Genomic DNA, 57,671 nt, shown 5'->3' on the forward strand with positions numbered 1-57,671 from the left:
CGCCGTCCAGCGAGGTGGAGCGCAGCGCGCGCAGCGGCAATGCCGAGCAACAGCTGATGGCCGGCGCCGCCTGCAGTGCGGCCTTGGCGATCGCTGCGGTGGCGTGGTGGTCGCCGTTGGCGTTGTGGGCGGCATTGCCGCTGGGGCTGGCGTGGATGGGCGCGCCCTGGCTGATGGCCTGGCTGGGCGGGCAGCCCGCCGCGCCGGTGGCACAGTTGTCGCAGGAGCAGCGCGCCTTCCTCGGTGGATTGTCGCGGCGGACCTGGGCGTTCTTCGAGAGCCATTGCACTGCGCAGCACCACTGGTTGCCGCCGGACAACGTGCAGGAGTATCCGGTCACGGTGGTGGCCAACCGTACCTCGCCAACCAATATCGGCCTGGGCCTGCTGGCCAATCTGGCCGCCTACGATCTGGGCTACCTGACGGTGGCCGGCGTGATGACCCGCGTGGCCGCTACCTTGACCACGCTGGAAGCGCTGCCGCGTTATCGCGGCCATTTCTACAACTGGTACGACACCGAAACGCTGGTACCGTTGTTGCCGCGCTACGTCTCCACCGTGGACAGCGGCAACCTGGTCGGGCATCTGTTGACGCTGCGGCAAGGGCTGCTGGCGCTGGTGGATGCACCGGCGGTGTCGATGGCGGTGTTCGATGGACTGGCCGATACCCTGGGCGTGCTGGCATCACACACGCAGACACGCAGCGACGCCGCCGCCGATGCGCTGGACGCAATGTCGCAAAGCCTGCGGAGCGTCCGCAGCCAGCCCGCGCCGAGCCTGCACCAGGCCGACCAGGCGCTGCGCCTGCTGCTGGCGCAGAGCCACACGCTCCTGGCACTGCTGCCGGGCAGCGACGACGACGAGCCGTGGCCGCAACGCTTGATCGACAGCTGCGCGGCGGCCCTGGCCGAGGTCGGCCATTGCGCAACCATGCCTGCCGGTACCGATGCGCAGGCGACGCAAACGCTTGGCGACACCGTCGCCACGCTGCGGCAACTCGCCGCCAGCGACCACACACCCGGCGTGCAGACCTGGGCGGCCGCACGCGTGCAGGAGCTGCAACGGCTTGCGCATATCGCCGGGCAACTGGCGCAGATGGACTACGACTTCCTCTACAGCCCCGCCCAGCAATTGCTCTCGATCGGCTATAACGTCGACGACCATCGCCTGGACAGCGGGCATTACGATCTGCTCGCCTCCGAGGCACGCTTAGGCATCTTCGTGGCCATCGCCCAGGGCAAGCTGCCGCAGGACAGCTGGTTCGCACTCGGGCGCACGCTGACCGACACCGGCGCCGAACCGACGCTGCTGTCGTGGAGCGGCTCGATGTTCGAGTATCTGATGCCCGATCTGGTGATGCCCAGCTACCCGCAGACGCTGCTGAGCCGCTCGATGCGCGGTGCAGTGCAGGCGCAGATCCGCTACGGCACCGCACGCGCGGTGCCGTGGGGGGTGTCCGAATCGGGCTACAACACGGTCGATACGCGACGCAATTATCAGTACCGCGCCTTCGGCGTGCCCGGCCTGGGGCTCAAGCGCGGCCTGGGCCAGGATCTGGTGATCGCCCCGTACGCCAGCGCAATGGCATTGATGGTCGAACCGGATGCGGCCTGCCGCAACCTGCAGCAGCTGCAGGCGCTGGGATTCGGCGGGCGCTTCGGCTTGTACGAGGCGATCGACTACACCCCGTCGCGGGTGCCGCGTGGCGAACAGCACGCGCTGGTGCGCTCGTTCATGTCGCATCACCAGGGCATGGCGCTGCTGGCGCTGGACCACGTGCTGCGCGATGCGCCGATGCAGCGGCGCTTTGTCGCCGACCCGCAGTTCCAGGCCACGCTGTTGCTGCTGCAGGAGCGCGCGCCGCGTGCCGGCGTGTACGTCAAAGGCCTGGCCGACGCGGCGCAACGCCCGGTGGCCGCCGAGGCGGGCATGGCCTTGCGCATCCATCGCGACCCCAACCTGGCCCAGCCGGCGCTGCAATTGCTGTCCAACGGGCGTTACCACGGCATGCTGACCTCGGCCGGCGGTGGCTACAGCCGCGCGCGCGACATGGCGGTGACCCGCTGGCGCGAAGACGGCACCCGCGACCACTGGGGCACGTTCTGCTACCTGCGCGATGTGGACAGCGGCGCGGTGTGGTCGGCCGCGCATCAGCCCACCTGCGTACCGGTGGAGCGCTACGAGGCGATCTTTTCCGAGGCCAAGGCCGAGTTCAAGGGCAGCCACCAGCGCTACGACAGCCACCTGGAAATCGCCATTTCCGCCGAGGACGATGTGGAACTGCGCCGGCTGCGCATCCGCAACCGCTCGCGGCAGACGCGCGTGATCGAAATCACCACCTACGCCGAAGTGGTGCTTGCACCGGCGCAGGCCGACGAGGCGCATCCGGCCTTCAGCAACCTGTTCGTGCAGACCGAGATCCTGGCCGACAAACAGGCGCTGCTGTGCACGCGGCGCCCGCGCGGGCATGACGAGGCGCAGCCGTGGATGCTGCATCTGGTGGCCGTGCACGATGCCGACGTGGCGTCGATCTCCTACGAGACCGACCGCGCCGCGTTTGTCGGGCGCGGGCGCAGCACCCGCAATCCGCTGGCCCTGCGCGATCAGGCCAGCCTGTCCGGCGCGGCCGGCTCGGTGCTGGACCCGATCGTGGCGATCCGCTGCCGTATTTCGCTGGCACCGGATCAACAGGCGCAGGTGGACATGGTCTACGGCGTCGGCACCCAGCGCGCGGCCTGCACCGCGTTGATCGACAAGTACCGCGACCGCCGTCTGGCCGACCGCGTGTTCGACCTGGCGCTGACCCAGAGCCAGGTCACCCGCCGGCAGATCAACGCCTCGCTGGAAGACGCGATGCTCTACGAGCGGCTGGCCGCACGCGTGCTGTTCGTCGACCCGCAATTGCGCGCCGACAACGAGGTGCTGCTGCACAATCATCGCGGCCAGTCGGCGTTGTGGAGTCACGCCATCTCCGGCGATCTGCCGATCGTGCTGTTGCGCATCACCGACCCGGACAATCTGGAGCTGGTGCGCCAGCTGGTGCAGGCGCACGCGTACTGGCGCCTGAAAGGCCTGCGCGCGGATCTGGTGATCTGGAACGAGAGCCAGTCCGGCTATCGGCAATCGCTGCAGGACGCCATCCTGGGCCTGATCGCCGCCGACCCCGAGGCCAATGTGCTCGACCGCCCCGGCGGCATCTTCGTACGCGCCATCGAACACATCTCGCAGGAAGACCGCGTGCTGCTGCAGACCGTGGCGCGCGCGATCCTCAGCGATGCCAACGGCAGCCTGGACGCGCAGCTGCAACGCCACCCCGGCGCACGTGCGCTGCCGCCGGTGCTGGAACCCATCCAGCAACTGGACAGCGCCGAGTATCTGAGCAGCACGCACGCCGCCTACCTGGACACCACCCTGCAGGCCGCAGCCGAAGAAGCGGTGGAGTTCGACAACGGCCTGGGCGCGTTCGCTGCAGACGGCCGCGAATACCGCATCACCCTGGACCAGGGCACGGCCACGCCGGCGCCCTGGTGCAACGTGATGGCCAATGCGCACTTCGGCACGGTGGTCAGCGACAGCAGCCCCGGTTACAGCTGGGCCGAGAACGCGCACGAATTCCGGCTCACGCCGTGGCACAACGACCCGGTCGGCGATGCCTCCAGCGAGGCGTTCTACCTGCGCGACGAAGACACCGGCCAGGTCTGGTCGCCGATGGCGCTGCCGTGTCGCGGCAACGCGCGCTACACGGTGCGCCACGGGTTCGGTTACAGCGTCTACAGCCATATCGAACACGGCATCGGCAGCGAGCTGTGGGTGTTCGTCGATGTGGAGCGGCCGATCAAGTTCAGCCATCTGCGGCTGAAGAATCTGTCCGGGCGTCCGCGCCGGCTCAGTGTGACCGGCTATGTGGAGTGGGTGCTGGGTGACATCCGCACACGCTCGCAGCTGCATGTCGTCAGCGAGGTGGACCTGGGCAGCAGCGTGCTGACCGCGCGCAACCCGTACAACACCGAGTTCGACGGGCGGGTGGCGTTCTTCGATGCCGATGCGCCCAGCCGCAGCATCACCGCAGACCGCAGCGAATTCATCGGGCGCAACGGCAGCCTGGCTGCGCCCGCCGCGCTCGGCCGGCAACGCCTGTCCGGGCGCGTGGGTGCCGGCCTGGACCCGTGCGCGGCGATCCAGATTCCGGTGACGCTGGCGGCCGAACAGAGCTTTGAAACGGTGTTCCGCCTGGGCGCGGCGGTGGATCGCGACACCGCGCTGGCACTGGCACGCCAGAGCCGCGGGGTCGCCGCCGCGCAGGCCGCCTTGCTGACGGTGCGCGCGCACTGGCAGCAGGTGCTGGGCAGCGTGCAGGTGCGCACGCCCGACCCGGCGGTGGACCTGCTGGCCAACGGCTGGCTGCTTTATCAGACCATCGCCTGCCGGTTCCTGGCACGCAGCGGCTACTACCAGTCCGGTGGCGCCTATGGGTTCCGCGACCAGCTGCAGGACAGCATGGCGATGGTGCACGCGCAGCCGGCGCTGGCCCGCGCGCATCTGCTGCGCTGCGCTGCGCATCAGTTCGCGCAGGGCGATGTGCAGCATTGGTGGCATCCGCCGCAGGACCGCGGCGTACGCACGCAGTGCTCGGACGATTTTCTGTGGTTGCCGCAGGCGCTGTGCCGCTATCTGGACGTCACTGCAGATGCCAGCGTGCTGGACGAGCGGGTGAGCTTCATCGACGGGCGCGCCCTCAAGCCCGACGAGGAATCGTATTACGACCTGCCGCAGATCACCGGCAACATGCAGTCGCTGTACGCGCACTGCGTGCTCGCCCTGCAGCGCGGCATGGCACGGCTGGGCGAACGCGGCCTGCCGCTGATCGGCAGCGGCGACTGGAACGACGGCATGAACCGGGTCGGCAAGGACGGCAAGGGCGAGAGCGTGTGGGTGGGCTTTTTCCTCTACGACGCCTTGCTGCGCTTTTCCGCCGTGGCCGCACAACGCGACGATGCGGCCTTCGCGGCGACCTGCCATATGCATGCGCAGGCCTTGCGCACCGCGCTGGAACAGCATGCCTGGGATGGGCGGTGGTACCGGCGGGCCTGGTTCGACGACGGCACGCCGCTGGGTTCGAGCGATTCGGACGAATGCCGCATCGACTCGCTGTCGCAGAGCTGGGCGGTGCTGTCCGGCGCGATGGATCCGGCACGCAGTGCACAGGCGATGGACGCGATGCACCAGCAGCTGGTGGATGCCGACGCCGGCATCGTCAAGCTGCTGGTGCCCCCGTTCGATCGCACCGGGCACGACCCCGGCTATATCCGCGGTTACGTCCCCGGCGTGCGCGAGAACGGTGGCCAGTACACGCATGCGGCGGTGTGGGCGACGATGGCCTTTGCCCACCGCGGCGACAGTGCGCGCGCCTGGCAACTGGCCGGCCTGATCAACCCGATCCACCACGCCCGCGACACGGCGGGCATGCAGCGCTACAAGGCCGAACCCTATGTGCTGGCCGCCGATGTCTACGCGGTGGCGCCGCACGCCGGCCGCGGCGGCTGGAGCTGGTATACCGGCGCGGCCGGCTGGATGTACCGGCTGCTGACCGAATCGCTGCTCGGCCTGCAGCGCCACGGCGAGCGCATGCACATCGTGCCGTGCATCCCGGCCGGCTGGCCGGGCTACCAGCTACGCTATCGCTTCGGCAGCAGCACCTATGTCATCGACGTCACCCAACGCCCGGGCATCGAGGCGCGGCTGGAGATCGACGGCGTGACACAGGCCGAGCTGGCTTTCACTCTGGTCGACGACGGCGCGGTCCACGCTGTGGCACTGGACTGGCCGGCAGACGCGACATGAGCACACGCAGACACACCCACACCAGCCACCAACTCGCCGACCTGGGCAAGATGCTGTCGGTCTGGCCGCAGCGGGTGCGCGACCCCAGCCAGTTCTGGCAGCAGTTCGATGCCTTGGCCAAAGGCATCCTGGATGAGGCCGCAGCAGCCGATCTGCAGCGGGTGCAGCGCCGCCTGCGGCAACTGCTGCACCGTCACGGACTGACGCGTACGCGGTAAGCACGCCGGCAATCTCCACGGCACTGTCTGCGTTGCCACAGCTGCGCACTGATAGTGCTCGGCCTTTGCACGCGCCAAGGCCGCCGGTGATCGATCTCAGTGACATTGCGCTGTAGGTGCAGCTGGTGCGCAGCGTCAGTTTTGCCGAGGCCGCGCCGACCGGGCACCGCGCCCCAACAGCGTCATCCGGCGTGATGCAGCAGCTGCAAGCGCAACTGGACACGCGCCTGATGCAGCGCTCCACCCGCAAGCGCACCGTGACCGATGCAGGGCAGGCCTTTCACGAGCGCTGCGCCGATGCGTGAACGGCTCACCGTGGCCGGGCAAAGCCTGGCGGCGGAAGGTTGGTAGGGGAGTCGTCCATGAATCAAAGTAATCGCAAGCTGCTGGACCATCTCGGTCACGCGAGAAGGCTAGCCCTGCGCCCGGGCAGCGGCAGGGCATGGCGCGCCTGGTATCGCGGCGCGGGCAGCCGGCAGTCTTCATGCCACGCCAACAACGCTTTCTTCACGCTTGCGCCATTCTTCCGCTGGAGACCCCCCGATGATCCGCACCCTCGCCCCGCTCGCTGCCGTGTTGTTGCTCTCGGCCTGTGCCTCCAACCAGGTCGCGCAGGTGCAGCCTATCGACGGGGTCATCTCCGGCCAGTGCCATATCGACAAGGTGCGCGGCGCGGTCGGCCTGGCCGCGGCGGCGCAGACCATCGAACGTGCGCGCGTGGACAGCGACAGCCTGCAGGTCAGCGTGCGCCGCGGCGAACGCGCCACCGGCGGCACCACCGCCAGCGGCCTGGCCGACCCGGCCCAGGGCGCAAGCGAAAACGGTGGCGATCACCTCACCGTCGAGACCGGCCCGAACAACAACATCACCGCGATCTACTGCGGCTGAGGGGGTGCTGTTGGCACCGGCGCATCCGCGTCGCCGTACGTAACACGGCGACGCGCAGCGGGCACGTGCGGTATGGCCAGCAATCGGCAGCGCCTGCGCCACACCTTTGGCGATCTGGGTCTCGTCCAAGCCCTTGGTGCGGGCGATTGCCGCCTGACGCATCGTTCAGCCCATGCAGCACACCGCCACGCGTGCGCATCCAGCGCGTTGACCTCAGAGCCCGCGTGTATCGCCGGCGATTCCCGGAAACACGATGCGCACGCTGAAACCCCGCCCACTCAGGCCAGGCCCGGTTTCGATGCTTGCCTGGTGCAGGTCCACGATGCCGGCGACCAGTGACAGTCCGATGCCACTGCCGCGCACCGGCGTGCCGGCTACGCGGTGGAAGCGGACGAAAATGGCATCGCGCTCGGACTCGGGCACGCCCGGGCCGTCGTCGGCAACCTGCAGATACACCCTCGGTTGATCCTGACGGGTGTGCGCACTGTGGCTTGTGCACTCGGCCACGTAGCCGCAACTGATCAGGATATTGCCGCCCTCGGCGGTGTAACGCAGCGCGTTGTCGACCAGATTGCGCAGCAGGATGCCGATCTCGTCCACGTTGCAGGCGATGACGCAGCGGTGGATATCCAGATACAGCGCGCGCGCATTCTGGCTGGCGTGCACCTCGAATTCCTGCGCGACGTGATGCACCAGCACGCTGAGTTCGGTGATGGCATGCGTCGGCGCGGTGCTGCCTGCGTTGAGGCGTGCCAGATCCAGCAGTTGCTCGGACAGCCGGGTGCTGCGTTTTGCCACGCGCAGCAACTTCGACAACGCGCGGTTCTTGCTATCCACGTCCTCGGCCGCCAGCGCGATCTCGGCCTGTGCCTGCAGGGCCGACAGCGGCGTGCGCAGCTCGTGCGCGGCGTCGCCGATGAAACGGCGTTCGCCGTCGATGGCCGCATCCAGCCGCTCCAGCATATGGTTGAACGAAGCCACCAACACGTGGATTTCGCGCGGCAGTTTCGACAGCGGCAACGGGGTGAGATCGAACTGCTTGCGGTGCCGCAAGGCGATTCCCAGCGCTCTGACGGGCTGCAACGACCGCCGCACCACAAACCACATCACCACCCCCGCCACGATCACCAACAGGCTGGCCAATGCCAGCGCATGCCAGGCGGCGTGCCGCATGTCCGCATCGACCACGCTCTGTGGGTTGCCGACCTGCACGCTGACCCGCCCGCTCTTGTCGGTGATGGCGTACACGCGCCATTGCACGCCGTTGACGATGGTGCTGGCCGCACCATCGGTGAAGGACGGTTGCAGCGCCGAATCCGGCGCGCCCGGGGTCCGCGCCACCATCCTGGAGCGGTCGATCCAGACTTGAAACACCAGCTCTTCGCGCTCGCTGGTGAAGGTGTCCGGCAATTGCAGGCCTGGGCCGGCCCTGCGCTCGAACTTGCTCCTGGCCGGAATGGTGATCAGCATCTGCGTGGCGATGGCCTCGAGCTTTTCATCCCAGGTGCTCTGCAGGTTGAGCTGCAGCCAACTGAGCACGATGGCGATGACCACCACCCAGCACACCGCGATCACGCTGACGATCACCATGAACAACTGCGCGGTGATCGACCGAGGTCTCATGCGCTCGGCTGCCCCACCACATAGCCCAGGCCGTGCACGGTTCTGATCAGGTCCTCGCCGAGCTTGCGGCGCAGTTGATGGATGAACACCGCAATGGTGTTGCTTTCCAGCTCGCTGGAGGGTCCGTAGACCAGATCCTGCAGGCGATCGCGCGTGAGCACGTGGCCGGGCCGCTCGATCAGCGCCAGCAGCGTGCGGTACTCGTGCGCGCTCAGCACCACATCCACGCCGCCCCTGCTCACCGCGCGGCGGCTGCGGTCGACCTTGACCTCGCCGAAGGTGAAGACCGGCACCACACTACCCTGGCTGCGCCGGATCACCGAGCGCACCCGCGCCCACAACTCGTCGAACTGGAACGGCTTGACCAGATAGTCGTCGGCGCCCGCGTCCAGGCCGACGATGCGCTCGCTCAGCTGGCCGCGTGCGGTGAGTATCAGCACCGGCGTGGCATCGCAGCGCGCACGCATGCCGCGCAACACCGACAGCCCGGATTCGCCGGGGAGCCCCAGATCCAGCAGCACCGCCGCATACGAATGCGCGCCCAGCACCCCGTTGGCGGCACCGGCATCGACGACATGGTCCACCTCCCAGCCACCCTGCTGCGCACCATCGCAGATGGTTTCGGCCAGCATGACATCGTCTTCGACAAGGAGCAGCTTCATTCGGTGCCAATCGGTAGGCCAACGTGGGTGCACAGCATCGCGGAGCGGGTTTAATTCTGCATTAAGAGCGGCTACCAACACGTGGCGAGCGGCGGTCAGGCGAGTGCGGGCGGCGCGCTCAGAACCGGAGTGTACGAGTGGTCCATGCCGATTCCGGGCACCGTACCGGCCGCGTTCTCGAACTCGGGCCGGGCACCGGCGTGTTCACCCAGGCGACGATCGACAAGGGCGTGCAGGAAAAGAAGCTCATCCTGCTCGACTACAACGCCAGCTTTTCCGCGTTGCTCAAGCAGCGCTTTCCGCATGCAAGACTGCTGCAGATGGATGTTGCCGATCGCGAAGCGGTACCCCGCATCGATGGAGGGTGCGTCGATGCCGTGGTCTGCGGCCTGGGCTTGTTGAAATCGAAACGTTCCGCCTGCGACGACCTATCGCATCCAATGTCGCACCTATGACGGTAGAACACGATGGAGACCAACGCGCCGCTCGCGCTTGTCGTGAGCTGCGGCCTTCCGGGCGTGCCGGCCATCTCCTGCATCCAGATATGAACGCCTGGCGCAGTCGTATCGACGCAACGATTGCGGGGTCACCCTGGCCGGCCGGGCGGTTCCGGTCGCACGCGTCCATCTGGCATTGCCGGCAGGCGTCATCCAGGTACGGTTCTGGACGTTGCTGCTGGCGTCATCGCTGGGCATTGCAGGCTGCAACCGGGTGTTGGCAAACCCTGCGCGACGCCGGTTCGTGAACCTATCCCTACCGGGCAGGGCAAATCAAAAAACTCTTAAAACCTCGCTGGCGCGTCATCCATAGCATCGCCTTCAGCAACCAACCGCCACCGCACAACCGCCTCGCCACACCGCCTGCCGGGCGATGTCGCGGAAGCGCCCGTACTACTCCAGCCATTCCCTGTTCCATGTCATTGGACCGCACCATGCCTACCCACCGTTCCCTCATACCGCCACGGCAACCGGTTCCCGCCGGCAATCGCCGGGTGTGGCACGACTTGCCGGATCTGCAACAGCATCATTTCCAGCGTCGGCGGCTGAACCAGCTGCGCTGGATGGCGAGCATTGCCTGCGCGGGAGTGACGGCGTTGTGGTGCGGCCCACTGCTGTGGTCGTGGCTGCGCCACGTCACTGCATAGCGCAACGCGCATACGTGGTTGCCCCACCCCATGCCTCACCCAACTTTGAAGGATCCCACGATGACGACTCCCCGTTACCTTGTTGCGGCTGCCACCGTGCTATTGCTATCGGCTTGCGCGAGCGGACCTGCCACCACACATGCATCGGCACCTGGCGTGATCGGTCCGCCGATCGGATCGACGCTGGTCGCGCCGCCACTGCCGCAAGCCACGCTTGATCCACCCGAGCAACAGCAGGGCGCCGGCGATGCTCCGGCGCAGGGAGACGCTGGCAGCACCCAGCCGGCACTATCGCAGGCCGCGCACGCCACAGCGACGCCGCCGCCGTCGGTAGACGCCAGCTCACGCGCGGAGCAGGACGCGCAGGCGCTCTATGGCACCACACCGGTGCGCGATCCGTGGGAGGCCTATAACCGCAAGATCCACGGCTTCAACCGCGGTGCCGACAAGGTGCTGTTCCGCCCCGTTGCGGTGGCTTACGACAAGATCGCCCCCAGGCCGGTCAAGACCGGTGTCAGGAACATGTTCGCCAACTTCGGCCAGCCGGGCACGGCGGTCAGCCAACTCCTGCAGGGTCGCCCGGTCAAGGCGACGCAGTCGCTGGGACGCTTCGTGGTCAACAGCACCATTGGCGTGGCCGGGCTGTTCGATCCGGCCACCCGCTTCGGCATGCCCAGATACAACGAGGATGTGGGGCAGGTCTTTGCCACCTGGGGCTGGCGCAACTCGCGCTACCTGGTGATGCCGATCCTGGGGCCGGGCAGCGTGCGCGACACCTTTGGCCGCTTCGGCGACCAGCAGCTGACACCGATCAGCTACCTGGACAATGCACGGCTCGTCAATTCGCTGATGGGCCTGCAGCTGGCAGATGGACGCGCGCGGATGTTGCCGATGGATGCGGCACGCCGCGATGCCGTGGACGACTACACGTTCATGCGCGACGCCTGGGCACAACGGCGCCAGAAGCAGCTCGCAGACGATTGATCGCTACCGGCACCTCGCGTGAACGACCGCGCAACACGCGCGGTCGGTGATCCGACACTGCAATCAGAGGCTGCGAGCCGACGTTTGCGTGGCGCACGCAGGCTGCAACTGCCGATCACCCCGCCCTGGAGATCGCCGCCGATTACGGCCTCACGCAGGCCTGGCGCGGCGCAGGCTCGGCCCGGCCGCCTTGCGCGGTTTGCTGCTCGACTTGCGTGGCTTGCTGCGCGAGTCGGTCAGAAAGCGTAGCGTCGCCGCTTCCCATTGGCGCTCGCCGCGCACGCCGGTGGCCATGGCCTGCAATTGACCGGCGCGCCAACCTTCGAACACGCATGGGTCGATGTAGGCCTTGCGACACACCGAGGGCGTGTTGCCCAGCGCATCGGCCACTTCGCGGATGACATCGTTCTGCACCTGGGTCAGCGCGCGTTCGCTCATGCGCTCGGGCAGCGGCAACCGCGCCAGCCGCTGCAGCGCGGCCAGCGTGCCGCCCCAGGTGCGGAAGTCCTTGGCGGTGAAATCCTCGCCCATCGCCTCGCGCAGATAGTCGTTGACCTCGCCCGAATCCACCGGCTGCAACTGGCCATCGTCGTCGCGGTACTGGAACAGCGATTGTCCCGGCAATTGCTGGCATTCCCGGATCAGTTTGACCAGTTGCTTGTCGTCCACCTCGATATCGTGATCCTGGCCGCTCTTGCCGCGGAACTTCAGCCGCGCACGTCCGCCGCGCAGGAATTCCATATGCCGGTTGCGCAACGTGGTCAGCCCATAGGAACGATTGCTGCGCGCATATTCGGCGTTGCCCACGCGCACCAGGGTATCGGCCAGCAACGCCACCACGATCGCCAGCACCTTCTCGCGCGGAAATCCCGGCAAGACCAGATCGCGGCGCAGCCGGCGGCGCAACTTGGGCAGCGCCTGGCCGAAGGCGATCACCCGTTCGAACTTGCCTTCGCCGCGCACCTGCGCCCAATCGGCGTGGTAGCGGTACTGCTTGCGCCTGCGCGCATCGCGGCCGGTGGCCTGCAGATGGCCATTGGGTTTGGCGCAGATCCACACCTCGGTATACGCCGGCGGAATCGCCAGGGCGCGGATGCGCTGCAAGGTGTCGGCATCGGCCACGCGTTGCCCGTCCGCACTGCGGTAACTGAAGCTCTTGCCGGCCTTGCGGCGGCTGATGCCGGGCTGCTGATCGTTGACGTAGGTGAGCCCGGCCGCACGCGCGGTGGCCTTGGCCTGTGCGACCACGGCCACACTCGCCACCGCGGCCGTGGCGGCCACCGCGCCGGCGGCTACGGTGGCCAGCTTGCCTGCGGCGCCGGCACTGGCTGCGGCATTGCGGAGAACACGTTTGGCTTTCATTGCGCACGGATCGAAGGACAGGCGCCGATTGTTGAGCCGGGCAGGACTAGGCCGCGTCAACGCTGCGACAACGCTACGTGGGCAAGCGATGCCGCGAGCGGGTTTTCTGCTTATGCTTGGATGTCCCCTACTGTGCTGGAGTTATCGATGCGCGCTGTCCTGCCTACCGCCCGTCTGGCCTGTACCCTGGTCGCGCTGGCGGCATTGAGTGCCTGCGGTTCACCGCAACCGGACGAGCAGGAAGCCGTCTCCGCCAAGGCGCAGCAAGCCGCCGAACAAGCCGCCGCACCGGCACCGGCCGCCGCGCCCGAAGCGCCGCCGATCGGCAGCTGCGATGCCACCCAGGTGCAGTCGCTGGTGGGCCAGGCGCTGACCGATGCGGTGAGCGACCAGGCCCGCAACGATGCCGGCGCCAAATCGGTGCGCGTGCTCAAACCCGGCCAGATGACGACGATGGAGTTCAACGGCGAACGGCTCAATCTGGAAGTGGATGCCAAGAACGTGATCGCCTCGGTGCGCTGCGGCTGAGCACAGGTCGGCGCCTGTTGGCGAACGGGCGCCGAGCCAGCTGGCACAAGGCCTTGCGGCCGCCCTCGTTGCAGCTGTAACGGTGTATTGCGGCACCGCATCAACTGTGGTCTAGTCGATCATCCGGTGACCTCTTCGAAACGCTCCACGGATCGAGCGCTGCAACGTCGTCGCCGCTCTCCCAGATCGCAAAGAGGCAGACATGGCCCCCCGCACTCGCCAAGGGCTCAACGACTACGGTCTCTACAACAGCGCGCGCGATGAGCGCGACGCCTGTGGTTTTGGCATGGTCGCCCAGTTGGACGACCAACCTTCCCGCTCGCTGGTGGACACCGCGATTGCGGCGCTCTCGCGCATGACCCACCGCGGCGGCGTGGCGGCCGACGGGCTCACCGGCGACGGCTGCGGTCTGCTGATCCGCAAACCCGATGCGTTCCTGCGCGGGCTGGCGCGCGATGCCGGCATCACCCTGGGCACGCGCTACGCGGCCGGTGTGGTGTTCCTGCCGCTGGACGAAGCCGATGCGGCACGCTGTCGCACCGAACTGGAAGCCCAGTTGCACAGCGCCGGCGTGCAGTTCCGCGGCTGGCGCGTGGTGCCCACCGACGACAGCGTCTGCGGCCAGCTGGCGCGCGACACCTTGCCGCGCATCGAACAGGTCTTCGTCGATGCCGGCGCCGAGCAGAGCGAGGACGGCTTCACCCTGGCGCTGTTCCTGGCGCGCCGCCGCGCCGAGCAGGCGCTGCGCGAGGTGGAAAACTTCTACGTCACCACGCTCTCGCCCAACGGCATCAGCTACAAGGGCATGGTGCTGCCGGACAAGCTGAGCACGTTCTACCCGGACCTGCAGCGCAGCGATCTGTCCTCCAGCGCGATTGTCTTTCACCAGCGTTTTTCCACCAACACGCTGCCGCGCTGGCCGCTGGCGCATCCGTTCCGCCTGCTCGCCCACAATGGCGAGATCAACACCATCGAAGGCAACCGCCGCTGGGCGCAGGCGCGCAGCAAGGTGTGGCAGACCCCGCGCTTCGACATCGCGCAGTTGGACCCGGTGATCTCCATGCACGGCTCGGACTCGCAGAGCCTGGACAACATGCTGGAGCTGCTGATCGCCGGTGGCATGGACCTGCTGCAGGCGCTGCGCATCCTGGTGCCGCCGGCGACCCAGTCGCTGGAGTTCAAGGACGCCGACCTGGCCGCGTTCTACGAGTTCTACGGCCTCAACACCGAGCCGTGGGACGGCCCGGCCGGCATCGTCGCCTGCGACGGCCGCTATGCCGCGTGCATGCTCGATCGCAACGGGCTGCGTCCGGCGCGCTGGATGCTGACCTCCGACCGCCATTTCCTGGTGGCGTCGGAAGCCGGCGTGTGGGAACTGCCGGCCGAGCGCATCACCCGCAAGGGCAAGCTCGGCCCCGGCGAGATGATGGCGATCGATCTCAAGCGCGGCGACCTGCTGGACTCGGACGCCATCGACCGCATCAACCGTGCGCGCGCCCCGTACAAGCAATGGCTGCAGCAGGGCGTGACCTATCTGCAGACCGAGTTGATCGACCCCTCGCTGGTGGAAGAACCCTTCAGCGAGCAGACCCTGCGCAGCTACCACAAGCTGTTCCAGCTCAGCACCGAGGAAGTGGAGCAGATCTTGCGCCCGCTGGCCGAGACCGAGCAGGAAGCCACCGGCTCGATGGGCGACGACACCCCGATGGCGGTGCTCAGCCGCCAGACCCGGCCGCTGTACGACTACTTCCGCCAGGCCTTCGCGCAGGTCACCAACCCGCCGATCGACCCGCTGCGCGAAGGCATCGCGATGTCGCTCACCACCCAGCTCGGCAAGGAGACCAACATCTTCCACGCCGGCGCGGAGACGGTGAACCACGTCATCCTCAACTCGCCGGTGCTCAGCCAGCGCAAGCTGCGCCAGCTGCTGAAGATGGAGCAGTACGTCGAGCGCAACCGCCTGATCGACCTGTCCTACAGCGTGGAGGAAGGCCTCAAGGCCGGCCTGGAACGCATCTGCCAGGAAGTGGAAGTGGCCGCGCGCGACGGGGCCGTCATGCTGTTGCTGTCGGACCGTTACCCGGTCCCGGACCGGCCGATGGCGCATGCGCTGCTGGCCACCGGCGCGGTGCATCACCACCTGTGCAAGGTGGGCCTGCGCTGCGACGTCAACCTGATCATCGAGACCGGCACCGCGCGCGATGCGCACCACATGGCCTGCCTGCTCGGCTTCGGCGCCACCGCGGTGTATCCGTACCTGGCCTACCAGACGCTGTTCGATCTGGGCCGGCGCGGCATCCTGCAGCTGAGCAAGGGCGGCGAGCAGTCGCAGATCGGCCGCCGCTACCGCAAGGGCATCTACAAGGGCCTGTCCAAGATCATCTCCAAGATGGGCATCTGCACCATCGCCAGTTATCGCGGCGCGCAGTTGTTCGAGATCGTCGGGCTGGACCCGGACGTGGTGGAGCAGTGCTTTGCGCAGACGCCCGCACGCATCGGCGGCGTGGGCCTGGCGCGGCTGGACACCGAGGCGCGCGAGCTCACCGCACGCGCCTGGAACGACCAGCTCAAGCCGGAAGTGGGCGGCCTGCTCAAGTACGTGCACGGCGGCGAGTACCACATGTACAACCCGGACGTGGTCATGACGCTGCAGCGCGCCACCCGCACCGGCGATGCCGGCGACTGGCAGAAGTACGTCGACGCGGTGCATTCGCGCCCGGCTTCCACGCTGCGCGATCTGGTCCAGCTCAAGCGCGCCGACACCCCGACCCCGCTGGACGAGGTCGCCCCCGCGGCCGATGTGCTGCGCCGCTTCGACACCGCCGCGATCAGCCTGGGCGCGTTGTCGCCCGAGGCGCACGAGGCGCTGGCCATTGCGATGAACCGCCTGGGCGGGCGCAGCAATTCCGGCGAAGGCGGCGAAGACCCGGCCCGCTACGGCACCGAGAAGCGCTCCAAGATCAAGCAGGTGGCCTCGGGCCGGTTCGGCGTGACCCCGGAATACCTGGTCAATGCCGAGGTGTTGCAGATCAAGGTCGCCCAGGGCGCCAAGCCCGGCGAAGGCGGGCAGCTGCCCGGCCACAAGGTCAACGAACTGATCGCGCGGCTGCGCTACGCCAAGCCCGGCATCGGCCTGATCAGCCCGCCGCCGCACCACGACATCTACTCGATCGAGGATCTGGCCCAGCTGATCTACGACCTCAAGCAGGTCAATCCGACCGCGCTGGTGTCGGTGAAGCTGGTCGCGCACGCCGGCGTCGGCACCATTGCCGCCGGCGTGGTCAAGGCCGGTGCCGACCTGATCACCGTGTCCGGCCACGACGGCGGCACCGGGGCCAGCCCGGTCAGCTCGATCCGCTATGCCGGCGTGCCGTGGGAACTGGGCGTGGCCGAGTCGCACCAGGCGCTGGTGGCCAACGACCTGCGCGCGCGCACCATCCTGCAGACCGACGGCGGCCTGAAGACCGGCCTGGACGTGGTCAAGGCCGCGTTGCTGGGCGCCGACAGCTTCGGCTTCGGCACCGCGCCGATGATCGTGCTGGGCTGCAAGTACCTGCGCATCTGCCACCTCAACAACTGCGCCACCGGCGTGGCCACCCAGGACGAGCGCTTGCGTGCGAACTACTTCACCGGCCTGCCGGAACGGGTGGAGCACTTCTTCCGCCTGCTGGCCGAAGAAGTGCGCCAGTGGCTGTCCTACCTGGGCGTGCGCTCGCTGGACGACATCGTCGGCCGCACCGATCTGCTCGAACAGCTGGAGGTCTCGCCGCGTGCCGGGGTCAAGGTCGATCTCTCGCGCCTGCTCAACCATGCGCGCTACGACGGCAGCCACTGCGCCGCCCAGCGCCTGTACGAATCGCCCGACAGCCTGGCAACGCAGATGGACGGCCTGCTGGCCGATGCGATCGCCAACAAGACCGGCGGCGACCATCGCTTCCTGATCCACAACACCGACCGCTCGATCGGCGCGCGCCTGTCCGGCGCCATCGCGCGCGTGCACGGCAACCACGGCATGAGCGATGCGCCGTTGAACCTGCGCTTCCGCGGCACCGCCGGGCAGAGCTTCGGCGCGTTCAACGCCGGTGGCCTGCAGCTGGAACTGGAGGGCGAGGCCAACGACTACGTCGGCAAGGGCATGGCCGGCGGCCGGCTGGTGGTACGCCCGCCGCGCGGGGCGCGCTTCGAGGCGCGCAGCACGCCGATCGTGGGCAACACCTGCCTGTACGGCGCCACCGGCGGCGAGCTGTTCGCGGCCGGGCGCGCGGGCGAGCGCTTTGCGGTGCGCAATTCCGGCGCGCTGGCGGTGGTGGAAGGCGCAGGCGACCACTGCTGCGAATACATGACCGACGGCGTGGTGCTGGTGCTGGGCAAGGTCGGCCTGAACTTCGGCGCCGGCTTCACCGGCGGGCTGGCCTACGTGCTGGATATCGAACGCGACTTCGTGGACCGCTACAACCACGAGCTGATCGATATCCACCGCGTCTCGGCCGAGGGCTTCGAGAACCATCGCCAGCACCTGCACACCCTGATCAGCCGACACCGCGAGCTGACCGGCAGCATCTGGGCGCAGCAGATCCTGGACGAGTTCCGCGATTACATCGGCAAGTTCTGGCTGGTCAAACCCAAGGCCGCCAGCATCGAGTCGCTGACCGAGTCGCTCAGGCGCGCCGCCTAGTCGTGCTCCCCTCTCCCGCTCGCGGGAGAGGGGGCGGGGGTGAGGGCGCTCGCCCGGCTACCCCTCACCCGCCCCTTCGGGGCACCTTCTCCCGCAAGCGGGAGAAGGGAATCAGCCACGGATTTCCCTATGAGCCGCAAGCAAGCCTTCCAATTCCTCGACCTGCCCCGGACCATGCCCACGCGCATTCCGGTGGAGCTGCGTACGTCCGGTGACTGGGGCGAGCTGTACGGCAAGTTCGACAAGGCCGACGCGCAGTACCAGTCCGGCCGTTGCCTGGACTGCGGCAATCCGTACTGCAGCTGGAAATGCCCGGTGCACAACGCGATCCCGCAATGGCTGCAGCTGGTGCAGGAAAACCGCATCGAAGAAGCCGCTGCGTTGTGCCATTCCACCAATCCGCTGCCGGAAGTGTGCGGGCGGGTGTGTCCGCAGGATCGCCTGTGCGAAGGCAGCTGCACGCTGGAGGAATTCGGCGCGGTCACCATCGGCGCGGTGGAAAAATACATCGTCGATACCGCATTCAAGATGGGCTGGCGCCCGGACCTGGGCAACGTGCAGCCGAGCGGCTGGCGGGTAGCGGTGATCGGCGCCGGCCCGGCCGGCCTGTCCTGCGCGGACCGCCTGGTGCGTGCCGGGATCGAGACGGTGGTCTACGACCGCTACGAGCAGATCGGCGGCCTGCTGCAGTTCGGCATTCCCAGCTTCAAGCTGGACAAGTCGGTGATCGGCAAGCGCCGCGAGATCCTCGAAGGCATGGGCGTGCAGTTCCGCCTGGGCGTGGAAGTGGGCCGCGACGTCAGCATCGAGCAGTTGCTGGGCGAGTTCGATGCGGTGTTCCTGGGCACCGGCGCCTACCGCTACACCGATGGCGGGCTGCCCGGGCAGGATCTGAAGAACGTGCTGCCGGCGCTGCCGTTCCTGGTGCAGAACAGCCGCATCGTCAGCGGCAACGACCCGCACGGCCGGCCGATCGCCGGCTGGGAAGACCAGATGGCGCTGCCCGATCTCAACGGCAAGCGCGTGGTGGTGCTGGGCGGCGGCGACACCGGTATGGACTGCGTGCGCAGCGCGATCCGCCTGGGTGCGGCCAAGGTCACCTGCGCGTACCGCCGCGACGAAGCCAGCATGCCGGGCTCGGCACGCGAGGTCGCCAACGCGCGCGAGGAAGGCGTGCGCTTTTTGTTCAACCGTCAGCCGCTGTCGATCGAATCCGGCGCCGACGACGAGGCGATCGGCGTGACCGTGGTGGAAACCCGGCTCGGCGAACCCGATGCCAGCGGACGTCGCAACGCGGTACCGGTGGAAGGCAGCGAATCGCTGCTGGAAGCGGACGTGGTGATCATCGCATTCGGCTTCTCGCCGACCCTGCCCGACTGGTTGGCATCGCAAGGCGTGGAAGCCGCCAGCAACGGCCGCATCGTCGCACCGTCCGACGACAACGGCCGCCTGCCCTACCAGACCAGCCACCCGCGCTTGTTCGCCGGTGGCGACTGCGTGCGCGGCGCCGACTTGGTGGTCACCGCCGTGGCCGAAGGCCGCGATGCGGCCGGCAGCATCGTACAGCTGCTGGGTGTCAAGGCGCAGGTCAAGGCGCCGGCCGCCGCCTGAGTGTTGACCAGCGCGTGGGCTCGGCGCCCATCGCTGGTTGTCGCGTTACCTGCGGGCAAGCCGCGCGCGACAAGACCGCATGACGCTGCGCGATGCAGCGCATCCACAGCGCGGAAAACGCTCGCATGCGCGACGAAACCATCGCCTCCGCCTGGCGCAAGACCAGGCGCGACACCTGCCTGCCCGCGCAGGCCAAACGCCTCCAGGCGCAACGCCAACTTCGCTTCCGCAAGGTCGTGTCTTATCCGACCCGCAACGCGCGACGAATAAGCGAGGTTCTTCCACCATCGGCATCGCGTCGAACGCGCGCCGGGCCGGAGCGCAGTGGCGGCAGACACAAGCGTCCATCCGCCATGCAGGCTCCACACACAGGCATGTATCAGGCAGCCGTCGGCCCCCACGCAGGCCTGCATCGATCTGCAGCCTCGACAATTGCACCGGTCATAAAAATGTGATTTAAGTCACATATCTACTGTCGCCATGTAACGCGAGCCCGGCCAATCACCACCGACGCGCGGGACGTTCTGCGCCGAACTGGATGTCCTGGGCAGTGACGGCAGTCGGTCCCCATCCCAGGTGCGGGCAGCACTGCCGCCGTGGGCTCCAGACCTCGTTCACGTGTCGCCGCGCCACGCGGCGGCGAAGCCGTGGGCCTCCACCAAGGAATCAACCTCATGACGCAGCAACCCGCTACCAGCAAGCACGAACGCGACGACTGGGTGGACTGGCTCCGCGGCGCCAGCGTGTTGATGGTGATCGTGCTGCACGCCTATGGCTTCGCCTTCGATGCCTACCCGGAACTGCGCGGCGGTGCGGCTGAAGAAAGCAGCGCACTGATGCTGTCGATCGAGCGCCTCAACCGCTCGCTGGCGCCGCTGCGCATGCAGCTGATGTTCCTGCTCTCGGGCCTGTTCGTGACGCGTGGGCTGGACAAGGGCATCGCGCCTTACCTCAACGGCAAGCTGCGGCATGTGCTGTATCCCTATCTGCTCTGGTCGGTGCTGATCTTCGCCCTGCGCGAGGCAGGCTCGGTGCTGGCCAAGTCCGAACCCATCGCCTGGCTGGATCTGGGCAAGATCGCGGTCGGCAACGTGGCGCTGACCTGGTTCCTGTTCTACCTGTTCGTGTTTCTGGTGCTGGTGCCCTTGCTGCGTCGGCTGCCGGCGCCGTTGGTCCTGGCCGCGACCGTGCTGGGCTCGGTCTGCCTGGGTCCGCTGCTGCGTCAGGGCGCAGACCCGTTCTATTACTTCGCGTTCTTCTACATCGGCACGTTGCTGGCCGGCCGGGTGCCGGCCCTGCTACGGCAGGCACCGCGCTGGATCTGGCCGCTGTCGTGCCTGAGCCTGTGCGCCATCGTGCTGATCGCCAATCTCACCGCGCTGCACGGCATCTGGATCGGCTATCTGCCGCTGATACTGATCGCGCTGCCACTGCTGATCGCCTTGGCGATGTGGGCGAACCGGCAGCCGGCCGCGCAGGCGATCCGCTATGTGGGCCGCAACTCGATAGTGTTCTACCTGAGCCACTTTCCGCCCTTCATCGTGCTGGCCTACCTGCTGCCGCGCTGGATCGACGCGGGGACGGTGCTGTTCTTCGCCTTGTTGGGCATCGGCGTACTGGCGCCGGCCGTGCTGTGCCTGCTGCGCGTACCGGGCCGCCTGCCCGCGCTGAACCTGCTGTTCTCCGCACCGCTGCCGGTCCGTCGCCCACGCAGCACGTTGCCCGCCGTCGGCAAACTGCACGTCTCGCCGGTGTCCGCATAGCGGTCGTCCCTGCCGGCCGTGCCGCTCAGCGGCACTGCCGATCCGACTGACACTAATGGTGTCGCGCGGTCGCAAGACCACGCATTGCCGTTCGAAAACCCAGGTGATGCATCCCACGCCGCATCACCTGGGCCGGCGGCAGGCGACCGACCTGCAGCCCTGCGGCAGGGCTGCAGGCCAGGCGATCAGGCCGCCTTGTCCAGCGTGGCCATGTCGATCACGAAGCGGTACTTCACGTCGCTCTTGAGCATGCGCTCGTAGGCCTCGTTGATCTGGTCGGCGCGGATGGTTTCGATGTCCGAGACAATGTTGTGCTTGGCACAGAAATCCAGCATTTCCTGGGTCTGGCGGATACCGCCGATCAACGAACCGGCCAGGGTACGGCGCTTCATGACCAGATTGAACACGCTCGGCGACGGATGCGACTCCTCCGGCACGCCGACCAGCACCATCGCGCCGTCGCGCTTGAGCGCATCGAGGAACGGGTCCAGGTTGTGCGGCGCGGCCACGGTATTGAGGATGAAGTCCAGCGTGTTGGCCTGCGCGGCCATCTGCGCCTCGTCCCTGGATACCACCACTTCGCTGGCGCCCAGGCGCAGCGCATCGGCGCGCTTGCTCTCGGACGTGGTGAACAGCACCACCGTGGCGCCCATCGCCTTGGCGATCTTCACCGCCATGTGGCCCAGACCGCCCAGACCGACCACGCCCACCTTCTGACCGGGACCGACCTTCCAGTGCGCCAACGGCGAATACGTGGTGATGCCCGCGCACAGCAACGGAGCCACTGCAGCCAGGTTGTCGCTGTGCGAGATGCGCAGCACGTATTTCTGATCCACCACGATGTGGTCCGAATAGCCACCGTAGGTGTTCTCGCCGCCACCGAACATCGGGCCGTTATAGGTGCCGGTGAAGCCCTGCTCGCAATACTGCTCTTCGCCTTCCTGGCAGGACGCGCAGCTGCGGCAGCTGTCGACCATGCAGCCGACACCGGCCAGATCGCCGACCTTGAATCCGGTCACCGCGTCGCCAACCGCAGTGACGCGGCCGACGATCTCGTGGCCGGGCACCGCCGGGTAGCGCGTGTTGTGCCATTCGTTGCGCGCGGTATGCAGATCCGAGTGACACACACCGCAGTAGGCGATATCGATCTGCACATCGTTGGGGCCTGGCGCGCGTCGTTCGAACACGAACGGTGCAAGCGGCTGATCGGCGGTTTGGGCGGCGTACGCGTGGGCTTGACTCATGAGGAGACTCCAGGATGTGACGTCCCCCGCGACAGTGCGGAAGGACAAAGAAATAAGTGGCTCTAGCTTAAGACAGCCGCCTGTCGCACTCCTGCGACAGTGCGTCTTGCCTGTCAGGTTGCGGACGCAACCGCAGCGGCATGGTGCGCCTTGCAGGTGTTTGCGCACGATCAAATACGCGTTTGCCGGCGTGAATGGCGCGCTAACGCCGGAGCTTCTACGCTGACCAACCACCGTCCTGCCCTGCACCATCCCTGTTGGCCGTGCCCTCCCCCTGCGGCCGCCTACGTCGATGCCGAAGGAGGCTTCCATGTTCCGCTCTCCCCCCAAGTTCCCATCCTTGCGCCGTGCCGCACTCGCACTGACCTTGCTTGCTGCAATGCCGCTGGCGCACGCCGAGGCGCCTGCGCGCCCCGGAAAAGAGCCCAGTGGCCTGAAGTATGTCGGCGTCAATCTGTCCGGCGCCGAGTTCAACTCACGCAAGAAACCCGGCACCCTGTTCAAGGACTATACCTACCCGGCCGCGTCGGACTTCAGTTATTTCGCCGGCAAGGGCATGAATACGATTCGCCTGCCGTTCCTGTGGGAACGCCTGCAGCCACAGCTCAGCGGCGATCTGGATCCGGCGCAATTGGCGCTGCTGAAGAAATCGGTGGATGCGGCCAAGGCCAACAAGCAGTACCTGATCCTGGATGTGCACAACTACGCCAAGTACGACGGCAAGCGCATCGGCACCAGCGAGGTGCCCACTGCCGCAGTCGCGGATCTATGGCGCCGGCTGGCGCTCGAATTCAAGGGCGACACGTCGGTGATCTTCGGGCTGATGAATGAGCCAAACGGCATTTCCGCCACCGATTGGGCAACCGCGGCGCAAGGCGCGATCAATGCGATCCGCAAGACCGGCGCCAGGAACCTGATCCTGGTGCCGGGCACCGCCTACAGCGGCGCGCATAGCTGGCGCAGCGCCAGCTACGGCGTCTCCAATGCCAAGGCCTTGGAGATTCTCAAGGACCCGGGCAACAACCTGGCCTTCGAAGCGCATCAGTATCTGGACAACGACTACAGCGGCACCAAGCCGGTATGCACCAGCGCCACGGTCGGCGAAGAAAAGCTGCGCGGCTTCACCGCATGGCTGCGCGAGAACAAGCAGAAGGGCTTTCTGGGCGAATTCGGCACCGCCAACAATCCGGTCTGCGACCAGGCGTTGGAAGGCATGCTGACCTACATGGAAAAGAACAGCGACGTGTGGCTGGGCTGGACCTGGTGGGCCGCAGGCGCATGGTGGAAGCCGGAGTACTTCTTCACCGTACAGCCGGGCAAGGACGGCAGCGACAAGCCGCAGATGTCGATTTTGAGCAAGTACGCCCGCCGCGCGACCAAGTAACCCGCGCGGGCTGGTCGATCACGGTGGTCGCAGCTGTTGCTGCGGTCACCGTTTTTTTTTTGCGCGCCATCGGCCACGCGTTGCGTTCTGATAATGCCCTACGTAGTGCGGCGCACGTCGCAATTGCGATGTACATCGCTATCAGGCGCACAACGCCATCAACCTGCGGCGTTGCGATCGCACGACAGCAGTCCAGGGATGCTGGATGCGGCGTCTTCCGTAGCTATTCGGCGCAGATTGCAATCGGCATGCAACGCGAGTGACCGCGCAGTGTCGCTTTACCACAACAAAGCGTGTGCATGTTTGGCAATAACTGCGAAGTCGCTCACGGCTCTAATTAAGTGATATCTCGCATTCGTAGTTTGAATGTCCGGATGCGCTTAGGGTGAAACCCGATGCAGTGTCGTCATGCCCGTGGCAAGCCCACGCCGGGGCAATGCATCTCCCCCGCGAATGCTTCAGGAGTCACCCATGTTGCCCTCCCCCACTCCGGCGCGCCGGCTGTCCAGCCGTGCGTTGTCATTGCTGCTGCTTGTCATTGTGCCGTTCGCACATGCACAGACCCGCCTGAAGTACGCAGGCGTCAATCTTTCCGGTGCCGAGATCAAATCCTCGCAAAAACCCGGGGTGCTCAACGTCGACTACCTGTATCCGGCCGCCAGCGATTACCGCTACTTCGCCGGCAAACACATGAACATCGTTCGGCTGCCCATCCTGTGGGAGCGCCTGCAACCCAAGGCAGGCGGCGAGCTGGATGCAGCGCAGTTGGCGCTGATCCGCCAGGCCGTGGTCAACGCGAAGGCCGCAAAGGTCTACCTGATCCTGGATATCCACAACTACGCCAGGTATTACGGCAACAAGATCGGCAGCGCGCGCGTGCCGATCAGCACCTTCAACGATCTGTGGCAGCGCCTGGCGATCGCCTTCAAGAACGACAACAGCGTGATCTTCGGGCTGATGAACGAGCCTTACGACATCAATCCGCAATCCTGGGCCAACGCGGCGCAGGCATCGATCGACACCATCCGCAAAACCGGTGCCAACAATCTGATCCTGGTGCCCGGCGCGCTATGGAGTGGCGCGCACAGCTGGTATTCCACCGTTGCCGGCCAGTCCAACGCAGTGGCACTGGCATCCATTCGCGACCCGCTCAATCGCTACGCCATCGAAGTGCATCAGTACCTGGATACGGACTCCAGCGGCACCAGCGCCGGGTGCGTCAGCAGCACCGTCGGTGCCGAACGCCTGCGCAGTTTTACCCAGTGGCTGCGCATCAATCACAAGCAGGGCTTTCTCGGCGAGTTCGGCACCGGCAACAACGCCACCTGCAACAGCGCACTCAACGGCATGCTGGGGTATCTGGAAACCAATCGCGACGTGTGGGTGGGCTGGACCTGGTGGGCCGCCGGCGCGTGGTGGAACCGCACCTACCCCTTCAACGTGCAGCCCGATGCGCAGGGCCGCGACAAGCCGCAGATGTCGATCCTGAGCGCGCGCGCAAAACGCATCACCCAATAGTCGGAGCAGGCAGCGTGCGACGGGTAATCGTCGGACGCTGCGGAGCAAACACCCGGCATTGGCATGTACCGCAGTACATGCCAATGCCAGGCAGCAGCCGTGCCCAGCCGCGGGGGCCAGTCGTCACGCAAGAAAACGCCAGCACCTAGCGCGCTCTAGCGCCCGCTGCGTGTGCGCGCGCAGCAGCGGTGCAGCGTCAGTGATCCGACGTCGCACCGTTGACGGCGAGCGCATCCATTCGCCGATTTTTCGACAGCGCCATGCATGCGATGGCGCTGTCGACAAGCGTGCGCGGCCGCTTTCAGCGCGGCGCGTCACAGCGTGCTGTTCCAGAACGTGACCCCTGCGGTAAGTGACTGCGACCCAGCCTACACATTTAGTTCACGTTCGATGTGGTGAGCGCTTAGGCACGGCAGATGCATTGGTTACGACAGGTGTGGCGCACCTCGCGCAGATCGCACGCAACCCGCTGCGACACACCTTCCCCGTCGTCGAAGGAGCTGTTTTATGTCTGCTATCTCTCAAACGCTGCGCACCGTTTTCCGCTGCGCCCTGCTCTGCATGCTGTTCGGCACATTCGCACCCGTCTACGCACAAACACGCGCACTGACGTATGCCGGGGTCAATTTATCCGGCGCCGAATTCGCATCGTCCAAAAAACCCGGCGTCCTTAATAAGGACTATATGTATGCCTCAGCCAGCGATTACACCTATTTCGCCGGCGTCGGCATGAACACGATCCGCCTGCCGGTGCTGTGGGAACGTCTGCAACCAAGTGCGCGCGGCGAACTGGATCCGGCCCAATTGGCCCTGGTACGGCAAGCCGTGGCACGCGCCAAGGCATCGGGCATGTATCTGGTGCTGGACATCCACAATTACGGCAAGTACTACGGTTACAAGATCGGCGGCGACCAGGTGTCGAACGCCACGTTCGCCGATCTGTGGCGTCGCCTTGCGCTGGTGTTTCCCAGCGACAACGCCGTGATCTTCGGGCTGATGAATGAGCCCAACGGCGTCTCGGCCAGCGGCTGGGCCGGTACCGCACAGGCAGCCATCGATGCGATTCGTGCCACCGGTGCCAACAATCTGATTCTGGTACCGGGCGCGTTATGGACCGGTGCGCACAGCTGGTATTCGCCCACCAACGATGGCTATTCCAACGCAACCGCATTGGTTTCGATCTACGATCCGCTCAATCGCTACGCGTTCGAAGTGCATCAATACCTGGATGCCGATTCCAGCGGCACCACCAATGTCTGCGTCAGTGGCACCATCGGTGTCGAGCGTCTGCGCAGCTTCACCGAATGGTTGCGCACCAACCACAAACGCGGATTTCTGGGCGAATTCGGCACCGGCAACAACCCCGTCTGCAATGAAGCCCTGCGCGGCATGCTCCGCTATATTGATGCCAATGCAGATGTCTGGTCGGGCTGGACGTGGTGGGCTGCCGGTTCGTGGTGGAATGTCAGTTACGAGTACAGCGTGCAACCCAACAAGGACGGCACCGACAGGCCGCAGATGTCCATCCTCTCGCCCCAGGCGGTCCACGCCACACGCGCTATCCCGTAATGTGAGGCAACTGGGGTGCGAGTCAAGCGAGCCGCCGCAAGGCGGCTCGCTTTTGCGTCTTTCGCACTGGCTGTATGTCGGGTTACAGACCGAATAGGCTGTCTCGGTCTAGCAACGCTTCCATCGCTCCGAACCACCAGTTGATGAACGTGCGTGCGGCATCAGCCGTACCGTCAGCGCATCATCACCGAAGCTTGAGCTCACTGAACTTTCGCGGCGGCTTCCAGCGGTTTTTCACCTGGCAGCGATAAAGCCACGTCCAGCATGGGCGCACTTCACTGCAGGAGCATCACATGGCACATCGACTGATGAAGACCGCGCTGATTGGCGCACTCGCATTGGCAGCGCAGGGTGCGTTTGCGCAGGCCGCCGCCGACAAGCCGGCCAGGGCGCTGACCTCCCGCGAGGTCACCAGCATGCTGACCGGCAAGGGATACACCAAGGTGCACGACGTCAAGTTCGAACATGGCGTGTGGACCGCCGACGCACGCAGCGGGGACGGCAAGGATGTGGATGTGCGTATCGATCCGGCGACTGGCCGCGTCTATGGCGACCAGACCACTTCCAAACTGAGCGAGGCCGATATCCGCGCCGCGCTGGCGACCGGCGGTTATTCCAATGTGCACGACCTCACGTTCGAAGACGGCTTGTGGAAAGCCGATGCCGAGCAACGCGGCGGGCAGAAGGTGGATCTGCATGTCGATCCGGAAGACGGGCACGTGGTGAGCGTGGATAACGATTAACCAAAGCACACCGGAGTCAGCGGAGTCCGACAGTGCCGCCGCGGTGATGGCAACGCATCGTCGGCAGCACCGATGGAAGCATCGCGCAGCAGATCGACGCATTCCATCGACACGGATCGCGACCTCGTCGTCCACCGTCACGGCCAGGACGGACCCAACGCAAAGGCCCTCCAACAGGAGGGCCTTTGCATTGGTCTCCAGGGACGGACGCCCCCGTTGCCCCTCACCTGCAGACCGCACCACGACGCCATGCATTGCTGCATGACATCGCGTGCGGTCCTGGCATCGGTCAACGCGCCGGAGCCGCCTTCTTACCCTGTGCAGCGGCGTCTTTCTCGGCTGCGGGCGCAGCTGCCGCATCGCCCGCAGCGGGCTTGCCGGCCATCATGCGATCGCGCGCAGCCTTGAACGGGTTGCCGGCATACCAGTTGGGCCAGCGCTGCCCAGCGGCCACTTCCTTGCCCACGCCGTACACCGCCTGCAGGTCTTCGATGGTGCCATCGAGTTTCCATGTGGCCGCATCGTATTCGTCGCCAGGGGCGTGATAGCGATTGCGCCCGTAGTCCTCTGCGGCCGCGCGCCCGGCCGCGGTGCCGCCCTCGCGCAGGTCTTCGCCGCCATCGGCATAGAGCGCCGGCACGCCGGCCTTGGCGAAGTTGAAGTGATCCGAGCGGAAATACGAGCCGCTTTGCGGCGTGGCTTCGGCATGCAGGGTGCGGCCCTGCATCGCGGCGATCGGCTTGAGGATGTCTTCCAGCTCCGAACTGCCCATGCCCACCACGGTGACATCGCGTGCGCGCCCGGCTACCGACATCGCATCCAGGTTGATCACCGCCGCAATCTTGTCCAGCGGAAAACTTGGGTTGGCCACGTAGTACTTGGAACCGAGCAGGCCGGACTCTTCCAGCGTCACCGCCACGAACACCACCGAACGCGCCGGCTTTGGATCCTGATGCGCAAAGGTATCGGCAATCTCGAGAATGCCGGCCACGCCAGTGGCGTTGTCCACCGCGCCGTTGTAGATGTTGTCGCCGCTCTCGCCCGGGTGTTTGCCCAGGTGATCCCAGTGCGCCATGTACAGCACCGCCTCGTCTGCGTGCGTGGTCCCGGGCAGCACGCCGACCACATTGCGCGAGGATTTCTCCGCGATCGTGCTCTTCAGATCCACCGACCAGCTGGCCTTCAACGGCACCGGCTTGAAGCCGCGCTTGCTGGCGTCCTTGTAGGCCTGCCCCAGATCCAGCCCGGCATTGGCGAACAACTGCCTGGCGGTCTCGGCGCTGATCCAGCCCTGCACCGGCAGGCGCGGATCGGGATCGTCCTTGGCCGGCAGGTCGTATTGCGGGCCGGCCCAGGAGTTCTTCACCACATCCCAGCCGTAGCTGGCGCCCGGGGTGTCGTGCACGATCAGCGCAGCGGCCGCGCCCTTGCGCGCGGCCTCTTCGAACTTGTAGGTCCAGCGCCCGTAATAGGTCATGCGCTTGCCGTCGAACAGCTTGGCGTCGCCGCTGTGAAAGCCCGGGTCGTTGACGAACATCACCACCGTCTTGCCCTTCCAGTCCTGGCCGGCGTAATCGTTCCACTGCTGTTCGGGCGCATCCACGCCGTAACCGACGAACACCAGCTCGCTGTTGTCCAGCTTGACCTCGGCCTGACCGGTGCGCGTGCCGACCACGATGTCGGTGCCGAAGGCCAGGGTGCGGGTCTGCTCGCCGCTGCGCAGGGCCGGCGCGGTAGCCGCATCGGCAGTGGTCTCCACCATCGGCACGTCCTGGAACCAGCTGTCGCCATTGCCCGGCTGCAGGCCGATGCGCTGCATCTGATCGCGGATGTAGGTGACGGTCTTCTCTTCGCCGGGAGTCCCGGGGCCGCGCCCTTCGAAGTCGTCCGAGGCCAGCGTCTTGACCAGCTCGGCAAAGTCGCCGGGCGTCAGCTCCGGTGAGAAGGCGTGGCGGCTGACCGGCGCGCTGGGCGCGCTATCGACCGGCGCCTGCGCGGCGGGCGCGCTCGGCGCATCGGCGGGTTCGCGCTTGCAGCCGGCCAGGGCCAGCGTCGCGGCCAGGCACAACAGGATCTTGCGGGGCATCGGGACTCCTCGTGCGGCGAAGGTCCCCCGATTCTAGGCGCTGGCCCCGTGGTGAGCGCGTCAGTCCTTGGGCGCCACGTCGCTGTCGAAGCTGCGCGCGGTGGCGCCGGTGACCGCACCGATCTTCGCCGTGCGGTGCACGTACAGGCTGACCTCGCGCTCGAACTCCAGCGGGCCATCGACCACCGCATCCGGGCCGATCACCACGCGCGGCTTGCGCGCAGGCTTGAACGAAAGACTGAAGTTCGGTTTGGCGACCGCGATCCCGCCATGCACATGCGAACGCACCCCGACGGTAATGTCGCCGTTGACGGTCTCGATGCCCTCGCCCAGCTCGGTTTCCACCAGGCCGATACTGCCGTTGACCGTTTCCACGCCGCCGCTGATGCGGCTGCCGCGCTCCACCAGCACGCTGCCGTTGACCGTCTCCAGCCCGCCGGACACCACGACCTTCTGGCCCAGCGTGATCGCGCCATTGACCGTGGAGACATCCCCGGTGCGGGCCTTGTCGCCGATCTGGATCTTGCCGTTGACCGTTTCCACGCTCCGGGTCTGCGCGCCGGCGCCGACCTCGATGGAACCGTTGACGGTGTCCAGCCCGCCATAGACCTTGCCGGCCTCGGCGCTGATGCGGCCATTGACCTTGCTGATGTCCTCGTCGGCCCAGGCGCTTGCGCAGACCAGGGACAGTGCCAGAAGAAGATGCTGGGGCTTCATGCTGAACCTTGCGCGGCGGCGGCGGTCTTGGGCGTGGCGGCGATCACACCATGCTTGGCTACAATCGCGCACCTGCCTGAAGTCACTGGACCTTTCGTTGCCCCTGTCGCCCGCCCCGCGATCGTGCCTGCCGTCTGCCCCCGCCACCGGCCGTTCCCGCGCGTGGCTGGCGGCGACCGTGCTGGCCTGCGCGCTGCTGGGCAGCACCGGGGCCGGTGCGCAAAGCCAGCGCGAGACCGAGCGCAAACTGCAGCAGCTGCGCGACGAACTCAAGACCATCAGCGCCGACCGCCGCGCACTGGAAGGCAAGCGCGGCAACGCCGCCCAGCAACTGCGCCAGGCCGATGAGAAGGTGGCCAGGACCTCGCGTGCGTTGAGCGAGACCGAATCGGCCATGCGCGAGCAGGAACAGCATCTGGGCAAGCTGCAGCAGGACCGTGCGCAGCTGCAGCGCGGCCTGCAGAACCAGCGCGTGCAGCTGGCCGCGTTATTGCGCGCCGCCGACCAGGTCGGCCGCAACGCGCCGTTGAAGGTGCTGTTGTCGCAGGACACCGTGGGCGATGCCACGCGCATGCTGGCCGATCACCGCTATGTGCAGAACGCACGTGCGCAGCGCATCCAGGCGTTGACCACGCAGCTGGATGCCTTGACCAAGGTGGAGCAGGACATCGCCAGCCGGCGCCAGGCACTGGATGCTGCGCGTGCGCAGCAAAAGGCGCAGGCCGCGTTGCTGCAGAAGGATCGCTCGCAGCAGGCGGCAACCGTCGCACAGCTGGACGACCGCTACAAACAGCGCGCCGAACGCGAGAAAGCCCTGGGCCAGGACGCCAGGTCGCTGGAGCAGCTGCTCGCCAATCTGCGCGCGGCAGCAGCCAAGGCCGAAGCCGAACGGCGCGCGGCAGCCAAACGCGCCGCCGCCGAAGCCGCCGCGCAGGCAAAACGCGGCAAGACCGAGCGCCCCGAGCGTCCCGGCAAGACCCCGCCCAAGGTCATCGCCAGCGCACCGGCACCCAAGGTCGGTGGCCTGAGCTGGCCGGTGTCGGGCAACCTGCTGGCGCGCTTCAACGCCCCCTTGCCGGACGGCCACACCAGCAAGGGCGTGCTGATCGGCGCGCCCAAGGGCAGCACCGTCACCGCGGTGGCCGATGGTACGGTGGTGTTCTCCGACTGGATGACCGGCTACGGCATGATCCTGATCGTGGACCACGGCAACGGCTACATGAGCCTGTACGCGCACAACGACACGCTGTTGCGCGATGCCGGCGCGTCGATCAAGCGCGGCGAAGCGGTGGCCAAGGTCGGCAGCTCGGGCGGGCAGGGCGTGCCGGCGCTGTACTTCGAACTGCGGCGCAACGGGCAGCCGGTGGATCCGTCGAGCTGGTTGCAGCGCCGCTGAGTGCGGCGCACGCCGCACGCGCGCCGGTGCATGACCGTCGCCATACCCGGCCGTGCCAAGTCAACGCGGATTTACCGCGGGTTCGCGCATAATCCAAACCGCTCCGTTGCGGGGCGTCTTATCTCTTTGTCGGAGTGCTTCATGCGCGTAGCCGTCCTGTCCGTTGCCCTGTCGCTGGCGTTGTTCGCCTCACCCGGTTGGGCGCAGAAAGCCAGTCCCGCCGCCGCCCAGGCCACTGCGGACGATCCGGAAGCCAACGAAGCCGCCGTGTCCAAGGTGCCGCTGGATGAGATCCGCCGCTTCGTGGCGGTGTACAACGCGGTCAAGCAGGCCTACGTCGACCCGGTCGAGGACAAGAAGCTGATGCACGCGGCGGTGCGCGGCCTGCTCTCGGACCTGGACCCGCACAGCACCTATTTCGACAAGGAAGATGCCGAAGCCTTCGACGAGCAGGCTACCGGCGCCTATGACGGCATCGGCGTGGAATTGCTGCAGCAGCAGGACAACACGCTCAAGGTGATCGCGCCGATCGACGACACCCCGGCCGCGCGCGCCGGCATCCGCGCCGGCGACGTCATCGTGGCCATCGACGGCAAGCCGATCGACGCCAGCAAGGCGATGGAACCGCTGCGCGGCGAATCCGGCAGCAAGGTCGTGCTGACCATCGTGCGCGACAAGGCGCCCAAGCCGTTCGACGTGTCCCTGCAGCGCGAGACCATCCGTGTGGCCAGCGTGCGCAGCAAGCTGCTGGAACCGGGTTATGGCTACATCCGCATCAGCACCTTCCAGGCCGACACCGGTGCCGACTTCCAGAAGAACCTCAAGCAGCTACAGGCCGGCGGCAAGTTGCGGGGCCTGGTGCTGGATCTGCGCAGCAACCCGGGCGGCCTGCTGACCTCGGCGGTGCAGGTGGCCGACGACCTGCTCGACAAGGGCAACATCGTCAGCACGCGCGGGCGCATCTCCATCAGCGATGCCAAGTTCGATGCCACCCCGGGCGATCTGCTCGGCGGCGCACCGGTGGTGGTGCTGGTGGACGCCGGCTCGGCCAGCGCCTCGGAAGTGCTGGCCGGTGCGCTGCGCGACAACCAGCGTGCGCGCATCATCGGCAGCCGCACCTTCGGCAAGGGCTCGGTGCAGACCGTGCTGCCGCTGGACAACGGCGACTCGGTCAAGCTGACCACCGCGCGCTATTACACGCCCAGCGGCAAGTCGATCCAGGCCAGCGGCATCGTGCCGGAAGTGCTGCTCACCCCGGAACCGCAACCGGGCGACGCCGACGTACCGGCCAGCCTGGCCGACTTCAGCGAAGCCACGCTGCCGGGACATCTGCGTGGCGATGCCGAAGGCGAGGAGGGCTACAGCGCCGGCGACGTCTTGCCGGGCGATGGCCCGATCGCCTCCGCGCTGGCCGAGCTCAAGCAGCCCGGCTCGGCGGCCAAGGCGCAAGCCGCGCTCAGGGCCAAGGCGCAGGCAGCGCAGAAGGCCAAGGCCGCCAAGACCGCGGCCGAGCCCAAGCCGGCTGCCGCGCGCCCGGCAGCGGCCGACAAGCCCAAGCCTGCCGACACGCCGGGCGAACCGGCTGAAAAGGCCAAGCCGGCCAAGCCGGCCGAGCCGACCCAACCGGCTGCGCCTGCGGACAAGCCCAAATCGGCCGAACCGGTCAAGTAATCCGGCCACGGCGCAGCGGGTACATCACCCGCTGCGCGCTGGGCGCGATCGATGTGCGCTGGCACCGCAACGCATCCGCACGCCTCCCTCGATAATCCCTTTGCCACAGCGCTTGCCGGGTTTGACGTCCGCAATCAGCCCCGCCACAGCGCAGACGCTTGTGTAGGAGCGACCCTGGTCGCGAGAAGCGTTCCCGAACCCGCGATCACCACGTCAACCACGCGCTATCGCGCGATCGCCAACGCCTCGGGATTGACCAGATTGCGCGGCGCACCGGCGGCAAAGGCCAGCACGTTGTCGAACGCCGCTTCGAAGTACAGCGCGTAGCTGTCGCTTTCCACGTAGCCCAGATGCGGCGTCGCCAGCACGCGCGGATGCTGCAACAACGGATCGCGCGCATCCAGCACCGGTTCGCGCTCGAACACATCCACCGCCGCCTGTGCCGGCCGGCCCGCATCCAGCGCGGCCAACAATGCGCCGGGTGCGATCAGCTCGGCGCGGCTGGTGTTGACCAGCAACGCATCCGGGCGCATCCGCGCCAGATCCTGCGCACTGACCTGGTGGCGGGTCTGCGCCGTCAGCCGCCGATGCAACGACAGCACATCGCTGCGTTCGAACAACTCCTCGCGGCTGCCGGCGATATCGACGCCATCGCGCGCGGCCTGTGCGCACGAGGCGTCGCCGCCCCAGACCAGCACCTGCATGCCGAACGCGCGCCCGAAACCGGCCACGCGCTGGCCGATCCGCCCATAACTCCAGATGCCCAGCGTGCGCCCGTGCAACACTCGCCCCAGGCCGGGATCGCCCAGCGCCTGCCAGCGACCCTGATGCAGCGCGCGCTGGTACTCGCCCAGGCGCCGGCTGGCCGACAGGATCAGCGCCCAGGTCAGTTCGGCCGGCGCCACCGGCGAACCGACGCCCTCAGCCACCGCTACCCCGAACTCGGTGCACGCGGCCACATCCACGTGCGCGCCGACCCGGCCGGTCTGGCTGATCAACTTCAGGCGCGGCAGTCGCCGCAACAGCGTGGCGTCCACGCGGGTGCGTTCGCGGATCAACACCAGCGCATCGGCTTCGACCAGCCGCTCGGCCCATTCGTTGGGATCGGTGGCCAGCGCGCCCAGCACCTGCACATCGTGGCCGTGCAGGCGCTGCAGGCAGGGCAGGTGACGCACCGCGCCCTGGTAATCGTCGGGCACCAGGATGCGCATCAGCGCGGCTTGGTCGGCAACGGGAACGGCGTGACCACCTTGTCGCCGGTGGTGGCGTCGCGGATCACCGACTGGCCCTTCTTCTCGACTTCTTCGATGCGCACGATGCTCTGCATCGGCAGGTGCAGCGTCTTGGTGTTGCCGAACTCTTCGCGCAGGCGCTCTTCGGTGGGATCGACCACCAGCCCGTCGTGCACGTCGAACACCAACTCGCCGATCTGGTTGAAGCCCCACAGATGGCTACCGGTGACCTGGCGGGCGTAGAGCTCGTACACCTTGCCGTGATTGAGGAAGGTGACTTTGTACAGTGGCTTGGACATGCGGCGATTATAGGCGCGCCACCGTACAGCGACGCAGCGCGCGGCCAGCGCAACACTGCGCCCCTTGCACGATTCGCGCCGCGCTAGAAGCCGTGGCGCTTGCGCAGCCGCCGCGCGATCGCCGCGCGCACGTACAACCCATAGACGATGCCGAACACGAACCCGGCGATATGCGCCGACCACGCCACCATGCCGAAGGCCGGGCCGATGTAGGCGAACACCACCTGCAGCAGCGCCCAGGCGCCGATCAGCAACGGTGCCGGCACCCGGATGAATTCCAGAAACACCCCCAGCGGCAGCACCACGCCCAGCTTGGCGCCGGGAAACAGCGCCAGATAGGTGCCGATCAACGCCGACACCGCACCCGAGGCGCCGATGATCACCCGGTCCGGCGTGCCGATCGCGAAGATTGCCGCCAGATTGGAGGCCGCGCCGCCGACCAGGAACAGCAACAGCAGGCGCCACGGCCCGAGAATGCGCTCGGCCGGCAGCCCGAAGATCAGCAGGAACACCAGGTTGCCGAGCAGGTGCGACCAGTCCGCATGCAGGAACAGCGCGGTGAACAGCCGCAGCACGCTGCCGTCGCGCAGCGTCGCCCACCAGTCGCCCAGGTTGGACACGCCGCTGGACAGCGCGCCCCAGTCCAGCCACAGGGTATTGCGCGCCTCGCCGGGCCGGCTGATCGACCATAGATAGGCCAGCCAGACGGTTGCGAACAGCAACGGCACTGCCCAGCGCGGGGTGGGTTTCTTGCGGGAGGGGAGAGAGACGAACATCGGAGTGGCACTCTAGCGGGTTCACGCTCCTGAACCCATCCCTAACCTGTCCAACCGGTCAGACCACGTTTCGTTATTGTTCGGTTAATTGGGGTGGGTATACTGCGTACGGCGTCGTATGTCGGGGGGGGGTCTCCGGCGCGCTCCAGCAGCCACTTGGCGCTGGGCGCGGGCGCTGTACCGACCACTACAGTCTTTATCCGGAGAGCACCATCTTATGTCTACCGCTTCCACTCTCAGCCGCGCCACCCTGTTGGCCGTCGGTATCGCCGGCGTACTGGCCGTTGGTCAGGCCCACGGCGCCGCCTTCCAGCTGAAGGAAAACAGCGCCAAGGGTCTTGGCCGCGCCTTCGCCGGTTCCGGCAGCGCCCCGGACGATGCCTCGATCATCGCCAACAACCCGGCCGGCATGCGCCAGTTGGACGGTCGCCTGTTCCAGGCCGACGTCAGCGCCATCAGTTTCTCGGCCAAGTTCCAGCCGGGAAGCGCCACCTACGCCAACGGCGCTCCGGTCTCCGGCGGCAATGGTGGCGACGCCGGCATGATCGCGCCGGTCCCGGCGATGTACTTCCACGTGCCGTTCGGCGAGAACGACAACATGCACCTGGGTACCTCGCTGACCGTGCCGTTCGGCTTCAAGACCGAATACGACCGCGATTGGGTGGGCCGCTACCACGGCACCAAGACCGAGCTGCAGGCGATCGACTTCAACGTCGCCTTCTCCTACGACGTGAACCCGTACGTGTCCTTCGGTGCCTCGGTGTTCGCCGAGCGCCTGGATATCGATCTGGCCAACGCGGTCGATTTCGGCAGCGTGCTGGCCGCGCGCCGCGTGCCGGGCTTCGCACCGGGCAGCGCCGATGGCTACTCGCGCATCAAGGGCGACAGCACCGAAGTGGGCTTCACCCTCGGCGGCCTGTTCAGCATCGACGAGAACACCCACATCGGCTTCAGCTACCGCTCGGAAGTGGAACACAAGATCACCGACGGCGATGCGGACTTCACGGTGCCGGGTGGCCCCGCCGCTGTTCTGGCCGCCGCCGCGCCGGGCACCTTCGTGGACACCAAGGGCCGCGCCACCGTCAAGCTGCCGGCCAGCGCCACCGCCAGCTTCACCCACAACGTGAACGAGCAGTGGTCGATCATGGCCGACGTCACCCGCACCGCCTGGAGCAAGTTCGACCAGGTGACCGTGGACTTCGCCTCCAACCAGCCCGACAGCGTGCTGGACTTCTCCTACCGCGACACCACCTTCGCCTCGATCGGTGCCGACTACCGCATGAGCGAGACGCTGACCCTGCGTGGCGGCCTGGCGTACGACCAGACCCCGACCACCGCCGAGCATCGCGATGTGCGCGTGCCGGATGCGAGCCGCAAGTGGGTCTCGCTGGGTCTGAGCTGGCGTCCGTCGCAGCAGGCCGAATACAACTTAGGTTACACCCACCTGTTCACCAGCGACCCGACCAGCGATACCGTCAGCGCCACCGGCGACCGTCTGGCTGGCAGCTACAAGGTGAAGGGCGACGTGCTGGCCGCTTCGGTCAACTACAAGTTCTGATCGTCGTAGCGCCGTACGAGCGATGAAAAACCCCGCTTCGGCGGGGTTTTTTATTGCAAGCGGCGCGCCTGCCTGCTGCCGCGCCCATCCATGCTTTGGACGTGCCTAGCGTGGCGAACTCGGGCGTCCGGGCTGCGGACATCGCAACACTTGCGCATGCACGCAGCGTCATTGCGACAACAACACTCGCTGCCGGGCGTGGGGACAGCAACCTTCTCGTATTGCAGGCAACCGCCGGCACAGCGCGCCGATGCGACCTGCATGCGCATCCGCGCGCGCGACTGCCGACGATGAGGATCATCTATCGCCGCAACTGCCAGGCCTCGACAGTGTTCACTGCCGCCAGCCCGGGCTGTGCAGCACACCGATGACGTTGCTATGGTCGTGCGCATGAGCCAACCCGACTTCATCCAGATCACCGACAACGCCGTCTCGCGCGAGGATTGCGCCGCCATCGTGCAACGCATGCGCGACAGCCAGCAGCTGCAACCGGGGCGCGTGGGCAGCGGCGTTTTTCCCGAACTCAAACACAGCCGCGATCTGCGCATCAGCGGCGTTGCCGAATGGGCGGCGGTGGAAAACCGCCTGCAACAAGCCGTGTTCGAAGGCGTGCTGACCTATCTGCGGCGTTATCCACAAGCCTTGATTTCACCGCTGATGCTGCAGATCACCACCGCCGACGGCAGCCCGCACCGGCTGGTGGCCGAGGACCTCGTGCAGATGAGCGATCAGGCGCTGGGCGATCTTGCCCGCACCTGCCTGCGCCCAGGCGCGATCAACCTGCAGTGGTACACCGCCGACCACGGCGGCTATCCGTACTGGCATTGCGAACTGTATCCACGCGATGCCAGCGCCGACACGCTGCACCGGCATCTGTTGTGGACGCTGTACCTCAACGACGCGTTCGAACAGGGCGAAACCGAATTCCTGTTCCAGCAGCGCAAGGCCCGCCCGCGCACCGGCAGCCTGCTGATCGCCCCCACCGCCTTCACCCACACCCACCGCGGCAACCGCCCGGTCGGCGGCGACAAGTTCATCGCCACCAGCTGGATCCTGTTCCAGTCGGCGAGTGCCTTGTACGGCGGGGAATAGGGAATAGGGAGTAGGGAATCGCAACTGCAACAGCAATTCGCAACAGCGCGACCCTTGCTGTTCCGATTCCCGATTCCCCAATCCCGATTCCCCGCCCCTAGAACAGACTGCCTTGCGGCGATTGCCGCGCCGGTTTGGCCGGCGGAGCGGGGCGGCGGAACTTTGTCGTGTCCAATGCCGGCATGGCGCGTGCGTCGAAACCGCTGCGGCGGTGGGCCAGGGCGAAGCGGCGTGCCAGCAACTCCGCGTACACGCCTTGTCCGCGCATGCGTGCGCCGAAGGCGCTGTCGTAATCCTTGCCGCCGCGCAGCTGCTGGATCGTGCTCATCACGTGCTCGGCGCGTTGCGGGTGATGGGTCTGCAACCAGTCGCGGAACAGCGGCGCCACTTCGTGCGGCAGCCGCAGCAACACATAGCCGGCACTGTGCGCGCCGGCAGCGGACGCGGCCTGCAGGATCGCTTCCAGCTCATGGTCGTTGATCCACGGGATCACCGGCGCGGCCATCACCCCGACCGGAACGCCGGCCTCGTGCAGCGCCCCCATCGCGCGCAGGCGGGCATGCGGCGCGGACGCGCGCGGTTCCAGTCTGGCCGACAGATGCGGGTCCAGCGTGGTCACCGAAAAATGCACGTTGACCAGGCCCTCGCGTGCCAGCGGCGCGAGCAGGTCCAGATCGCGCGTCACCAACGCATTCTTGGTGATCAGCGTGAACGGGTGCCGCGTCTCCCACAGCACCTCGATCAAGCGCCGCGTCAGTGCGCGTTTGCGCTCGATCGGCTGGTACGCATCGGTGTTGATGCCCAGTGCGATCGGGCTGGGCACATAGCCCGGCCGCGACAATTCGCGCAGCAGCAGCTCCGGCGCATTGGTCTTGGCGAACAGCTTCGTCTCGAAATCCAGCCCGGGCGACAGATTGAGATACGCATGCGAGGGCCGCGCAAAGCAGTAGCTGCAGCCATGCTCGCAGCCACGATACGGATTGACCGATTGCGAAAAGCCGATGTCCGGCGATTGATTGCGGCTGATGATGCTACGCGCGGTTTCCTCGGTGACCTGGGTGCGTAACGCCGGCGCGGCGAACTCCTCGCCGTCGTCGGCGTACCAGCCATCGTCCACCGGTTGTTGGGTAGTGGTTTCGAAGCGTCCGGGTAGATGGCCGGTCGCACCGCGGCCCTTGATCGCAGTTGCCATCGTGTCATCGTACGGCCGGTAGGTCTCATGCAATGCGACCACGCGCGCGCCACGATGAAGCTTTCAGGCCCGGCGCGGCGATCGTGTTGGCCACACGGTCATCGCAGCGGCGCGTGCGGCCCGTAGAATCCGCGCATGCTCGCATCCGTACAGAGCGCGTGGGATTGGATGGCCACCATTCCCCACCTCGAAGCGCTACTCCTCGCCGCCTACGTGCTGTACCTGCTGTGGATCGCCAGCTGGATCGTGCTGCAGAAGCGCGAGCCGGTGGCCACGCTCAGCTGGGTGCTGTCGCTGGCCGCGCTGCCGTATCTGGGCCTGCTGATCTACTACTGGCTCGGCCCGCAGAAGGTCAAACGCCAGCGGCTGCGACGCGGTCGTTCGCGCTCGGGCATGGAGAGCTACAGCAGCGTCTGTCCGCCGGACGCGGACTGCACCGAGCTGGCCAAGATCGGCCAGTCCACCACCGGCCTGGCCCCCAGCAGCGCCACCGAGGTGCACTGGCTGGTGGATGGCGCGGCCACCTATGCGGCCATCATCGAGGCCATCCGCGGTGCGCGCGACCATATCCACCTGGAGTACTACATCTTCCAGCCCGACCACAGCGGCACCGCGATCTGCGATGCGCTGATGGAGCGCGCACGCGCCGGGGTCAAGGTGCGCTTGCTGATGGATGCGGTGGGCTCGTCGGCGATGACCCGGCGCAGCTTGCGGACGCTGCGCGCGGCCGGGGTGGAGACTGCCTGGTTCCATCCATCCCAGCTGCTCAAGCCGTTCAAGCGACCGTGGTTGAACCTGCGTACCCACCGCAAGGTGGTCGTGGTCGACGGCAGGATCGGCTTCACCGGCGGCATCAACGTCACCGACGAAGAGAACGAGCAGGTGCGTAGCGATGCCTATCGCGACCTGCACGTGCGCCTGCAGGGCCACGTGGTGCGCAGCCTGCAGCTGGTGTTCCTGGAAGACTGGCTCTACGCCACCGGGCAAGGCCGCGCCGCCTTCCACGGCCAGCAGCTCTGGCCCGAGGACGTGCCGAGCCGCGCGCAAGGCGATGTGGACGCGCAGGTGCTGATTTCCGGGCCGGATTCGTCGTGGGAGTCCATCCACCGGCTGATGGTCGCTGCGATTCACGAAGCCAGGCATCGGGTCTGGTTGGTCACGCCGTACTTCGTCCCCGGGGAGGCCGCGCGCATGGCGCTGACCTCGGCCGCATTGGGGGGCCTTGACGTGCGCCTGCTGGTGCCGCGCCTCAGCGACTCGCGTCTGGTCACCTACGCGGCGCGTTCGTATTTCGACGAGCTGCTCGAGGCCGGCGTGCGCATCTACGAATACGGCCCGCGCATGCTGCACACCAAGGCGCTGCTGGCCGACGACGAGGTCTGCATCGTCGGCAGCGCCAATTTCGACAGCCGCAGCTTTCGCCTGAACTTCGAGCTGTCGATGCTGTTCCGCGACCAGGCGGTCGCGGCCGAACTGGCCGGTTTGATCGACGCCGACCTGCAGCACGCGCAGGAAGTGCGCTTCGTGCGCCATCGACCGTTGTGGCGCTCGCGGCTGCCCGAAGCCTGCGCACGGCTGCTGTCGCCGCTGCTGTGACCCGTATCGCCGTGCCCACGTGGAACCAGGCAGGCCGCGGCGCTACACTGCCGCCACTGATCGGGGAGCTCGTCATGCACTGGCTGTTTCTGCTTATGGCATTGGGTGCGCTGGTGCTGGCCTTCAGCACGCCGCACGTGTGGCTGCTGGTGGCTTCGCTGCTGGTGGCACTGTTGTTGCTGCTGCTGTGGACGCGCGGTTGGTTCGCCTCGCGCATGGGCGATGCCCAGCGCGACACCAGCAGCCTGATCGACCCGGCCGAGCTGCGCCGCCTGCGCGAGATTGCCGAAGCCCGCAAGGCCGCCGCCCTCAACGCCACGCGCGACGGCGAGCCGCAGGCCTGAGGCCGACGTAGTGACCACCCAGCTCAGCGTCAACGTCAACAAGATCGCGGTGTTGCGCAATTCGCGCGGCGGCCACGATCCGGATGTGGTGCAGGCCGCGCGCACTTGCATCCTCGCCGGCGCCCACGGCATCACCGTGCACCCGCGCCCGGACCAGCGGCATATCCGCGCCGACGATGTGCTGGCGCTGAGCGCGCTGACACGCGAGCATGGAGTCGAATTCAATATCGAAGGCAACCCGTTTGCGCCGCCGCGCGACGGTTATCCGGGTCTGCTGGAGCTATGTCGTGCCACGCGCCCCGAGCAGGTCACCCTGGTACCGGACGGCGATGGACAACTGACGTCCGACCACGGTTTCGATTTTGCGCAGGACACTGTCCAACTCGCCGCGCTGATTGCCTCGTTCAAGACGATCGGTGCTCGCATCAGTCTGTTTGTCGATGCCGGTAATCCCGCTATCGCGCAGGCGGCGGCACTCGGTGCAGACCGCATCGAGTTGTATACAGGGCCGTATGCGGACGCCTATGCGCACGGGCAGCCGGATGTTGCCTTGCAGCTGTTCGCCAGCGCGGAGCGGCGCGCCACTGCTGCCGGCCTGGGCATCAACGCCGGACATGATTTGTCGCAGGTCAACCTGGGCGACTTTCTGAACGCTGTCCCCGGCGTGCTTGAAGTGTCGATCGGCCACGCGCTGATCGGCGAGGCCTTGTATCGGGGCCTTGAGGCGACCGTACGCGCGTATCTGCAGATACTGCACAGAGCATCAATTGAGGTTTGAGAGATTCAGCAGAATAAAAGTTGCCAAGAAGCTCTGAACAACTCTTTCATGAGCCTCCGGTCAACACCCGAAGAAATCTCCATTACACGTAAGCGCATGATTTTCATTATGGGCGAACGTCGCGATCAGGCGAAAACGCCAAGATCGTTCGCTAGGCGAGTTGTTCAGAGGTTCCCTAACCAAATGTAGCGAGCAGTCGCCAGGTGGGTGCAGAACGCCCGCTCAGAACCGCACTACGGGTGGCACAGGCCGCGCACGCCTGGGGAGAACGGCGGCTTCCTTGAACCGAGCATCGCTGTCACATGGGCGCATAGAACCGTCAGTAACCACCAGGCGGTGCACAGGGCTCGGCCACTGCAGGGAAACTACCGCAGGACTCGGAAGTTCCGGTTGTGCGGGCTCGTTTTTGGCATGACCGCTTCCGAAAACACCCCCCGAATCCTGCCCGCTTCACATATTGTGAAGTTTGCCTTCTAAAGATTTAATGCATTATGTGCTGGAACGGACAAGCTTCAACCGCGGTGGCTGCCTGCGGCCTCTTAGGGTGCGCATATTCGGCCTACAGGAAAGAGCCGTTCGAGTTGTGGGGGTGCCTTGCTTTTTTTTCATTAATGGAAATTCTGCAGGCATTCACCTACACGGTAATCAATTCCTGCAGTAATCCGATGAATCAGGTTGCGACGTTACTCGGTTTCCTTCATATAGCGATACAACCATTCTTCATCAATGCGATTTCGCTTTATTTCATCCCGGAAGTGGCGAAAAACAGGGTGAAGAATTATGCATACTTCGCCTGCTTCGTCTGTCTCATCCTGATGATACTCAAGATCTACCCCTTCGAATGGGCAAGTCACATACCCAAGGGAACCGCTCTCTGCTCTGATCGCCTTTGTTCGGTCAGTGGAAACTGGCATATTGCCTGGGAGCTACCCGTCAACGATATTCTCAGCATCACCATCTTTGGTTTCAAGGTGGTATGGGCACCCTATGTCTTCGCTGCCTTCATCGTTCCGCTGGCTTACGGTTCATGGCGGTTTACGATTTTCCATCTCTTGTTGGGGCCGATTCTGGCCAGACTAACCACGGACAATCCCAATGAATTTCCGGCCGTCTGGTGCCTGCTTTCGATCGGATTTCTTTTGCTGGTGATCAAGACGCCGGTACGCAGCTGGCTTTTCGTCAAGACGGTCTGGTGGATAAGAGGCCCGGTACCTCAAGCACTCGGGCCTGTTTGAATGCTGCGAGGCCAACTGCTTTCACGGTGATCCGCTCTCAAGAACGGTCCCAGAAAATCCTGATCATCCATTCCAGCGCTGCGATGACGATGCCCGCGTCCCATAGCTTCGAAGTTAGGCTGGGTTGAGGTGCGCTCTATGGCAAGCTCCAGGCGTGCCTGCGCCTCGTTGCCAGAGTCTGACTTGCGCCTGCCTACGAGTGATCTCGTTCGCGGCGGGAACACGAGGTGAGCGTACTCTGCGCTGGGCATGACCTTGGGTGCCATGCGGCGGAAGCTGCTGACGGTACTTGCTTGACAGGCGTTTTCAGGAACGGCGCAACAAAACGTAGCGAACAGTCGTCAGTTGGGGGAGACCGCACGCTCAGGACCGCCGTGTCCGTGTGTGTGGACATGGGCGATTCCGAGCACCGGTCGCGCCCGACGGTGAGCACCGTAGTGCGGTTGGCTGCTCCAAGGCTTCGTGCTCCACGCCCTATGTCGCAACGCTGCAACCTCGCTGGGCAACCTGCGTGAGAAGAGGCGGCTCAGCCAGCTCTACGTTATCGCGGTCAGACATCAACGCAGGCGAGGTCGCCAGCGCTGGTTTTACCCGACTTGTGCCGGTGACAGACACTGGCCATCTTTGATCGACCATGAAAAAACGCCACCGTTTCCGGTGGCGTTGCAGTCGCGTCATGACTGTTGTGTTGCGGTCTTACGGTGTCTTACTGCATGAAGCCGATTTTCTTCATCTGCGAGTTCTTCGCCGCAGCGAGGACCTTGGCCATCACTTCGTACTCCGCATCTTCATTGGCATCGATACGCAGTTCCGGCTGATTGGTCGGATCGGCCTGCACCACTTCTTCCATCTTCTGCTGCAACTGCGCGACCGGGGTCGGGCTGTTGTTCCAGAACACCTGGTTGCTGGCGTCGATCCGCAGCTCGATCGGCGGCGGCGGTTCGGTCGTCTGCGGTGGCGGGTTGAGCACCCGCTGCGGCAGATCCACGGCGATCGGGTACGTCATGATCGGCGCGGTCACGATGAAGATGATCAGCAGCACCAACATCACGTCCACCAGGGGCGTGACATTGATGTCGGCCATTGGGCCGCGGTTTCCACCGGTACTGAATGCCATGGCTTACTGCCCCTTCTCTTTGGTTGCAACGAAGCCGACGTCCAACATGCCCTGACCCTGCGCGATCTTGGTGATCTCGTTGATCGTACGCATCTTGGTCGTGCGGTCGCCACGCAAGTTGAGCGGCGGCTGCGGTGTCTGCTGTGCGGCAGTGGACAGGCGCGATTCCAGTGCTTCCTTGGAAATCGGCTCGTCGTTCCAGTACAGCGACCCGTCTTCCTTGACGGCCAGGGTAATCGGCGCGGCACGTTTCTCCGCATCTTCCTTCTGGATCAGGTTGGCCTCTGGCAGCTCCACCTTGACCTTATGGGACATCAGCGGTGCCGTAATGATGAAGATGATCAGCAGCACCAACATCACGTCCACGAGGGGCGTCACATTGATGTCGGCCATCGGGCCACCGCTGTTTCCACTACTGAAGGCCATAACGGGCTCCGTCTAAATCGTTGCGAAGTCGTTCTTTACTACGGATTAGCGAACGCGCGAACCAGTGGCGAAGAAGTCGTGCAGGTCGTGGGCAAAGGTGTCGAACTTGGCGATCACCGAGCTGTTGACCTTGGAGAAGAAGTTGAACGCGAACACGGCCGGGATCGCGACGAACAGACCGATCGCGGTCATGATCAACGCTTCACCCACCGGGCCGGCAACGGCGTCGATGGAGGCCGAACCGGTTGCACCGATCTTGATCAGCGCGCCGTAGATGCCCCACACGGTACCGAGCAGACCGACGAACGGTGCGGTCGCACCGACGGTGGCCAGCAGGGTCATGCCCGACTGCAGCTTGGTGCTTTCGCGGGTCACGGCCTGACGCAGGGCGCGATCGACGAATTCCGAGCGGCTCAGGCTCTCGCCCAGACCACCGGTGCTGCCTTCGGCGCGCTGGTGGTGAGCAGCAGCCTGCGCTGCGTCCAGTGCGATCTTGGAGAACGGCTCGGAAGCCGGCTGCTCTTCCATGGCGCGGATGGCGTCCTGTGCATTCGGGGCATCCCAGAATGCGGTGGTGACGCGGTCAGCCGCGCTCTTCAGACGGGTGGCACGGAAGATGTTGATGACGGTCCAGTACCAGGAGGCAGCGGACATGGCGATCAGGGTGATCAGAACGACCCAGGACACGGCGAAATCGCCGGGGCTGGACGTCATTTCAGTGATCAAGTGCTCGAAGCCCATCTGCGACAGGGCGGCCGACGGATTGGAGCCCCCTGCAGCGGCGGCGATAAAGAATTCCTGCAGCATGACGCTTACCTTTGTTGTGTGTGGTGATGAAGGGTGGAGCGAAAGGAAGACAGGATCCTGGGCCGACCGTGGCCGGCCCGTGGGATCAGTTCAGAGCAAAGTTGACCGGGACGCGGACACGTCCGGCGGCTTTCTGCCCGTTGACAGTGGAGGCGTTGAACTTCCACTTGCGTGCTGCGTCCATCGCGGCACGGTCAAGGTCGCGGTTGCGGCTGGACTTTTCGACCGACACATTGGTCACGTTGCCGCTCGCATCCACATCCACGATCAGGATGACCTCACCTTGGACACCGGCACGGAATGCAGCCGGCGGGTACTTCGGCGGGTTCATGTTCTTGGACGAGATATCGACACTGGCGCCGATATCACTCGGCGGTTGCGGCGGAGCCGGCGGGCTCGGCGGCGTGACGATATCGCTGGGACGCGGTTCGGGAACATCGACAACCGGAGCTTCCGGCGGCGGCGGAACCGGTGACGGCTTCGGCGGCGACAGATTCTTGACCGGCGGTGGCGGCTTGTCTTCCGGCGGCGGCGGCGGCGGCGGCGGCGGGGGAGGAGGCGGTGCATCCACCAAGGTGACCGTGGTGGTGCGCTCCTTCTCTGCCGGAGCCTTCGGCGCCACTGCAGGGATCAGCAACATCATCAGTGCAGTGAGGTGCAAGGCAATTACGAAAGCAATGCCGATAATGCGGGCCCAGCTCAGACCCTGGTTCCCGGCATCATAGTCATGCCTGTGGATAACGAGTTGTTCCGTCATGCGCCAATGGCTCTTTCAGTGGGGGCCCCGGATCACTGTGATGATCCCCAGGTTTTCGGACGGCTTTGACACCGCAGGAACCCCCAAGCTTATACCAATCCCGAGTCCTGTAACCACTAAAAACACAGGGATTTCGGGGGTTTATTTTCTTTTTTACTTCAGATTGATGATCTTCTTGGCGTCATCGGGTTTTTTGACACCCTTGGCGATTGCCTGCTGCGCGGCCTGCTTGGCCTCCGGGATGCGACCTTCCGAATGCAGCACCTTGGCCAGATTCAGATAGGTCTCGCCGTCCTTGGAAAGCGGTGCGGCTTTTTGCCAATTCTCGATCGCCTTGGGCACGTCTTCGCTGTAGTAATACGACTGTGCCAGCGCAAGGTATGTCTGATAATCGGGTTTAAGGATGCCTTTTTGCATACCTTCATTGATGACCGCGATGACGTCCTTTTCCTTGTTCTCGGTGTTGGCGTAGATGGAATACAACTGCTTGTACTCCTTTTCTTCGGTCAACTGCCCGGCAGCGCGCAGCTTGTCCATCACTGCGGCGGCCTTGTCCATCTGATCGGCCTGCATATACATGCTGGCCAGATTGAGCTGGGCCTTCTTGTCGTTCGGCGTCTTGGCCGCAAGCGCTTCGGCGGCGGCCACCGCTTCACCGGTCTGACCGGCTTCGGCGTAGGACGCCATCAGCAACTGGTTCCAGGTGTCCTTCGGCTCGGGCGAGGCGGCGATGGCCTGCTTCAGCACCGGAATGGCTTCCTTGTAGCGCTCGGCCTGGTACAGCGCCTGCCCCTTGAGGATCAGGTCTTCCGGACGCTGCGACTTGCTCTCTTCCAGATACTTGTCCAGCGTGGCCAGGCCTTCGGCCTGCTGATCGTCCTGCATCTGCAACTGCGCCAGCATCAGCATCGACTGGAACTGGCCGTTGTTGTCCAGCGCATTGAGACCGATCGCCTGCTGCAGATACTTCTTGGCAGCGGCAGCATCGTCCATGTTGTACGCCGCCTGGGCGGCCAGCTGCGAGGCCAGCGCCTTGTCGGCTTCGTTGGCCGAGCCATTGGCGAGGATCTCGTCGGCCTGGGTGCGCACGGCCGGGAAGTCTTCGCCCTTGTTGAAGGTTTCGATCAGCTTCTGCAGCTTGCTGCCCAGCTTGGACGAAGGCTTGATCGTCGGCGCGGCGCGGGTGGACTGCGGATACAACTCCTCGGCCTTGCCGCTGCTCTTGGACTTGCGGCTGGCGCGCTCGGACGAACGATCCGACTGCGCCACCGCATCGGCGACGACCGCCCCGCCCAGCGACGCGGCGATGAACAGGGACAACAGGGCTTGCTTGCGGTTGAGCAGTTTCATGTTTCACCTCGGACGAGCCGCCGTCGGGCGGTACGAAAAGCGGAATAGACGCTGTACGAAAAATCTGAGCCGGCAAACTTAGCAGAAAGTCTCAGTTCCCGAAAACGGTTTCCGTGCTGTGTTGCGATATTCGGTACATGAGCGCCGAGATATCAGCCGCAGCGCGGCACGTGTCCGTCCTGTCGCGCCTGCTCGTAAACCGGTTCGAGTTGACTGACGTCTGCCTGCAGTTCGCGGATGCGATTGGCCGGGTCGGGGTGGGTGGACAGCCACTGCGGCTGGCGGTTGCCGCTGGCGCCCATCATGTTCTGCCATAGCGTCACCGCCTGGGCAGGATCGAAGCCGGCCTGGGCCATCAGGCGCTGGCCGACCACGTCGGCCTCACTCTCCTGGGTACGCGAGCCGGGCAGCAGGAACACGGTCTGGGCGGTCATTCCGCCGACCTGGTTGACGGCACTGGCCGCGCCGTCGCCATAGGCCGCACCGGCCAGCGCGCCGATGATGCCCAGACCGGTCTGCGCGCCAAGCTGCCGGGTGATGCGCTCTTCGTGATGGCGCGAGATCACATGCCCGATTTCATGCCCGAGCACGGCAGCCAGCTGATCCTGCGTCTTGGCAACGGTGAAGATGCCGGTATTCACGCCGACCTTGCCACCGGGCAGCGCGAAAGCATTGGCTTCGTCATCGACAAACAGCGCGGTTTCCCAACGGGTCTCGCGCCACTGCGGCGGCAGCTGCGCCACCAGCGCGTTGACCACACATTGCACGTAGGCATTCTGCTTGCCGTCGGTGCTGACTTTTTCCTTTGCCTTGGTCTGCGCGAACGACTCTGCGCCAAGCTTGTCGAGCTGGTCCTGGGTGACGCCTCCCACCACCTGTCGGCGGCCGGTCGGCGAAGTTGTGGTGGCACATGCCGTCAATGCAAAGACGGCGACAACGATCAACAGCCTAGCTTTCATTCAATCCCCCTTGAACCCTGGGGACATTTTGGCAGGCTCGTCTTAACTTTTCGTCAAACGGCTCAGCCGACGCCAAAAAAGTACAGCGCCGCCAAGGCGGTGGCGTTGTTGACGCCATGCGCCACGATCGGCGCCCACAGCGTGCCGGTGCGCCAGTACAGCCATGCGAACGCCGCGCCCATGCTGCCGTAGACCAGCCACAGTTGCGCGATGGCAGCCGGGCCGTTGCCACTGACGCCGGGCACTTCATGCACCAGCGCAAAGATCGCGCTGCTCAGCACGATGCCCAGCCAGGGCCGGCCGGCGGCGAGCAGGCGGCCGAACAGCACGCGTCGGAACAGCAATTCTTCGTACGCCGGGGCAATGGCCACCGCAAACACCACCAGCGCCAGCGGCCATTGCTTGATGGCTTCTTCCATCAGCGGCAAGTTGGTCGGCACCGGTTTGATGCCCAACGCGGACGCCGCGACGCTGACCAGATTGCTGAGCATGAACACGCCAACCGCGATCAACGCGGTCCAGCCCCAGGTGGAGGCACGCCTCGCGGCGGCCCGCGAGCCCCTGTGTTCGCCTGCGGTCGCGCGGCGGCGCCAGTAATACAGCAGCAGCGCCGGCGAGGCCGTGCTGACCAGTGCGGTGAGCAGTTGCACCAGTACGCCGGGTTGGCCGATCGTGGCCATGATCTCGGTCGAGGAGAGCGTCAGGCCCTGCGCCTTGGCGGCCTGCACGGCACTGACACCGCGGAACACGCCCCAGAGCGCAAACCCGGCCACGCTCAGCAACAGCAGCAGCCCGGTGGCGAGCAGCACATCGATGCCGAAGCCGAGCAATGGTGGCAGCAGCGGGGCGGTGCCGGCAGCCGGCGTGGGTGCCGGCGTCGGGGAAGAATCTGCGCTCATCGTCGTCCTGAAAAAACCGCAGACGCCGGCGCAGCGCCTGGGCGGTGCGCCGGCGGGCGACGGTGGCTCAGATGTCCAGGTTGGACACCTTCAGCGCGTTGTCCTCGATGAAGTCTCGGCGTGGCTCGACCACATCGCCCATCAAGGTGCTGAAGATCTGATCGGCGGCCACGGCATCTTCGATACGCACCTGCAACAGGCGACGCGTATCCGGATTGACCGTGGTCTCCCACAACTGCTCGGCGTTCATTTCGCCCAGACCCTTGAAGCGCTGTACCTGGCGGCCCCGCTTGGCCTCTTCCAGCAGCCAGGCATGCGCCTGGGCGAAGCTGGTGATTGGGTGGGTCTTGTTGCCGCGCACGATCTGCGCGCCTTCGCGCACCAGATCGTGCAGGGCCAGCGAGACCTCGCGCAGCGGGCGCAGCTCGCCGCTTTCGAACGCGCCCATCGGCAGCACCTGGGTGAATTCCTCGCCCATGTGCCTGCGCACCGCCACCAGCGATGCCGAGGCGCTGTCGGTGGCCGGGTCGAAACGCAGCTGATAGCGCGCCGTGCCAAGGGTGCCGCGGTTGAGCACCGCCTGCAGCGCATCCAGGGTGGGATGCACCTCGCCTTCGGCCTGCAGCGTGTCCACATCCAGCGGCGGCAGGTCGATCAGCGCGGTGAGCAGCGCCGGGTCGTAGCGGTGCGCGTTGCGCGCGATCGCCTCGTTGGCGCTGGTGAACAGCATCAACAGCTTTTCCAGCGCCTCGCCGGTGATCGGCGGCTCATCGGTGGCGGGGATCAGCGCCGCGCCTTCGACCGCATTGCTGGCCAGATAGGCATTGAGCGCCGCGTCGTCCTTGAGATACAGCTCGCTTTTACCCTGCTTGAGCTTGTACAGCGGCGGCAGGCCGATGTAGATGTAGCCGCGCTCGATCAGTTCCGGCATCTGCCGGTAGAAGAAGGTCAGCAGCAGGGTGCGGATGTGCGAACCGTCAACGTCGGCGTCGGTCATCAGGATGATGCGGTGATAGCGCAACTTGTCCGGGTTGTACTCGTCGCGGCCGATGCCGGTGCCCAGCGCGGTGATCAGCGTGCCGACCTGGTCCGAGGCCAGCATGCGGTCAAAACGCGCGCGTTCGACGTTGAGGATCTTGCCGCGCAGCGGCAGCACCGCCTGATTCTTGCGGTTGCGGCCCTGCTTGGCCGAGCCACCAGCCGAGTCACCCTCGACGATGAACAGCTCGGACAGCGCCGGGTCTTTTTCCTGGCAGTCGGCCAGCTTGCCGGGCAGGCCGGCGATGTCCAGCGCGCCCTTGCGGCGGGTCAGGTCACGCGCCTTGCGCGCGGCTTCGCGCGCACGTGCTGCGTCGACGATCTTGCCGGTGATGGCCTTGGCTTCGTTCGGATTCTCCTGCAGGAACTCCTGCAGGCGCGCACCAAAGGCGTTTTCCACCGCCGGGCGCACATCCGAGCTGACCAGCTTTTCCTTGGTCTGCGAGGAGAAGCTGGGGTCGGGCACCTTGACCGACAGCACTGCGATCATGCCTTCGCGCATGTCGTCGCCGGTCAGCGCCACCTTGGCCTGCTTGGCGATGCCGTTCTGCTCGATGTAGTTGCTGAGCACCCGCGTCAGCGCGGCACGGAAACCGGCCAGGTGGGTACCGCCATCCTTCTGCGGGATATTGTTGGTGAAGCAGTACATGGTTTCCTGGTAGGCGTCGGTCCACTGCAGGGCCACGTCCACCACGATGCCGTTGTGCTCGCCGGTCACCGAGATCACGTTCGGGTGCAGCGGCGACTTGAGTTGCGCCAGATGCTCGACGAAGCTGCGGATGCCGCCTTCGTAGTGGAAATCGTCGCGGCGGCCGTCGCCGCGCTCGTCGATCAGCGCGATCTTGACGCCGGAGTTGAGGAACGACAGCTCGCGTAGGCGGCGCGCCAGGATGTCGTAGTGAAACTCGACGTCGCTGAAGATCGCCACGGCCGGCTTGAAGCGCAGCGTGGTACCGCGCTTGGTCGAGGCTTCCAGCTGCTTGAGCGGGTACTGCGGCTCGCCCAGCGCGTATTCCTGCTGGTAGTGGAAGCCGTCGCGCCAGATGTCCAGCCACAGGTGCTCGGACAGCGCATTGACCACCGACACGCCCACGCCGTGCAGGCCGCCGGACACCTTGTAACTGTTGTCGTCGAACTTGCCGCCGGCGTGCAGCACGGTGAGGATCACCTCGGCTGCGGAAACGCCTTCTTCCTTGTGGATGTCGACCGGCACACCACGGCCGTTGTCGGACACCGCAACCGAGCCATCGACCAGGATTTTGACCACGATGTCGTCGGCATGGCCGGCAAGGGCTTCGTCGACCGAATTGTCGACCACCTCGAACACCATGTGATGCAGGCCGGTGCCGTCATGCACATCGCCGATGTACATGCCGGGGCGCTTGCGGACGGCTTCCAGGCCACGCAGCACGGTGATCTTGCTGGAGTCGTAGGTGCCATTGGGAGTGGGCGAGGTGTTTTGTTCGTCGGTCATGCGTGTGCCGTTAGCTCCACAACACGGGCGCAGGCAGCAGGAGCCGCATCGCACCGTGGGAAAAGGGGGATAGCCCGGAAATTATACCAGTCGGCCCACCTGCGCCGCGGATGGTTACGATGTGGGCGTCAGCACGGCCACGCTGCCGTGTTCCACGTGGAACCGATGCAGGAATTCTCCAGATTCGCCCAGCCCGGGCGGCATTTCGGTGGCGGTGATCAGCACCTGCGCCGGTGCGGACGCCAGACGCTGCAACACGCGTGACTGGTGGTGACGATCCAGCTCCGAGCCCAGATCGTCCAATGCGATCACCGGCCATTCGCCTCGCTCACTGGCAAAGTCTTCGGCCTGCGCCAGCAGGCAGGCGAGGGCGGTGAGCTTTGCCTGGCCGCGCGAGAGCGCCTCCTTGCCCGGCAATGCATCGAAGGCGGGCGCCCAATCGGCGCGATGCGGCCCTTGCGAGGTGTAGCCGTTCTGACGATCACGCTCGCGTGCCAATAGCAGCGCATCGGCAAGCGACACCTCACTGCGCTTCCAACCCGGCGCGAATGTCAGCGCGGACAGCCCGAGCGACGGGGCAATCGCGATTGCCACCGGAATCAGTCTTTCCTGCAAGCGCTCCAGATAACGAAGACGGCGCGATGTCAGCGTTTCGCCCGATTCGGCGAGTTCGTGATCCCAGGCATCGAGCATGCGCGGCTGTGCGCCTTGCTTGAGCAAGGCATTGCGCTGTCTGAGGGCTCGCGCATAGCGGCGCCATAGCGCCAGGAAGTCAGGTTCCACGTGGAACAACCCCCAATCGAGGAAGCGCCGCCGCGGCTCACCGCCGCCACTGATCAACACGTGGCTGCCGGGCTCGAAGGTCACGACAGCCAACGCGGCACACAATGCGCCCAGCTGTGCGACATCTTCGCCATCCAGCCGGCCCGTCCATTCCTGGCCGCTGTGGCGCAGGCCCGCCCGTCGCGTGCGTTCCCCCGTCCCGGCGGTTCCCTCGCGCCACTCCACGAAGACTTCAAGATCGCTGGCGCCTTGCTGGATCAGCCCGTCGCGCACACGGCCACGAAAGCTGCGGCCATAAGCCATCAGGTGCAACGCTTCCAGCACGCTGGTCTTGCCCGCGCCGTTATCGCCGGTCAACAGGTTCAAGGAACTGTCGGGGTGGAGGTCGACGGTCTCGAAACGACGAAGTCGATGGATGGACAACCGCACTACGTGCATCGATCGGTCTGCTCTGCGCTGTGATCCGGCATCCCGGTCGGAGCGGAGGATACGTGATCGATGCGATTCCTGCCCGCACGGACGTGAAGCGACCCACGGACAAGCGGGGGACAACCTGTGGATAAAAAGGAGGACCCAGCAACGACGTTTGCTTATCCACAGGTTGTCGGTCCATCTACAAGGGTCTAAACACAGGGTTTCGATGCATAAAAACTCTTTAAGAACAAAAAGATAGGGTAGTTTCCGGCGAAATCTGGCCCTACCATCACCACCAAGCTCTTAAATTATTTCTAGATTTAAAAGCAACGCTTGATGTGCATAAGTCAAAAACAGGCTTGAGAACACCGAATCAGACCGTGCTGAGCAACCTCGCTCGAAGCGAACCTGGCCCGCTTTTGGTGAACGCATTCAGACTAGGTAGGTGGATCCTGACGAGGACGCCATTGAGGCAGGCAGGGCTCATGAATCTCATCCAGGACTGCGAAAATGATTTCCTGGACGTTGGCTACTGACGCACAACGAAACTTCCGTTCCACGTGCGCTCTTCCAGTGCTTGCTCGCAACACCCTCATGATTCGACAGATCTGGCTCCCGCCTGGGTTGCCTGCATGCGGAGAGAATCTCGACCTCATGTAGCACCGTCCTGAGACAACTCGCCGATCATTGCGCGGATGCGCCGAAGCACCGCATACGGATTGTGCTGACATCCACGCCGCCCACAGCGGTAGAACGGGCGCAAACTCCTTCCCTGCGAACGCTCGGCTCCGCGCCGACGACCGGCGCTTCACGGGAACCGGGCTAACGCGCTTGTCCAGTGGGTGAGGTCTGACACCTGGGCGTGGCGTCTAGTCCACCGTCGCTTGGCCAGGTGACTGACTGTACGACGCTGCCACTCCGGGGGATCACACATGGCGAGCACAGCGGCAGCTTCGGGTAAGACACGAAAGCATGTAGATACGCGCTATCAGCGCCCAGGGCCCCCCCAGGACGGCCTAATCCCCAAGCGCCTTACACGGCAACGGATTCACCGCTTTCGGCCTTAAAAAGAAAAAGCCCGGCATTCGCCGGGCTCTTCGTGTTCCACGTGGAACGCAGCGTCAAAGGCGCAGCGGCATCACCACGTGGCGGGATTTCTCGCTGCTGGCTTCACGCACCAGCGCCGACGAGTTCGCATCGCGCAGCTGAATGACCACGTGCTCATCGCGTAACGCAGACAGCGCATCCAGCAGGTAGTTCACGTTGAAGCCGATCGCCAGGTCGTCGACCTTGGTGTCGGCCTCGATTTCTTCCTGCGCTTCTTCCTGCTCCGGGTTGTGCGCGCTGATCTTCAGCTGCCCTGGCGAGACTTCCACGCGCACACCGCGGTATTTCTCGTTGGACAGAATCGCCGCACGCTGCAGCGAGGCGCGCAGCGCTTCGCGATCCACCTTGACCTCGCGATCGGCGCCGATCGGTATCACTGCCTCGTAGTCCGGGAAGCGGCCGTCGATCAGCTTGGAGGTGAAGGTCACATCGCCACGCTTGACGCGGATATGGCTGCGACCGACTTCCAGCTCCACTTCGCGGTCCGCCGCTTCCAGCAGACGCAGCAGTTCGGTCACGCCCTTGCGCGGAACGATGATCTGGCGCTTGGCACCGCCGGAGTTTTCCAGCTCTGTCTCGCACAGCGCCAGACGGTGGCCATCGGTGGCAACGCAACGCAGCAGGCCCTCGCGCAGGTCGAACAGCAAACCGTTGAGGTAGTAGCGCACGTCCTGCTGGGCCATGGCGAACGCAGTGCGCTCGATCAGCTCCTTCAACGCCGCCTCCGGCACCGCAACGCGCTCGGTGGCTTCGACCTCGTCCACCGACGGAAAATCGTTGGCAGGCAGCGTAGCCAGGGTGAAGCGGCTACGCCCGGCCTGCACCGTAACCTTGTCGCCGGTCTGCGAAATGGTGACGCGACTGCCGTCGGGCAGGGCACGCAGGATGTCGAACAACTTGCGCGCCGGAATCGTGGTTTCGCCGTCCTGCGCGTCTTCCACCATCGTGCGCGAGATCATCTCCACTTCCAGGTCCGTACCGGTCAACGAGACCTGTCCGTCCTTGACCTGCACCAGCAGATTGGCCAGAACCGGCAGGGTTTGACGGCGTTCGACCACATTGACCACCTGGGCCAATGGTTTGAGGAAGGCTTCGCGCTGCAGTGTAAAACGCATGTGGTTCCGTGCCCCTATGCTTTAAAAGATAATGGAATAAATCAAAAGCTTGGTGGTGATGGTAGGGCCGTTTTTAGCGGATAACCACCATAACTGTTTGTTTCCAAAGACAAATTAGAGCCTGAAAGTCGTTGGACTAGTGCCCCCGGTCTAGCGGTAAAACCTGTGGATAGTTTTCCGCCTGACCTGCAAGGCAACGTTATCCACAGATTCTCCCGCATTTGACCCCAACGTTTCCACGCTTTTCTCCAAGCGTGGTTGTCCAGGCCGTCGCCGGCCTACTCGCTAAGCTTGCGAATCAGCTTTTCCCAGTCCTCGCGCAGCTTGCCGTCGGCCTCCATCAGTGTGCGGATCTGCCGGCAGGCATGCAGCACGGTGGTGTGGTCGCGGCCGGCAAAGGCGTCGCCGATCTCCGGCAGGCTGTGCTCGGTCAGCTCCTTGGCCAGCGCCATCGCCACCTGGCGCGGACGCGCCAGCGAGCGCGTCCGTCGCTTGGAGAGAAGGTCCTTCATCTGCAGGCCGTAGTAGTCCGCCACGGTCTTCTGGATGTTGGGGATGCCGATCGCCTGTTGCTGGGCGCGCAACAGGTCGCGCAGCGTCTCCTGGGCGAACTCCACCGTGATCGATCGGCCGGTGAAGTTGGCGCGCGCCACCAGGGTGTTGAGCGCGCCTTCCAGGTCGCGCACGTTGGAGCGCATCTTCTTGGCGATCAAAAACGCCACGTCGTCGGGAATCTCGGCGCCCCGCTCGCGCGCCTTGGCCAGCACGATCGCCGCACGGGTCTCGAAATCGGGCGGGTCGATCGCCACCGACAGGCCCCAGGCCAGGCGCGACTTCAGCCGCGGCTCCAGCCCCTCGACCTCGCGCGGGTAGCGGTCGCAGGTCAGGATGATCTGCTGGCGACCATCGAACAGCGCGTTGAAGGTGTGGAAGAACTCCTCCTGCGTGCGGTCCTTGCCGGCAAAGAACTGGATGTCGTCGATCAGCAGCGCATCGATCTGCTGGAACTGGCGCTTGAACTGGTCCATCGCCTTGTCCTGCAGCGCCCGGATCATCGCGCTGAAGAACTGCTCCGAGCGCAGATACATCACCTTGGCGGCCGGGTTGGCCTGGCGCAGCGCATTGCCGGCGGCAAACATCAGGTGGGTCTTGCCCAGGCCGGTGCTGCCGTACAGCAGCAGCGGGTTGTGCGCGCGGTCGCCCGGCTTCTGCGCCGCCTGGATCGCAGCGGCCAGACCGAGCTGGTTGCTGCGGCCCTCGACGAAGTTGGCGAAGGTGTAATGCGAGTCCAGGTTGCCGGCGAACGGCACGATCGGCGCTACCACCGGCGCGCTGGGTATGGCCATTGGTGCCGGCTGCGGCTCCGGTGCACGCGGGCGTGAGCCGACCGCCAATGCCACGTCGCCGTTGCCGACGAAATACGCCACCAGTTCGCGGATGCGCGGCAGGTAACGCTCGCGGACCTGGTCGACGATGAAGGCGTTGGGCGCATACAGCACGATGCTGTCGCCGCGGTCTTCGGCTTGCAGGGGTTTCAACCAGGTGTGGACGTCTTCGGGCGGGAATTCGGCTTCGAGACGTTCCAGACAGCGGGGCCAAGCATCCATCAAAGTATGATCATCTGTTGCTGGCTGCGGCGCGCAGAAAAGCGCCGTGCTCGCAGCCCGGTAGTGAAAAGAGGATGGGCCAGCCTAGCA

44 protein-coding genes and 2 other RNA genes (1 of these 46 only partly in view) are annotated in these 57,671 nt (G+C 65.5%); 23 read left to right on the top strand and 23 right to left on the bottom strand.

Annotation, left to right across the window (positions count from 1 at the left end; genetic code table 11):
• From XaplCFBP3123_RS18335 to XaplCFBP3123_RS18350, 4 genes are all read left to right on the top strand, one after another.
• Positions 1-5,840, top strand: the 3' portion of a protein-coding gene (locus tag XaplCFBP3123_RS18335; RefSeq protein WP_104535329.1) for a glycoside hydrolase family 94 protein. The gene continues 2,818 nt to the left of window position 1, outside the view; 5,840 of the gene's 8,658 nt are visible here — the last part of the coding sequence; the start codon falls outside the window, past its left edge; it ends in the stop codon at positions 5,838-5,840.
• Positions 5,837-6,058 (top strand): hypothetical protein, encoded by a 222-nt coding sequence (locus XaplCFBP3123_RS18340; protein WP_104535330.1) that lies wholly within the window; start codon positions 5,837-5,839, stop codon positions 6,056-6,058. The genes XaplCFBP3123_RS18335 and XaplCFBP3123_RS18340 overlap by 4 nt, the downstream gene beginning before the upstream one ends.
• 125 nt (positions 6,059-6,183) lie before the next feature.
• Positions 6,184-6,363: a LysR family transcriptional regulator gene (locus XaplCFBP3123_RS18345; protein ID WP_253254252.1), complete on the top strand. Its 180-nt coding sequence runs from the start codon at positions 6,184-6,186 to the stop codon at positions 6,361-6,363.
• 238 nt (positions 6,364-6,601) lie between these two features.
• Positions 6,602-6,946 carry a hypothetical protein gene (locus tag XaplCFBP3123_RS18350; protein WP_104535331.1) on the top strand — a complete coding sequence of 115 codons (345 nt, stop codon included), beginning with the start codon at positions 6,602-6,604 and terminating at the stop codon, positions 6,944-6,946.
• Between the two features lie 213 nt (positions 6,947-7,159).
• On the opposite strand, the gene XaplCFBP3123_RS18355 is transcribed toward XaplCFBP3123_RS18350, so the two are convergent.
• From XaplCFBP3123_RS18355 to XaplCFBP3123_RS18365, 3 genes are all read right to left on the bottom strand, one after another.
• On the bottom strand, positions 7,160-8,569 hold the full coding sequence (locus tag XaplCFBP3123_RS18355; protein ID WP_104535332.1) for a sensor histidine kinase: 1,410 nt from the start codon (positions 8,567-8,569) through the stop codon (positions 7,160-7,162).
• Positions 8,566-9,231 carry a response regulator gene (locus XaplCFBP3123_RS18360; RefSeq protein WP_104535333.1) on the bottom strand — a complete coding sequence of 222 codons (666 nt, stop codon included), beginning with the start codon at positions 9,229-9,231 and terminating at the stop codon, positions 8,566-8,568. The genes XaplCFBP3123_RS18355 and XaplCFBP3123_RS18360 overlap by 4 nt, the downstream gene beginning before the upstream one ends.
• 69 nt (positions 9,232-9,300) lie before the next feature.
• A non-coding RNA gene (locus XaplCFBP3123_RS18365) (sX9 sRNA) lies at positions 9,301-9,377 on the bottom strand.
• On the opposite strand from XaplCFBP3123_RS18365, the gene XaplCFBP3123_RS18370 reads away from it, so the two are divergent.
• Positions 9,369-9,686: a methyltransferase domain-containing protein gene (locus tag XaplCFBP3123_RS18370; protein WP_146091387.1), complete on the top strand. Its 318-nt coding sequence runs from the start codon at positions 9,369-9,371 to the stop codon at positions 9,684-9,686. The genes XaplCFBP3123_RS18365 and XaplCFBP3123_RS18370 overlap by 9 nt on opposite strands.
• 749 nt (positions 9,687-10,435) lie before the next feature.
• The gene (locus XaplCFBP3123_RS18375) at positions 10,436-11,359 is read left to right on the top strand and encodes an MlaA family lipoprotein (protein WP_172453365.1); all 924 of its coding nucleotides are present in this window, start codon (positions 10,436-10,438) and stop codon (positions 11,357-11,359) included.
• A 150-nt stretch (positions 11,360-11,509) separates the two neighbouring features.
• Here XaplCFBP3123_RS18375 and XaplCFBP3123_RS18380 read toward each other — a convergent pair whose 3' ends face one another.
• Positions 11,510-12,811 (bottom strand): DNA topoisomerase IB, encoded by a 1,302-nt coding sequence (locus XaplCFBP3123_RS18380; protein ID WP_172453372.1) that lies wholly within the window; start codon positions 12,809-12,811, stop codon positions 11,510-11,512.
• 57 nt (positions 12,812-12,868) lie between these two features.
• Here XaplCFBP3123_RS18380 and XaplCFBP3123_RS18385 point away from each other — a divergent pair, with 57 nt between their 5' ends.
• The 5 genes from XaplCFBP3123_RS18385 to XaplCFBP3123_RS18400 all read left to right on the top strand — a co-directional run bounded on the left by XaplCFBP3123_RS18385 (position 12,869) and on the right by XaplCFBP3123_RS18400 (position 21,298).
• Entirely contained in the window at positions 12,869-13,249 is a 381-nt protein-coding gene (locus tag XaplCFBP3123_RS18385; protein WP_104535336.1) for an I78 family peptidase inhibitor, read from the top strand.
• Positions 13,250-13,451: 202 nt separating this feature from the next.
• The gene (gltB, locus tag XaplCFBP3123_RS18390) at positions 13,452-17,924 is read left to right on the top strand and encodes a glutamate synthase large subunit (protein WP_104535337.1); all 4,473 of its coding nucleotides are present in this window, start codon (positions 13,452-13,454) and stop codon (positions 17,922-17,924) included.
• Positions 17,925-18,053: 129 nt separating this feature from the next.
• Positions 18,054-19,535 carry an FAD-dependent oxidoreductase gene (locus tag XaplCFBP3123_RS18395; RefSeq protein ID WP_104535338.1) on the top strand — a complete coding sequence of 494 codons (1,482 nt, stop codon included), beginning with the start codon at positions 18,054-18,056 and terminating at the stop codon, positions 19,533-19,535.
• 92 nt (positions 19,536-19,627) lie between these two features.
• Positions 19,628-19,990, top strand: a complete 363-nt coding sequence (locus XaplCFBP3123_RS21305; RefSeq protein ID WP_216361746.1) for a hypothetical protein — start codon at positions 19,628-19,630, stop codon at positions 19,988-19,990.
• A 219-nt stretch (positions 19,991-20,209) separates the two neighbouring features.
• Positions 20,210-21,298: an acyltransferase family protein gene (locus tag XaplCFBP3123_RS18400; protein WP_104535339.1), complete on the top strand. Its 1,089-nt coding sequence runs from the start codon at positions 20,210-20,212 to the stop codon at positions 21,296-21,298.
• A 185-nt stretch (positions 21,299-21,483) separates the two neighbouring features.
• On the opposite strand, the gene XaplCFBP3123_RS18405 is transcribed toward XaplCFBP3123_RS18400, so the two are convergent.
• Positions 21,484-22,542, bottom strand: a complete 1,059-nt coding sequence (locus XaplCFBP3123_RS18405) for an NAD(P)-dependent alcohol dehydrogenase (protein WP_104535340.1) — start codon at positions 22,540-22,542, stop codon at positions 21,484-21,486.
• Between the two features lie 310 nt (positions 22,543-22,852).
• On the opposite strand from XaplCFBP3123_RS18405, the gene XaplCFBP3123_RS18410 reads away from it, so the two are divergent.
• The 4 genes from XaplCFBP3123_RS18410 to XaplCFBP3123_RS18425 all read left to right on the top strand — a co-directional run bounded on the left by XaplCFBP3123_RS18410 (position 22,853) and on the right by XaplCFBP3123_RS18425 (position 27,756).
• Positions 22,853-23,926, top strand: coding sequence for a glycoside hydrolase family 5 protein (locus XaplCFBP3123_RS18410; RefSeq protein WP_104535341.1), 1,074 nt, complete (start codon positions 22,853-22,855; stop codon positions 23,924-23,926).
• 471 nt (positions 23,927-24,397) lie between these two features.
• Positions 24,398-25,444 (top strand): glycoside hydrolase family 5 protein, encoded by a 1,047-nt coding sequence (locus XaplCFBP3123_RS18415; RefSeq protein ID WP_104535342.1) that lies wholly within the window; start codon positions 24,398-24,400, stop codon positions 25,442-25,444.
• A 507-nt stretch (positions 25,445-25,951) separates the two neighbouring features.
• The gene (locus tag XaplCFBP3123_RS18420; protein WP_104535343.1) at positions 25,952-27,013 is read left to right on the top strand and encodes a glycoside hydrolase family 5 protein; all 1,062 of its coding nucleotides are present in this window, start codon (positions 25,952-25,954) and stop codon (positions 27,011-27,013) included.
• Positions 27,014-27,306: 293 nt separating this feature from the next.
• The gene (locus tag XaplCFBP3123_RS18425; protein ID WP_172453366.1) at positions 27,307-27,756 is read left to right on the top strand and encodes a PepSY domain-containing protein; all 450 of its coding nucleotides are present in this window, start codon (positions 27,307-27,309) and stop codon (positions 27,754-27,756) included.
• A 289-nt stretch (positions 27,757-28,045) separates the two neighbouring features.
• Here the strand turns inward: XaplCFBP3123_RS18425 and XaplCFBP3123_RS18430 are convergent, their stop codons facing one another.
• Complete coding sequence (locus XaplCFBP3123_RS18430; protein ID WP_104535345.1) at positions 28,046-29,842, bottom strand: M28 family metallopeptidase; 1,797 nt, start codon at positions 29,840-29,842, stop codon at positions 28,046-28,048.
• A 60-nt stretch (positions 29,843-29,902) separates the two neighbouring features.
• Entirely contained in the window at positions 29,903-30,559 is a 657-nt protein-coding gene (locus XaplCFBP3123_RS18435; protein WP_104535346.1) for a hypothetical protein, read from the bottom strand.
• Between the two features lie 97 nt (positions 30,560-30,656).
• Between XaplCFBP3123_RS18435 and XaplCFBP3123_RS18440 the strand changes: the two genes are divergently transcribed.
• On the top strand, positions 30,657-31,955 hold the full coding sequence (locus XaplCFBP3123_RS18440; RefSeq protein WP_172453368.1) for a murein hydrolase activator EnvC family protein: 1,299 nt from the start codon (positions 30,657-30,659) through the stop codon (positions 31,953-31,955).
• A gap of 141 nt (positions 31,956-32,096) precedes the next feature.
• Positions 32,097-33,626: a S41 family peptidase gene (locus XaplCFBP3123_RS18445; RefSeq protein ID WP_104535347.1), complete on the top strand. Its 1,530-nt coding sequence runs from the start codon at positions 32,097-32,099 to the stop codon at positions 33,624-33,626.
• A gap of 224 nt (positions 33,627-33,850) precedes the next feature.
• On the opposite strand, the gene XaplCFBP3123_RS18450 is transcribed toward XaplCFBP3123_RS18445, so the two are convergent.
• The 3 genes from XaplCFBP3123_RS18450 to XaplCFBP3123_RS18460 form a co-directional block, all read right to left on the bottom strand.
• On the bottom strand, positions 33,851-34,837 hold the full coding sequence (locus tag XaplCFBP3123_RS18450; RefSeq protein ID WP_104535348.1) for a D-2-hydroxyacid dehydrogenase family protein: 987 nt from the start codon (positions 34,835-34,837) through the stop codon (positions 33,851-33,853).
• A complete protein-coding gene (locus XaplCFBP3123_RS18455) occupies positions 34,837-35,157 on the bottom strand; it encodes a DUF1820 family protein (protein ID WP_016901574.1) in 321 nt (106 codons plus the stop codon). Before XaplCFBP3123_RS18455 ends, XaplCFBP3123_RS18450 begins: the two co-directional genes overlap by 1 nt.
• A gap of 83 nt (positions 35,158-35,240) precedes the next feature.
• Positions 35,241-35,933 carry a rhomboid family intramembrane serine protease gene (locus XaplCFBP3123_RS18460; RefSeq protein ID WP_003482177.1) on the bottom strand — a complete coding sequence of 231 codons (693 nt, stop codon included), beginning with the start codon at positions 35,931-35,933 and terminating at the stop codon, positions 35,241-35,243.
• A gap of 217 nt (positions 35,934-36,150) precedes the next feature.
• Here XaplCFBP3123_RS18460 and XaplCFBP3123_RS18465 point away from each other — a divergent pair, with 217 nt between their 5' ends.
• Together XaplCFBP3123_RS18465 and XaplCFBP3123_RS18470 are read left to right on the top strand one after the other, a co-directional pair.
• Positions 36,151-37,491: an outer membrane protein transport protein gene (locus tag XaplCFBP3123_RS18465; protein WP_104535349.1), complete on the top strand. Its 1,341-nt coding sequence runs from the start codon at positions 36,151-36,153 to the stop codon at positions 37,489-37,491.
• 390 nt (positions 37,492-37,881) lie between these two features.
• Positions 37,882-38,583, top strand: coding sequence for a 2OG-Fe(II) oxygenase (locus tag XaplCFBP3123_RS18470; RefSeq protein WP_104535417.1), 702 nt, complete (start codon positions 37,882-37,884; stop codon positions 38,581-38,583).
• Positions 38,584-38,680: 97 nt separating this feature from the next.
• Here the strand turns inward: XaplCFBP3123_RS18470 and XaplCFBP3123_RS18475 are convergent, their stop codons facing one another.
• Positions 38,681-39,775 carry a PA0069 family radical SAM protein gene (locus XaplCFBP3123_RS18475; protein ID WP_104535350.1) on the bottom strand — a complete coding sequence of 365 codons (1,095 nt, stop codon included), beginning with the start codon at positions 39,773-39,775 and terminating at the stop codon, positions 38,681-38,683.
• 135 nt (positions 39,776-39,910) lie between these two features.
• Between XaplCFBP3123_RS18475 and cls the strand changes: the two genes are divergently transcribed.
• From cls to XaplCFBP3123_RS18495, 4 genes are all read left to right on the top strand, one after another.
• Positions 39,911-41,371, top strand: a complete 1,461-nt coding sequence (cls, locus tag XaplCFBP3123_RS18480) for a cardiolipin synthase (RefSeq protein WP_104535351.1) — start codon at positions 39,911-39,913, stop codon at positions 41,369-41,371.
• A 74-nt stretch (positions 41,372-41,445) separates the two neighbouring features.
• On the top strand, positions 41,446-41,715 hold the full coding sequence (locus XaplCFBP3123_RS18485) for a hypothetical protein (protein WP_104535352.1): 270 nt from the start codon (positions 41,446-41,448) through the stop codon (positions 41,713-41,715).
• Positions 41,716-41,725: 10 nt separating this feature from the next.
• Positions 41,726-42,493, top strand: a complete 768-nt coding sequence (locus XaplCFBP3123_RS18490; RefSeq protein ID WP_104535353.1) for a pyridoxine 5'-phosphate synthase — start codon at positions 41,726-41,728, stop codon at positions 42,491-42,493.
• 491 nt (positions 42,494-42,984) lie between these two features.
• A complete protein-coding gene (locus tag XaplCFBP3123_RS18495; RefSeq protein ID WP_146091389.1) occupies positions 42,985-43,728 on the top strand; it encodes a DUF5765 domain-containing protein in 744 nt (247 codons plus the stop codon).
• Positions 43,729-44,042: 314 nt separating this feature from the next.
• Here the strand turns inward: XaplCFBP3123_RS18495 and XaplCFBP3123_RS18500 are convergent.
• The 12 genes from XaplCFBP3123_RS18500 to dnaA all read right to left on the bottom strand — a co-directional run bounded on the left by XaplCFBP3123_RS18500 (position 44,043) and on the right by dnaA (position 57,581).
• Positions 44,043-44,122, bottom strand: a non-coding RNA gene (locus tag XaplCFBP3123_RS18500) — sX9 sRNA.
• 312 nt (positions 44,123-44,434) lie between these two features.
• Positions 44,435-44,845, bottom strand: coding sequence for an ExbD/TolR family protein (locus tag XaplCFBP3123_RS18505; protein ID WP_011035269.1), 411 nt, complete (start codon positions 44,843-44,845; stop codon positions 44,435-44,437).
• Between the two features lie 3 nt (positions 44,846-44,848).
• Positions 44,849-45,271, bottom strand: a complete 423-nt coding sequence (locus XaplCFBP3123_RS18510; RefSeq protein ID WP_011035268.1) for an ExbD/TolR family protein — start codon at positions 45,269-45,271, stop codon at positions 44,849-44,851.
• A 45-nt stretch (positions 45,272-45,316) separates the two neighbouring features.
• Positions 45,317-46,078: a TonB-system energizer ExbB gene (exbB, locus tag XaplCFBP3123_RS18515; RefSeq protein ID WP_005912445.1), complete on the bottom strand. Its 762-nt coding sequence runs from the start codon at positions 46,076-46,078 to the stop codon at positions 45,317-45,319.
• Between the two features lie 85 nt (positions 46,079-46,163).
• Positions 46,164-46,835 (bottom strand): energy transducer TonB, encoded by a 672-nt coding sequence (locus XaplCFBP3123_RS18520; protein ID WP_104535355.1) that lies wholly within the window; start codon positions 46,833-46,835, stop codon positions 46,164-46,166.
• A 153-nt stretch (positions 46,836-46,988) separates the two neighbouring features.
• A complete protein-coding gene (locus tag XaplCFBP3123_RS18525; protein WP_104535356.1) occupies positions 46,989-48,185 on the bottom strand; it encodes a tetratricopeptide repeat protein in 1,197 nt (398 codons plus the stop codon).
• A gap of 152 nt (positions 48,186-48,337) precedes the next feature.
• Complete coding sequence (locus tag XaplCFBP3123_RS18530) at positions 48,338-49,144, bottom strand: M48 family metallopeptidase (protein ID WP_104535357.1); 807 nt, start codon at positions 49,142-49,144, stop codon at positions 48,338-48,340.
• Positions 49,145-49,206: 62 nt separating this feature from the next.
• Positions 49,207-50,043 (bottom strand): CPBP family intramembrane glutamic endopeptidase, encoded by an 837-nt coding sequence (locus tag XaplCFBP3123_RS18535; RefSeq protein ID WP_104535358.1) that lies wholly within the window; start codon positions 50,041-50,043, stop codon positions 49,207-49,209.
• A 67-nt stretch (positions 50,044-50,110) separates the two neighbouring features.
• A complete protein-coding gene (gene gyrB, locus XaplCFBP3123_RS18540; protein ID WP_104535359.1) occupies positions 50,111-52,555 on the bottom strand; it encodes a DNA topoisomerase (ATP-hydrolyzing) subunit B in 2,445 nt (814 codons plus the stop codon).
• 114 nt (positions 52,556-52,669) lie between these two features.
• Positions 52,670-53,776: a DNA replication/repair protein RecF gene (gene recF, locus XaplCFBP3123_RS18545; protein WP_104535360.1), complete on the bottom strand. Its 1,107-nt coding sequence runs from the start codon at positions 53,774-53,776 to the stop codon at positions 52,670-52,672.
• A 1,097-nt stretch (positions 53,777-54,873) separates the two neighbouring features.
• On the bottom strand, positions 54,874-55,974 hold the full coding sequence (gene dnaN / locus XaplCFBP3123_RS18550; protein ID WP_104535361.1) for a DNA polymerase III subunit beta: 1,101 nt from the start codon (positions 55,972-55,974) through the stop codon (positions 54,874-54,876).
• 278 nt (positions 55,975-56,252) lie between these two features.
• The gene (gene dnaA / locus XaplCFBP3123_RS18555) at positions 56,253-57,581 is read right to left on the bottom strand and encodes a chromosomal replication initiator protein DnaA (RefSeq protein WP_104535362.1); all 1,329 of its coding nucleotides are present in this window, start codon (positions 57,579-57,581) and stop codon (positions 56,253-56,255) included.
• Positions 57,582-57,671: the final 90 nt, after the last annotated feature.

Origin of the sequence: Xanthomonas arboricola pv. populi (genome assembly GCF_002939945.1) — a bacterium.
Lineage (GTDB): Bacteria > Pseudomonadota > Gammaproteobacteria > Xanthomonadales > Xanthomonadaceae > Xanthomonas > Xanthomonas arboricola_A.

What these genes read in the sequence shown, in the direction of transcription:
- XaplCFBP3123_RS18340 (WP_104535330.1), top strand. Translation starts at nt 5,837, where the DNA reads ATGAGCACACGCAGACACACCCACACCAGCCACCAACTCGCCGACCTG.
- XaplCFBP3123_RS18350 (WP_104535331.1), top strand. Translation starts at nt 6,602, where the DNA reads ATGATCCGCACCCTCGCCCCGCTCGCTGCCGTGTTGTTGCTCTCGGCC.
- XaplCFBP3123_RS18355 (WP_104535332.1), bottom strand. Translation starts at nt 8,569, where the DNA reads ATGAGACCTCGGTCGATCACCGCGCAGTTGTTCATGGTGATCGTCAGC.
- XaplCFBP3123_RS18360 (WP_104535333.1), bottom strand. Translation starts at nt 9,231, where the DNA reads ATGAAGCTGCTCCTTGTCGAAGACGATGTCATGCTGGCCGAAACCATC.
- XaplCFBP3123_RS18375 (WP_172453365.1), top strand. Translation starts at nt 10,436, where the DNA reads ATGACGACTCCCCGTTACCTTGTTGCGGCTGCCACCGTGCTATTGCTA.
- XaplCFBP3123_RS18385 (WP_104535336.1), top strand. Translation starts at nt 12,869, where the DNA reads ATGCGCGCTGTCCTGCCTACCGCCCGTCTGGCCTGTACCCTGGTCGCG.
- gltB (WP_104535337.1), top strand. Translation starts at nt 13,452, where the DNA reads ATGGCCCCCCGCACTCGCCAAGGGCTCAACGACTACGGTCTCTACAAC.
- XaplCFBP3123_RS18395 (WP_104535338.1), top strand. Translation starts at nt 18,054, where the DNA reads ATGAGCCGCAAGCAAGCCTTCCAATTCCTCGACCTGCCCCGGACCATG.
- XaplCFBP3123_RS21305 (WP_216361746.1), top strand. Translation starts at nt 19,628, where the DNA reads ATGCAGCGCATCCACAGCGCGGAAAACGCTCGCATGCGCGACGAAACC.
- XaplCFBP3123_RS18400 (WP_104535339.1), top strand. Translation starts at nt 20,210, where the DNA reads ATGACGCAGCAACCCGCTACCAGCAAGCACGAACGCGACGACTGGGTG.
- XaplCFBP3123_RS18405 (WP_104535340.1), bottom strand. Translation starts at nt 22,542, where the DNA reads ATGAGTCAAGCCCACGCGTACGCCGCCCAAACCGCCGATCAGCCGCTT.
- XaplCFBP3123_RS18410 (WP_104535341.1), top strand. Translation starts at nt 22,853, where the DNA reads ATGTTCCGCTCTCCCCCCAAGTTCCCATCCTTGCGCCGTGCCGCACTC.
- XaplCFBP3123_RS18415 (WP_104535342.1), top strand. Translation starts at nt 24,398, where the DNA reads ATGTTGCCCTCCCCCACTCCGGCGCGCCGGCTGTCCAGCCGTGCGTTG.
- XaplCFBP3123_RS18420 (WP_104535343.1), top strand. Translation starts at nt 25,952, where the DNA reads ATGTCTGCTATCTCTCAAACGCTGCGCACCGTTTTCCGCTGCGCCCTG.
- XaplCFBP3123_RS18425 (WP_172453366.1), top strand. Translation starts at nt 27,307, where the DNA reads ATGGCACATCGACTGATGAAGACCGCGCTGATTGGCGCACTCGCATTG.
- XaplCFBP3123_RS18430 (WP_104535345.1), bottom strand. Translation starts at nt 29,842, where the DNA reads ATGCCCCGCAAGATCCTGTTGTGCCTGGCCGCGACGCTGGCCCTGGCC.
- XaplCFBP3123_RS18435 (WP_104535346.1), bottom strand. Translation starts at nt 30,559, where the DNA reads ATGAAGCCCCAGCATCTTCTTCTGGCACTGTCCCTGGTCTGCGCAAGC.
- XaplCFBP3123_RS18445 (WP_104535347.1), top strand. Translation starts at nt 32,097, where the DNA reads ATGCGCGTAGCCGTCCTGTCCGTTGCCCTGTCGCTGGCGTTGTTCGCC.
- XaplCFBP3123_RS18450 (WP_104535348.1), bottom strand. Translation starts at nt 34,837, where the DNA reads ATGCGCATCCTGGTGCCCGACGATTACCAGGGCGCGGTGCGTCACCTG.
- XaplCFBP3123_RS18455 (WP_016901574.1), bottom strand. Translation starts at nt 35,157, where the DNA reads ATGTCCAAGCCACTGTACAAAGTCACCTTCCTCAATCACGGCAAGGTG.
- XaplCFBP3123_RS18460 (WP_003482177.1), bottom strand. Translation starts at nt 35,933, where the DNA reads ATGTTCGTCTCTCTCCCCTCCCGCAAGAAACCCACCCCGCGCTGGGCA.
- XaplCFBP3123_RS18465 (WP_104535349.1), top strand. Translation starts at nt 36,151, where the DNA reads ATGTCTACCGCTTCCACTCTCAGCCGCGCCACCCTGTTGGCCGTCGGT.
- XaplCFBP3123_RS18470 (WP_104535417.1), top strand. Translation starts at nt 37,882, where the DNA reads ATGAGCCAACCCGACTTCATCCAGATCACCGACAACGCCGTCTCGCGC.
- XaplCFBP3123_RS18475 (WP_104535350.1), bottom strand. Translation starts at nt 39,775, where the DNA reads ATGGCAACTGCGATCAAGGGCCGCGGTGCGACCGGCCATCTACCCGGA.
- cls (WP_104535351.1), top strand. Translation starts at nt 39,911, where the DNA reads ATGCTCGCATCCGTACAGAGCGCGTGGGATTGGATGGCCACCATTCCC.
- XaplCFBP3123_RS18485 (WP_104535352.1), top strand. Translation starts at nt 41,446, where the DNA reads ATGCACTGGCTGTTTCTGCTTATGGCATTGGGTGCGCTGGTGCTGGCC.
- XaplCFBP3123_RS18495 (WP_146091389.1), top strand. Translation starts at nt 42,985, where the DNA reads ATGTGCTGGAACGGACAAGCTTCAACCGCGGTGGCTGCCTGCGGCCTC.
- XaplCFBP3123_RS18505 (WP_011035269.1), bottom strand. Translation starts at nt 44,845, where the DNA reads ATGGCATTCAGTACCGGTGGAAACCGCGGCCCAATGGCCGACATCAAT.
- XaplCFBP3123_RS18510 (WP_011035268.1), bottom strand. Translation starts at nt 45,271, where the DNA reads ATGGCCTTCAGTAGTGGAAACAGCGGTGGCCCGATGGCCGACATCAAT.
- exbB (WP_005912445.1), bottom strand. Translation starts at nt 46,078, where the DNA reads ATGCTGCAGGAATTCTTTATCGCCGCCGCTGCAGGGGGCTCCAATCCG.
- XaplCFBP3123_RS18520 (WP_104535355.1), bottom strand. Translation starts at nt 46,835, where the DNA reads ATGACGGAACAACTCGTTATCCACAGGCATGACTATGATGCCGGGAAC.
- XaplCFBP3123_RS18525 (WP_104535356.1), bottom strand. Translation starts at nt 48,185, where the DNA reads ATGAAACTGCTCAACCGCAAGCAAGCCCTGTTGTCCCTGTTCATCGCC.
- XaplCFBP3123_RS18530 (WP_104535357.1), bottom strand. Translation starts at nt 49,144, where the DNA reads ATGAAAGCTAGGCTGTTGATCGTTGTCGCCGTCTTTGCATTGACGGCA.
- XaplCFBP3123_RS18535 (WP_104535358.1), bottom strand. Translation starts at nt 50,043, where the DNA reads ATGAGCGCAGATTCTTCCCCGACGCCGGCACCCACGCCGGCTGCCGGC.
- gyrB (WP_104535359.1), bottom strand. Translation starts at nt 52,555, where the DNA reads ATGACCGACGAACAAAACACCTCGCCCACTCCCAATGGCACCTACGAC.
- recF (WP_104535360.1), bottom strand. Translation starts at nt 53,776, where the DNA reads ATGCACGTAGTGCGGTTGTCCATCCATCGACTTCGTCGTTTCGAGACC.
- dnaN (WP_104535361.1), bottom strand. Translation starts at nt 55,974, where the DNA reads ATGCGTTTTACACTGCAGCGCGAAGCCTTCCTCAAACCATTGGCCCAG.
- dnaA (WP_104535362.1), bottom strand. Translation starts at nt 57,581, where the DNA reads ATGGATGCTTGGCCCCGCTGTCTGGAACGTCTCGAAGCCGAATTCCCG.